41 protein-coding genes, 2 tRNA genes and 1 other annotated feature (2 of these 44 only partly in view) are annotated in these 57,671 nt (G+C 47.0%); of the genes, 11 read left to right on the top strand and 32 right to left on the bottom strand.

Annotation, left to right across the window (positions count from 1 at the left end; translation table 11 throughout):
- The 5 genes from DXC51_RS01710 to DXC51_RS01690 form a co-directional block, all read right to left on the bottom strand.
- Window positions 1-897: the start of a family 43 glycosylhydrolase gene (locus DXC51_RS01710; protein ID WP_117543487.1), read on the bottom strand. It extends 909 nt beyond the left edge of the window; only the first 897 of its 1,806 coding nucleotides appear in the window; its start codon is at window positions 895-897; its stop codon lies beyond the left edge, outside the window.
- Window positions 898-901: 4 nt separating this feature from the next.
- Window positions 902-3,415, bottom strand: coding sequence for a glycoside hydrolase family 2 TIM barrel-domain containing protein (locus DXC51_RS01705; RefSeq protein WP_117543485.1), 2,514 nt, complete (start codon window positions 3,413-3,415; stop codon window positions 902-904).
- A complete protein-coding gene (locus DXC51_RS01700; protein WP_117543483.1) occupies window positions 3,393-6,251 on the bottom strand; it encodes an alpha-L-rhamnosidase in 2,859 nt (952 codons plus the stop codon). The genes DXC51_RS01705 and DXC51_RS01700 overlap by 23 nt, the downstream gene beginning before the upstream one ends.
- 26 nt (window positions 6,252-6,277) lie before the next feature.
- On the bottom strand, window positions 6,278-8,923 hold the full coding sequence (locus tag DXC51_RS01695) for a glycoside hydrolase family 3 protein (RefSeq protein WP_243003100.1): 2,646 nt from the start codon (window positions 8,921-8,923) through the stop codon (window positions 6,278-6,280).
- A 92-nt stretch (window positions 8,924-9,015) separates the two neighbouring features.
- The gene (locus tag DXC51_RS01690) at window positions 9,016-10,368 is read right to left on the bottom strand and encodes an MFS transporter (protein ID WP_117543481.1); all 1,353 of its coding nucleotides are present in this window, start codon (window positions 10,366-10,368) and stop codon (window positions 9,016-9,018) included.
- Between the two features lie 275 nt (window positions 10,369-10,643).
- Here DXC51_RS01690 and DXC51_RS01685 point away from each other — a divergent pair, with 275 nt between their 5' ends.
- From DXC51_RS01685 to DXC51_RS01670, 4 genes are all read left to right on the top strand, one after another.
- A complete protein-coding gene (locus DXC51_RS01685; protein ID WP_117543479.1) occupies window positions 10,644-10,883 on the top strand; it encodes a hypothetical protein in 240 nt (79 codons plus the stop codon).
- A gap of 98 nt (window positions 10,884-10,981) precedes the next feature.
- Window positions 10,982-12,199, top strand: a complete 1,218-nt coding sequence (locus DXC51_RS01680; RefSeq protein ID WP_117543477.1) for an AraC family transcriptional regulator — start codon at window positions 10,982-10,984, stop codon at window positions 12,197-12,199.
- A 194-nt stretch (window positions 12,200-12,393) separates the two neighbouring features.
- Entirely contained in the window at window positions 12,394-13,254 is an 861-nt protein-coding gene (locus DXC51_RS01675; RefSeq protein WP_117543475.1) for a phosphatase PAP2 family protein, read from the top strand.
- Entirely contained in the window at window positions 13,251-15,053 is a 1,803-nt protein-coding gene (locus DXC51_RS01670) for a sulfatase family protein (protein ID WP_117543473.1), read from the top strand. Before DXC51_RS01675 ends, DXC51_RS01670 begins: the two co-directional genes overlap by 4 nt.
- Window positions 15,054-15,337: 284 nt before the next feature.
- On the opposite strand, the gene DXC51_RS01665 is transcribed toward DXC51_RS01670, so the two are convergent.
- The 22 genes from DXC51_RS01665 to DXC51_RS01550 form a co-directional block, all read right to left on the bottom strand.
- Window positions 15,338-16,237 carry a carbohydrate ABC transporter permease gene (locus DXC51_RS01665; RefSeq protein ID WP_117543471.1) on the bottom strand — a complete coding sequence of 300 codons (900 nt, stop codon included), beginning with the start codon at window positions 16,235-16,237 and terminating at the stop codon, window positions 15,338-15,340.
- 14 nt (window positions 16,238-16,251) lie between these two features.
- On the bottom strand, window positions 16,252-17,190 hold the full coding sequence (locus DXC51_RS01660) for an ABC transporter permease (RefSeq protein WP_243003099.1): 939 nt from the start codon (window positions 17,188-17,190) through the stop codon (window positions 16,252-16,254).
- 56 nt (window positions 17,191-17,246) lie between these two features.
- Window positions 17,247-18,821 carry an ABC transporter substrate-binding protein gene (locus tag DXC51_RS01655; RefSeq protein WP_181970009.1) on the bottom strand — a complete coding sequence of 525 codons (1,575 nt, stop codon included), beginning with the start codon at window positions 18,819-18,821 and terminating at the stop codon, window positions 17,247-17,249.
- Window positions 18,822-19,043: 222 nt separating this feature from the next.
- Window positions 19,044-20,624, bottom strand: a complete 1,581-nt coding sequence (locus DXC51_RS01650) for a response regulator transcription factor (protein ID WP_117543467.1) — start codon at window positions 20,622-20,624, stop codon at window positions 19,044-19,046.
- On the bottom strand, window positions 20,624-22,315 hold the full coding sequence (locus DXC51_RS01645) for a sensor histidine kinase (protein WP_117543465.1): 1,692 nt from the start codon (window positions 22,313-22,315) through the stop codon (window positions 20,624-20,626). Before DXC51_RS01645 ends, DXC51_RS01650 begins: the two co-directional genes overlap by 1 nt.
- 138 nt (window positions 22,316-22,453) lie before the next feature.
- Entirely contained in the window at window positions 22,454-23,044 is a 591-nt protein-coding gene (locus DXC51_RS01640) for an ATP-binding protein (protein WP_278336964.1), read from the bottom strand.
- Between the two features lie 876 nt (window positions 23,045-23,920).
- Window positions 23,921-24,004, bottom strand: a tRNA-Leu gene (locus DXC51_RS01630).
- A gap of 43 nt (window positions 24,005-24,047) precedes the next feature.
- Window positions 24,048-24,129 (bottom strand) — tRNA-Tyr (locus tag DXC51_RS01625).
- 57 nt (window positions 24,130-24,186) lie between these two features.
- Window positions 24,187-26,343, bottom strand: coding sequence for a glycoside hydrolase family 13 protein (locus DXC51_RS01620; protein WP_021639666.1), 2,157 nt, complete (start codon window positions 26,341-26,343; stop codon window positions 24,187-24,189).
- A 457-nt stretch (window positions 26,344-26,800) separates the two neighbouring features.
- Window positions 26,801-28,651 carry an ATP-dependent zinc metalloprotease FtsH gene (ftsH, locus tag DXC51_RS01615; protein ID WP_021639550.1) on the bottom strand — a complete coding sequence of 617 codons (1,851 nt, stop codon included), beginning with the start codon at window positions 28,649-28,651 and terminating at the stop codon, window positions 26,801-26,803.
- Between the two features lie 133 nt (window positions 28,652-28,784).
- Window positions 28,785-29,312 (bottom strand): hypoxanthine phosphoribosyltransferase, encoded by a 528-nt coding sequence (hpt, locus tag DXC51_RS01610; RefSeq protein ID WP_021639548.1) that lies wholly within the window; start codon window positions 29,310-29,312, stop codon window positions 28,785-28,787.
- Window positions 29,305-30,843: a tRNA lysidine(34) synthetase TilS gene (gene tilS, locus DXC51_RS01605; protein WP_117543461.1), complete on the bottom strand. Its 1,539-nt coding sequence runs from the start codon at window positions 30,841-30,843 to the stop codon at window positions 29,305-29,307. The genes hpt and tilS overlap by 8 nt, the downstream gene beginning before the upstream one ends.
- A 156-nt stretch (window positions 30,844-30,999) precedes the next feature.
- Window positions 31,000-32,208 (bottom strand): SpoIIE family protein phosphatase, encoded by a 1,209-nt coding sequence (locus DXC51_RS01600; protein ID WP_117543459.1) that lies wholly within the window; start codon window positions 32,206-32,208, stop codon window positions 31,000-31,002.
- 313 nt (window positions 32,209-32,521) lie between these two features.
- Window positions 32,522-32,830, bottom strand: a complete 309-nt coding sequence (locus tag DXC51_RS01595) for a septum formation initiator family protein (RefSeq protein WP_021638431.1) — start codon at window positions 32,828-32,830, stop codon at window positions 32,522-32,524.
- Between the two features lie 23 nt (window positions 32,831-32,853).
- On the bottom strand, window positions 32,854-33,495 hold the full coding sequence (gene yabQ, locus DXC51_RS01590; RefSeq protein WP_083493026.1) for a spore cortex biosynthesis protein YabQ: 642 nt from the start codon (window positions 33,493-33,495) through the stop codon (window positions 32,854-32,856).
- Window positions 33,452-33,742 (bottom strand): sporulation protein YabP, encoded by a 291-nt coding sequence (yabP, locus tag DXC51_RS01585; RefSeq protein ID WP_021638429.1) that lies wholly within the window; start codon window positions 33,740-33,742, stop codon window positions 33,452-33,454. Before yabP ends, yabQ begins: the two co-directional genes overlap by 44 nt.
- A 218-nt stretch (window positions 33,743-33,960) precedes the next feature.
- On the bottom strand, window positions 33,961-34,689 hold the full coding sequence (locus DXC51_RS01580; protein ID WP_181970008.1) for a phosphotransferase enzyme family protein: 729 nt from the start codon (window positions 34,687-34,689) through the stop codon (window positions 33,961-33,963).
- A 267-nt stretch (window positions 34,690-34,956) separates the two neighbouring features.
- Window positions 34,957-35,196 (bottom strand): RNA-binding S4 domain-containing protein, encoded by a 240-nt coding sequence (locus DXC51_RS01575; RefSeq protein ID WP_025488183.1) that lies wholly within the window; start codon window positions 35,194-35,196, stop codon window positions 34,957-34,959.
- A 495-nt stretch (window positions 35,197-35,691) separates the two neighbouring features.
- The gene (locus DXC51_RS01565; protein WP_009255984.1) at window positions 35,692-35,967 is read right to left on the bottom strand and encodes an HU family DNA-binding protein; all 276 of its coding nucleotides are present in this window, start codon (window positions 35,965-35,967) and stop codon (window positions 35,692-35,694) included.
- A gap of 224 nt (window positions 35,968-36,191) precedes the next feature.
- Window positions 36,192-37,175 (bottom strand): YutH/CotS family kinase-like spore coat protein, encoded by a 984-nt coding sequence (locus DXC51_RS01560; protein ID WP_117543600.1) that lies wholly within the window; start codon window positions 37,173-37,175, stop codon window positions 36,192-36,194.
- Window positions 37,176-37,321: 146 nt separating this feature from the next.
- A complete protein-coding gene (locus DXC51_RS01555; protein ID WP_117543453.1) occupies window positions 37,322-38,650 on the bottom strand; it encodes a CCA tRNA nucleotidyltransferase in 1,329 nt (442 codons plus the stop codon).
- Between the two features lie 196 nt (window positions 38,651-38,846).
- Window positions 38,847-41,216 carry a valine--tRNA ligase gene (locus DXC51_RS01550; protein ID WP_117543451.1) on the bottom strand — a complete coding sequence of 790 codons (2,370 nt, stop codon included), beginning with the start codon at window positions 41,214-41,216 and terminating at the stop codon, window positions 38,847-38,849.
- A gap of 255 nt (window positions 41,217-41,471) precedes the next feature.
- Window positions 41,472-41,764, bottom strand: a binding site (T-box leader).
- 462 nt (window positions 41,765-42,226) lie between these two features.
- On the opposite strand from DXC51_RS01550, the gene DXC51_RS01545 reads away from it, so the two are divergent.
- From DXC51_RS01545 to DXC51_RS01535, 3 genes are read left to right on the top strand one after another with little or no spacing between them, the layout of a single operon-like run.
- Entirely contained in the window at window positions 42,227-42,844 is a 618-nt protein-coding gene (locus DXC51_RS01545) for a hypothetical protein (RefSeq protein ID WP_117543449.1), read from the top strand.
- 38 nt (window positions 42,845-42,882) lie between these two features.
- Window positions 42,883-43,071: a hypothetical protein gene (locus tag DXC51_RS01540; protein ID WP_117543447.1), complete on the top strand. Its 189-nt coding sequence runs from the start codon at window positions 42,883-42,885 to the stop codon at window positions 43,069-43,071.
- A gap of 17 nt (window positions 43,072-43,088) precedes the next feature.
- Window positions 43,089-43,334, top strand: coding sequence for a VOC family protein (locus tag DXC51_RS01535; RefSeq protein WP_021635629.1), 246 nt, complete (start codon window positions 43,089-43,091; stop codon window positions 43,332-43,334).
- 113 nt (window positions 43,335-43,447) lie between these two features.
- Here DXC51_RS01535 and DXC51_RS01530 read toward each other — a convergent pair whose 3' ends face one another.
- Window positions 43,448-45,778 (bottom strand): AraC family transcriptional regulator, encoded by a 2,331-nt coding sequence (locus DXC51_RS01530; RefSeq protein ID WP_117543445.1) that lies wholly within the window; start codon window positions 45,776-45,778, stop codon window positions 43,448-43,450.
- Window positions 45,779-46,001: 223 nt separating this feature from the next.
- Here DXC51_RS01530 and DXC51_RS01525 point away from each other — a divergent pair, with 223 nt between their 5' ends.
- The 4 genes from DXC51_RS01525 (at window position 46,002) to DXC51_RS01510 (ending at window position 52,487) form a co-directional block, all read left to right on the top strand.
- Window positions 46,002-47,612: a type 2 periplasmic-binding domain-containing protein gene (locus DXC51_RS01525; RefSeq protein ID WP_117543443.1), complete on the top strand. Its 1,611-nt coding sequence runs from the start codon at window positions 46,002-46,004 to the stop codon at window positions 47,610-47,612.
- 86 nt (window positions 47,613-47,698) lie between these two features.
- Window positions 47,699-48,613: an ABC transporter permease gene (locus DXC51_RS01520; RefSeq protein WP_243003097.1), complete on the top strand. Its 915-nt coding sequence runs from the start codon at window positions 47,699-47,701 to the stop codon at window positions 48,611-48,613.
- 12 nt (window positions 48,614-48,625) lie between these two features.
- Window positions 48,626-49,534 (top strand): carbohydrate ABC transporter permease, encoded by a 909-nt coding sequence (locus tag DXC51_RS01515; RefSeq protein WP_117543441.1) that lies wholly within the window; start codon window positions 48,626-48,628, stop codon window positions 49,532-49,534.
- A gap of 67 nt (window positions 49,535-49,601) precedes the next feature.
- Window positions 49,602-52,487 (top strand): DUF8487 domain-containing protein, encoded by a 2,886-nt coding sequence (locus DXC51_RS01510; RefSeq protein WP_117543439.1) that lies wholly within the window; start codon window positions 49,602-49,604, stop codon window positions 52,485-52,487.
- Between the two features lie 47 nt (window positions 52,488-52,534).
- On the opposite strand, the gene DXC51_RS01505 is transcribed toward DXC51_RS01510, so the two are convergent.
- The 4 genes from DXC51_RS01505 to DXC51_RS01490 form a co-directional block, all read right to left on the bottom strand.
- Complete coding sequence (locus DXC51_RS01505) at window positions 52,535-53,545, bottom strand: hypothetical protein (RefSeq protein ID WP_117543437.1); 1,011 nt, start codon at window positions 53,543-53,545, stop codon at window positions 52,535-52,537.
- Window positions 53,546-53,564: 19 nt separating this feature from the next.
- On the bottom strand, window positions 53,565-53,945 hold the full coding sequence (locus tag DXC51_RS01500) for a PadR family transcriptional regulator (RefSeq protein WP_117543435.1): 381 nt from the start codon (window positions 53,943-53,945) through the stop codon (window positions 53,565-53,567).
- Between the two features lie 212 nt (window positions 53,946-54,157).
- On the bottom strand, window positions 54,158-55,765 hold the full coding sequence (locus DXC51_RS01495) for a DUF5597 domain-containing protein (RefSeq protein ID WP_117543433.1): 1,608 nt from the start codon (window positions 55,763-55,765) through the stop codon (window positions 54,158-54,160).
- A gap of 112 nt (window positions 55,766-55,877) precedes the next feature.
- On the bottom strand, window positions 55,878-57,671 hold the 3' portion of the coding sequence (locus tag DXC51_RS01490) for a M56 family metallopeptidase (RefSeq protein ID WP_181970007.1). It continues 96 nt past the right edge of the window; 1,794 of the gene's 1,890 nt are visible here — the last part of the coding sequence; its start codon lies off the right edge, out of view; its stop codon occupies window positions 55,878-55,880.

Raw genomic sequence — 57,671 nt, 5'->3', positions numbered from 1 at the left:
ATCCTCCACAGTGGATCCATGTCCGGCTCCGGTAATAAAACCGGTCGGCTTATACGAATAGGGGTTGTTTTCAGCCACCTTAAACGGCCCCAGCGGGCTGTCACTAATATATACCGCATCCCCATATACATTATACTGTGTTCCCGGGAATGCATACTGCAGATAATAAATGCCATTGTGCTTTGTCATCCATGCCCCCTCCAGATAAGGAGCATTCCCCATATAAGCATAAAGAGTCTGTCTCATAGCCGCCAACTCTTCTTCGCTTGCATTTTCCTTACCCGGAATGGAATCGTACAGATTTTTTACATCCTCCTCTATCTGCTCCTGTGTTTTGGGAGTCTTATGATCGGCGCCGTTTCTTTCATAGCCCAGCTCCTCTTCTCTGGCCGCTATTAATTCTACCGGCTCCCCTTTAAGTTTCATAGTATCCCGATCCAGTTCCCCGCCATAAACAGGTGTTACATTGGAAGACCCCCAATACAGATACAGCCTGCCATCCTCATCCTCAAACAGGTTAGGATCCCAGAAGGGAAAGGAACCCTCCACCTTCTCAAAAGGCTCGCTTACCGGATCCTTGGTTCTGTAAAAATCACAAGCCTCCTGCATACCGGAAGCACAGTAATAAAAATAGCCTCCGATATAACGGATATCCGGTGCATAATCGTAGACAGGCATTTCGCCTACAAAAGGATGGAACTCCCATTCTGCCAGATCCTTGCTTGTAAAAAATCCGCCGGTTACGGATGGAAACAGATAATAGGTCCCATCCACCAAAATTAATGAGGGATCCGCCGCCTCTTTACTGGCATAAAAAATACCGGGCTGCTTTAAATTTCCGAAAAACTGATAGCGGTACTCCAGATTCATTGGGTTACAGATATATTTATTTGCCATATTTTTACTCCTTCTTTCCTGTATCTACGGTCAGCATAACTTCTGCTGCTTCGCATCCGTCTGCTGTAAATGTTACTTTTATCTTACCCGCTTCCTTTCCGGAACGGATTGCGGCCAGAAGATAGCCGTCATAGGTTTTCCATGTAGTGTTGTCGTACCGGTTTTCCGTTGCCGGATCAGCGCTTCCAAAGCCCTGAAGCGTCCCCGCACCTTCTACAGACACTGTAATTTCCTTCTCCGCCCAAAGGTTGAGCCTTCCTTCCTCATCAGCCAGATTTACTGTAATATAAGAAAGATCCGCGCCATCTGCTTTCAGCACTCTCCGATCTGCCCGGGCCTTCAATATTGCAGGTCTGCCCGCCGTTACCAGAATATCCTGTCCTGCTTCATTCCCCTGCGTATATCCCACGGCCTTCAGTTCTCCCGGTTCATAAGGGATTTCATAGCTGCACATCCATTCATGTTCTTCTCCCGCATTTTTTCTTCCCATGGATTTCCCGTTCAGAAACAGTTCGATTTCCTCTGCTGCAGCATATACATTTACGATTGCAGGTTTTCCCTCATAACCGTCCCAGGTCCAGCTTGCGATTTCATCCTTCCAGGCCCATGCGGATTTGTTCACTTTTTCCCCGTAATGATTCAGTCTTTCCACCGCAATATAAGGTGCTGTCCGCAGTCCATATACAATTTCCCGAAAATAGCTTATGGGGCGGCGGTAACCGATAATATCAATATCTCCCATATAGGCAACACTAATGGGCCAGTTGGGCATAAATCCCTGTCGGCCGTCATAGTAAAAGCAGCCGGAACCCGCTTCTCCCAGATAATCATAGCCGGTCCAGGTCATATCCCCAATCACATGTTTATTTTCCTTTACAATCTTCCATAACCGAACGATATCCGACGGCAGTGTTTCCGTTCCCAGTATTACTCTGTCAGGATACAGTTCATGTTCTTTTGCATGACGGGCAGTAAGATAGTTATAGCCCACCAGATCTGTTACTGAAGTAAATTCCTCCAGAATCTCAGTCACTATATTATTTGCGGCAAAGGCATCGGCCATTGGTCCTTTCATCAGATCCGTACTGCCGTTGGCTGCGTCGGAGCCTGCATCCGACGCAGGCTGTGCCGCGGCCTGGGCCTGCATCTGCTGCATCTGCTCCATAGTGATCCCCATAATCCCGCACATGATCTCTCCCATATGATCCATACATGAAAGCAGACCATTTATGGCTACAGTTACAGGCCGTGTATCGTCCAGGCTGTGGAATTTCCGGGTAATTATACGATTCAGCTGAGCGCCCTTTGCCGTTCCTGCTTCCTGGATCTCATTGCCCGTCACATACATGATTACCGACGGATGGTTAAAATCCTTTGCTACCAGCTGTTTTGCATCGAATTCCCAGTAATCCGGGAAGTACTGCGCATAATCATTATTGTTTTTACTTCTGGTCCAGCAGTCGGAAAGCTCATCCAGCACCAGCATTCCTTCCCTGTCGCAGGCATTGAGCATGGCACGGCTGAGAGGATGGTGGGAACTTCGGATACAGTTAAAACCAGCCTCCTTCAGCTGTCTGCACCGGCGCTCCTCCGCCCGTTCCAGTGTAACGGCCCCGATAATGCCATTATCATGGTGAATACACGCTCCGCGCAGCTTCACTTCCTTTTTATTGATACGCAGTCCCTTTCTTGCGTTCAGTGAGATGGTGCGGATGCCGAAAACCTCTTCTGCTTCATCCAGCACTTCCCCTTCCGCCTTCAGTACCAGCCTGCAGGTATACAGCTTCGGAGTTTCACAGCTCCAGAGTACCGGCGCTTCTACCGTAATCCGCTGGCGGCAAACCTCCTCATCCTGAGCGAAAACGGTCACCGGAATCTCCGTTTTCCCCACAGGCGTCCACTGCGGATCTGTCAATTCTATGTACAAACGGGTTTTTAATTTCCGGCCTCCCTGGTTTCTGATTGTGACCTCAACCTGTACCACGGCAAGATCCTCTTCCACCTCCGGTGTCTGTATTCTCACACTGTCCATTCCGATATGTACCTGGTTGCCCACTATCAGATTAACATCGCGGTATATGCCGCTTCCGGAGTACCAGCGGCTGTTTTCCTCCGCCGAGTTATTTGCGATCACCTTAAGTTCATTATTTTCCCCAGGCTTAAGAAAATCGTCCAAAACCACGGAGAAACAGGTATAACCTCCCGGATGTCCTCCCACATAATCACCATTGACATAAACTCTTGCATTCTGGTACACGCCCTCAAATTCCACCATTACCGTTTTTTGTGCCCATTCCCTGGGCGCAGTAAAATTTTTTATATAAGTGTAGCATCCTCCGGGATAGAATCCCGTCTGATGGCCATTTTTTGTATCCGGTGTCCTTTCCTCATGAATCATGGCATCATGGGGCAGTGTCACTATTTCCCCGCAGCCCCCGCCTCCGGATATGGCTGCCATCATGGGATTTTCCCCAGGTTTTAAAAATATCCAGTCATCATTCCATTTTATCCGCTTCATTTTGATTTTCCTCTCCTTCCGTCTGATTGAGCCGATCCAAGACTGTCGTAAAAAGAGCCATGGACTCCGGCGGCAGCATGTTGCTGATTTCTTCTATTGTCCGATTTACAGCAAACTGCATAAACAGTTCATTTTCACAAAGCTCCGGTGCATAGCTGTGCAGCATCTGAGCCCCCAAGGGCTCCGCCAGGAGTGCTCCCAGTGTGGAATCCGTACTAAACCTCTGTCTGACAAAAGATGCTTTCGTTTCGTATTCGTAATGATACCTGCCTGATCCAACCTGGAAATCTTCCTTTTCAGGCAGGCTTACATGGGCTGTAGTATTGGCGGGGACCTGGATATCGATCCGGTATTTCCCCTTCCGGCAGCTTATGGAACAGGATAGTTTCCCATAAACGGTTTCCAGAGAGGTCTCCACTTCCGGAATCCCTGTAATCAGCCTGGGAGCAATTCTTGATTTTTTATACCCCGGCTCCAGAGAACTTATACCCCCCAGATTCCGGTGCATCCAATCACCGATGGAAGCCAGGGCATACTGGTTGAGTGAATTCATTTCATATGGGTTAAAGCTGCCGTCCGGATTGACGCCGTCCCAAAGCTCCCATACCGTAGTGGCTCCCAAATTGACGCTGTACAGCCAGGAAGGACAGTCCTCCTGTAAAAAGATTTTACCTGCTGTCTCATGTTCACCATTATCCGAAAGGACACGGCATAAAAACTGGGTTCCGGCAAAACCTGTGGTTAAATGGTTTTTATGCTGCCTGATATTATTTTTCAAGACCTCCAGCACCTGCTTTTGGTCCTTTTCCTCCGCCAGCCCTAACTGAAGAACCAGTGCACAGCCTGTTTGGGTTTCCGATATCAGACGACCCGTCTGCGTGATATATTCTTTCCGAAAGCTATGCAGTACTTCCTGATACAGCCTGCTATATTCCGCTGCATCCTCTTGCTTCCCCAACACTCCCGCCGTTTTTATCATCAGGGATATGGAATACAGATAATAGGCATTGGCAATGAAATACAAATCTGTAGCGCCGCTCTTTTCCCTCAGTTCCAGATTCAGCATGCCTTCCGGCAGGGCGCGCATAGGCCCCCGTTCCATGTCAAGAGCCACCCAGTCGCCCAGCTGCTGTCCGGTATGCAGCAGACCGTCCTTCTCCGTTCTGCTTCGGGAATGCTCCACACAGCATTTGATACTGTCATACTGCTCCTCCAATATGCGCCTGTCACCATAGACCTGATAAATTGTCCACGGAACCACCGCAGCCGCATCCTGCCATATGGCGATTCCGGCAGAATTGCCCAGAATGTTCGGTACAGCCATGGGCACTCCGTATTCCAGCGTATTTTCCTGCTTTACATCCCTGAGCCACTTTCTGAAAAAGGCTGCGGTATCCTTCAAAAATGCCGCAGTGGAAAGAAAGATTTGGGCATCTCCGGTATAGCCGAACCGTTCATCTCTCTGAGGGCAGTCTGTGGGGATATCGAAATAGTTGCTCCGCATGGTCCAGTCAATATTCTGCCAGAGCCTGTTCACCTTTTCATCAGAGCAGCAAAAAGAACCTGTCTGTTCCAGGCCGCTGTGCATTACACATGCGGTAAAGTCCTCCGGGTTCGGAACCGTCTCCAATCCCTCAACCTTTACATATCTGAATCCATGATAGGTAAAGGACGGGCAGAACAGCTCCTCCCCTCCCCTGCAGATAAAAGTATCCGCTGCTTTCGCAGTCCTCAGATTGGTATTAAAAAAACACCCCCTTTCATCCAGGGCTTCTCCATGGTACAGTTTAACCCTGCTGCCCTCTTTACACCGCAGCCTCGTTTCTACCACACCGGTCATATTCTGTCCGAAGTCCAGAATAAATTCTCCTTTTTCAGAAATCAGCGTCTGCTTTGCCTGGATGCGCTGTGCAACACATACCGGTTCATTTTCCTGCGCGGTCAGAATCTGTTTTGTATATTCATACTTTACACTGGGCAGTGCAGGAGGCGGGCAGAACGTATGATCAATTACCTCTCCGTTATAAATGTCACTATATCTTTTTTCTCCTGTAGTGTTCAGCCAGGTTTCATCTGTCACTATCGTTTCTCTGCGTCCATCCTCATAACACAACAGGATTTGGGCAATCAGCGCGGTCCTTTTCCCATAATGGTTTCCTTTTCCGTCAAACCCAAGAATACCCTTGTACCAACCGTTGCCGACCGTAACCTCCAGCAGATTGCCCCCTCGCTCCTGCGTGGAGCTTTCCGGGTTGTTTCCTGAAGGAGTCTCCCGGTAAAGAGCAGCGGTAATATCATAGGTCTGGTACTGCAGCCTGTGGTGGTAGCTGGTCCATCCCGGGGTAAAGCAGGCTCCTGTTATCCGCTGTCCATTCATTTTAAATTCATAAATTCCCAGAGAACTTATGTATAATCTTGCCTGCTTTATGTCGCCGCTAAGAAAGAATTTTTTCTGGAAAACCGCACAGGCTTCCCTGTCATCCTCCCCGCTGTGAGTAATCCAGGAAGCCTGCCAGTTATCAGGTGACATAAGGCCTGTCTCAAACCAGGTCTCCGCCGTGTCCTCCTCCCCATGACTGTCTGTTACGGCAACCTGAACCGTATAACGGGTCTGCGGCTGCAAAGGATTGCCCTGATATACCAGATACAAAGACTGCCTGTCACGCACCACACCACTGTCCCAAACGGTTTCCTCCGGCGAACACACAATGATATGATAGCTTTCCTGGAAGGTATTCTGTTTATCCGAAGCTATTTTCCAGGAAAATGCCGGAGACCTTTCATCTGTCCCCAGGGGCGTCTTTCTGGAATCTGTTCTTAAGTCGTAAAGTTTCATCCTTCTCCTCCTCCCGATTTGCCAGGTTAAGCAAACCTTATCATCGTTCTAATAATCCAGGCGGCATTCTCTTCCAGACGCTCCAGGGTAATCCGGCCTTCCTTTACGCCTTCCACTATCTGTCCGGTATAGGTATCATCCAAAGAGCCCGGCGTAATCCAGCAGTTACCTGCCTGCACCATCTCCGCCACACCGGCTGTATCATAGGTTCCCCAATCGGTCATAACAAATCCGTCAAACCCGTTTTCTTCCCTCAGAAAGCCCTGTATCAGTTCTTCGTCAGCGGCCGTGGGGCAGCCGTTCACTGCATTATAGGCAGTCATGACAGAAGCGGGCATATGTTCTCCCATGGCAATTTCAAAAGGCTTCAGATACAGTTCCCGAAGTGCACGTTCTCCGATAATGCTCTGATTGCGTTTCCGCGTGCTCTCGCAGTTGTTCCCAATCAGGTGCTTTATGCAGCTGCCTACGCCGGCGCTTTCCATGCCTTTACAGTAATGTCCTCCCATCATCCCTGCGAGATACGGATCCTCTGAAAAGTATTCCGGCTGCCTGCCGTTCAGTGGATTTCTGTGCAGGTTCATTCCCGGTGCCAATATCAGCGGCATCCCCAGCGCCTTCGCTTCTTCGCCTATTACACGGCCCACCTGCTCCATCAGTTCCTTATTAAAAGTTGCGCATAAAGTAACACCGGAGGGCATTCCGATATTCGGCACCCGCAGGTTCACACCACTATTTCCATCCGATACAGGAAAATCAGGCATATCATAGCCTTCCAACTGGTACACCCGTCCAGCCTCCCCCACGCCTTCCATTCCCCAGCCGGCAGAGGCACAGACACAAAGCCTCGCCAGTTCTTCAATGCTCAGCGCCGCCACAAATTTATTTACAAGAGAAGGATCCCTTTTCACATCCTGATAAACAAGCTTTTTCCCCGATTTGCCAGAGTTAAAAGACGCCGGATAAGCGCTGCGCTTCCCCACAGGGAAAAAACCGTCTGTCCCTTCCTTTACCCTGGTCCGTTCTCCCTTCGGCCAGCTTTCCGGATTTCTTTTGCTGAGGGTCTCCGGCGGGTTGGGCGCCATCATCAGATGGGATGCCTGTTTTACAATTGTTTCTGCTTCATTCACAAAGCTTCCCCATATTGGGGCATAGACATCCGTTCCCGCAAATATCGTATATTCCCCGGCAGGCATTATATAGGCTGCTTTATCCGTATCATACACGGTAAGGTTTTTTTCCGGGACTGATACCGGAATCCGCTCCGTTTCGCCTGGCTGAAGTTCCCTTGTTTTGGCAAAATATATCAGTTCCCTATCCGGTGTTTCCATACGGCCGTCAGGCTTATTCACATAGATCTGCACCACTTCTTTCCCGGAGCAGGATCCTGTATTCGTTACAGTGATTTCTCCATATATTCCCCTATCATATACTAGCTTACCGGGCTTCATCGTAAAGCTGGTATAGCTTAGTCCATAACCAAAAGGATAGGCCGGCGCTTTGCCGAACGTACTGAAATAACGGTAGCCCACATAAATCCCCTCTTCATAACAGGTATCCGCATACACCCCGCAGTCGGCATCCAGCCTGGGTTTATCAGCGGAATCATAGAAATTCCTGCTGGCGGGAAGATCAAAATAATCCATCGGCCAGGTATCCGGCAGCTTCCCGCAGGGATTCATTTTTCCGGAAAGAACATCTGCCAGCGCCTGCCCTGCCAGCATTCCTCCAAATCCATTATAAATAAGTGCATCTACATGATATCTGTCGGCAAAGGTCACATCAATCGGATATCCGGTATTTAAAATGACCACTGTATGGCTGAAGGTTTCAGACAGCGTCTTTAACAGGTTTTCTTCATCTCCTGACAGATAATACTCTCCCTTAGCGCTGGAATTATCCAGATTTTCTCCTGTTCCGCGGGTAATTAGCATGACTGCCAGATCGCTTTTTTCCCGGGCTGCCTTTATCACCTCTGCCTGCGGGATTGCATCCCTGTCACATCGGTAAAACTTCGGCAGCTCTTCGTTTACTCCAAATACCCCGCCCTCGCGCAACGCCGTCAGCAAATCTATCGTATACCGGGGATTGATCTTTCCTGCACCTACTGCGCTTGTGCGGAACTGGTTCACTCCCTTCCCAAAGAGATTAAGTGTTGTTCCTTCCGCCAAAGGAAGAAGCTGTCCTTCGTTTTTCAGAAGTACAATTCCTTCCTGTGCCGCCTGAAGCGCAATTGTTTCATGTGCCGCATTCTTTTTTTCCGGAAACGCTCTGTCGGTACACTTAACCGTAAAATCCTGGGGATTCATCTCATTTCCGTCCGTATCCGTGTAGCCCTCAACATGCAGACTATATTCCTTACCATATTCATTTACGAACCCGCGCATCGGAATGCCGAGCACCCAGAGGTTTCCCATAATCGGCATATATTTCAGCACACAGGGCGGCAGCATTTCCCCGTTCAGCCAGGCCCTTCCCTGAATTTCCGGATTCATGGGCTTGGCAAAATTAAGAAGCAGGCAGCCTGAAAAATCCCGATCCAGCATATAATAAAGGCCGTCTATATCATCCTTGTTGTATTCCAGCGGCCCAAAGCCGAAAAGAAGTGGTTTATCTTCCTTTCCTCTGGGAAGCTGTGCAAAAAATTCCTGTGCATCCATAAACTTATCCATCCTTTCCTTTTACACAAAAATAGAGACTATTTCAAAAGGCTGCAGCTTTATTCCGGCTGCAGCCGTAACATTTCCTGTTGTTATACCTCCAGTCAGGAGTTTCCTTCTGCTGCCTTTTCAGCACGAAGCTTCGGCAAAACCTTGTCCAGTTTATAGAAATATAAAGTAATAAAAATCAACATAAACATAATTGCCGGAATAATACTATACAGGCTTCTTATCATTATAAGTGCACTCTCGGCCTGAGCGTCCGCCGCCAGATTGCCGTCAAAGGCCGCAGCTCCAAGGAGTACGCCAAGAAGGGCGGAGCCAATTCCCTGGCCCAGTTTGGAACCAAAGCTGGAAAATGCGGTCATGGTTCCTTCTGCACGAGCCATCCCCTTCAGCGCATTATATTCTGCACAGTCCAAAATCAACATACCGGAAATATAAGCAATGGGCAATCCTCCCAGACCATAAAGAGCACCTGCTATCATAAGAAGCACAATATTGGAGCCCGCCGCAAAATTCAGCAGATATCCTGCTGCCCCGCATACACACCCCAACATTACAATACGGGAAATCGGGATTTTCTTCATCATTACGGGAAATACGAACATTACCAGCAGCATCGGCATGCTCAATGACGCAATCAGCATATATTTACTGATATCCCCAACGATATATGTAAAATAATAGGAGGAAGCATTCATTCCCAATGTAATATTATAAAGAATGGACATGGCCGCCACGATATAGATAAATTTATTGTTTTTCAGTACCGCCACTACTTCTTTTGCCTTAATTTTACCCTCACTGTCCGCATCCACAGGTACTGTTTCCTTCACCAGTACAAAGCGCAGAATTCCAATTAAAGCAAGAGGCAGCGCATAAATTCCCACCAGCCTGGACCAGCCCGCGCCGGAGGTTGCCATAGTTCCCATCAGAGTAGGGAAGGACATGGATACAATGGCGCAGCCCAGTGTAACTACAATGCCGCCATAGGAGTTTACTTTCATAATCTGGCTCATATTAGGAAAGGCGCGTACAATGTATGTTGTCTGATTGGTATTCAACAGCGTTGCGAGAATGGAATTGACGAAGGAATAGATGATAAACACCCAGACTGCCTTCACAGCGTAAGACCATTGCGCAGGGCAGCTGAACAGCAGCCATGTACAAAGCCATACGCCTATAATTGCAAATTCATATGGCCTTGCCTTACCAAAACGGGTATGCGTATTGTCAATTAAATATCCGGCAAACAGATCTGTAACGCCGTCAAACAGCTTTGATACAAGTAATAGGGTACCCACAAGCTCCGGTGAAAGCATCAGCGTGTTTGTACAATAAATCATCAGATAGCCGTATATGACAGTCATACTCCCCAGTGATACCGCTCTGCTTTGCCATCCCCAAAACTTGGCAATACCGATTTTATCGGTCTTTTGTTTTTTTGTTGCCATTTTCTTTTCCTCCTGCTAACAATTTATGGTGATATCCACCTGTCACAGGCATTGTAGCCGAAGCTGCACAGAAATCGGTATCACAAATTCTTGTTTTCTGTCAGTTTTTACAATCTTTGGCAAACTGTGCGAATTTCTATAAGAATTCCGTAATTTATAATATTACCCGGCAGGAAAATCAGGTAAAATAGAATCAAGGCAGCACACTTAATATAAAGGTATAAAATACTTTACTGTTTTTATGTGAACCTAAATGAAATGTGAGGGAATATAAAATGAAATTAAAAAAAGACGCAAACCTGCCCGATTTTCTTCGGACGGTTGCCCAATGCAAGGATGATGTTTACTTTAAGACCACACAAGGGGATGTTTTGAACCTGAAAAGCGAACTTTCCAAATATATTTTTTTGGCAGCGGCGGCATCCCCGATGGATTCCTTCCTCCCTTTGGGATATATTGAATGCACCGGAAAGGAAGATGAGGAGCTGCTTAATGAATATATATGCCAAATGTAACCGTATGGATGCCGGATGGTCTGTGCAATAATTGCCCAGATATGTCTGGCCTGTTACAACCGGTATATTTATGATTAAGTTAGGAAAGGGTGTCAGTCATGGTCGAATCCATTGCACGTCTGGAAACTATGAGAGATATGTTTTTATATGCCCAGCAAATTTACAGCTGGTGTCTGGGCCGGGATTTTTCTCTGATTTACAGTAATTGTCCCAGTCAGCAGTTTTTTTACAATATTTTTGAAATCAGCTTCTGCAGTGCTGCTGCTGAAAAACATTTTGCCAGGTCCCGGCTTCCGGTCATCCTGAACGACAATATGGGATTTGCCTGGATTGCCGCAGCACAAACGGATGACAGGGACATTTCCGTTATCCATCTTCTTGGTCCGCTCTTTACGGTGGAGGCCTCAGAGACTTATCTGCAGAAGCTCTGCGGAAAGATGAAGCTGTCTCCGGATCTGATAAACGAGCTTCTCAGGCAGCTTGCCCTTGTCCCGACAATTCCCTTGAATACCGCTATCCGTTATGGTATTATGCTTCACTACAGCGTAACCGGAACCCCTGTTTCCGCCTCCCACATCAGTGTGGCAATTGAGGCCTCCGAATCCAGGGATTCCCTTGAGGATGCGGACTGGACCAGCTCCAGCTGGCACGGTACCTGGCTCGCGGAACAGGAACTATTTGCCCGAATCAAAGAAGGCAACCTGGAAAGTATGACTGAGGCTGCCGCTAAATTTGCTTCCGGCCATGTCGGCTCCATGTGCCCTGGCAATCCGCTTCGTCAGGCAAAGGATGAAGGAATCGTATTTACAGTGCTGGCCAGCAGGGCCGCCATATTTGGGGGTGTCTCACCGGAAGGCGCCTATAACCTGGCCGACTACTATATCCAGCGGCTGGAGGCTTGTGTCAATGTAGCCGAGGTCCAGAACTGCTCCGGTGAAATGTGCGAAACCTTTGTCCGCCGGGTACATCAGTGCAGGCAGAACTTCCGTTACTCACCTCTGACCGCCTCCTGCATGGAATATATTGAAACGCACATTAAAGAAAAAATCAGCCTGGAGGAAATGGCTCGGGAACTGGGCTACACAAGCTATTATCTCAGCGGAAAATTTCAAAAGGAAACAGGCCGCAGCATTGGCAGCCATATCAAACAGCAGAAAATAGAATCAGCCAAACAGCTGCTGGATAACTCCTCCCTTACCTTTGCCGACATCAGTGAACAGCTGTCCTTTTCCTCCCCCAGTTTTTTCAGTTCCACCTTCCGCAAATACACCGGAATGACCCCCGGAGAATATCAGAAAAGGGACAAGCTGGAATAAAGGCCCATATCACGGATTCCCTTTTCCTGACAAATATTCCCTTACTTTGATAAGAATCGGAATCGGCAACAAAAATCACTAATTTGTGATAACACATTTTTCTTTTCTCCCTTTACAATCAGCCATAAAGCCGCCGGCCTAAAGTGCCTGCCGGAAATCGGCTTATTATTATTCCAAAAGGGAGGAAATAGAAAATGAACAAAAAAATATTTATAGTTTTAACAGGTATTCTCGCCATTCTGCTTTTATGCGGCACTTTTTTCGATCTACAGATATCTCAGGCTTTATATAATCCTGAAAATCTGTTTGCTCAATTTTTTTACTGGTTTGGCCAGGCACCTGGTATGCTGCTGGTATCCTTTGGCTTTATGCTGATTTTAATGGCACGGCCCAAAAATATCAAATGGCTGAGTATACTGCTCCTTCTTATCTGCGGTGTATGTTCTTTTATCTATGCTGCACTGCCGCTGTCCATAGGCACCTATTATATGGGCTGCGGTCTTTCCGGCAGAATAGCCGTACTGGCTGTGGCTGTTATTCTTTACCTTTTAATGCTGTCAGGTGCTAAAAAGATTGCGGAAATGAATGATCCCCAGACACTAATCAGAATAGCCCTAACCTTTATCCTCTTGTATTTTGTTGTGGGAAAAATTCTGTCATTTGCCAAAAACCTTTGGGGAAGACCCCGCTTTTACAGTATACTTGACGATTTTACACGTTTTTCGCCATGGTACCGCCTGCTGGGCAATCCCCTGGATGATACATTTAAGTCCTTCCCTTCCGGACACGCTTCCGAAGGCGCCATGTTAATCGGCATCATACTCCTTGGCAAAATGGTTCCCGCACTGAAGAAAAGGAGCTCTCTGTTATACGGTATTGCCTTTGCCTGGGTATTATGTGTCATGACCGCAAGAATCATTGCCGGCGCACATTTTCTGTCGGACGTGACTGTAGGTACATTTATAACGTTTCTTATATTCTTCCTTCTGTCCGCCTTGCTGGTAAAGGACAGACAGGCTGAAAAAACTGAATTTGGAAAGGAAATATCACAATGAAAGCAATTATGGTAATGTATGACACCCTTTGCCGGAATTTTCTGGGACCGTACGGTAACGACTGGGTGAAAACTCCCTCCTTTAATAGGCTGGCAGAAAACTCCGTTACCTTCGAACGCAATTATGTCTGCAGTCTCCCCTGCATGCCTGCGCGCAGGGATCTCCATAACAGCCGCGTCAATTTTCTTCAGCGGGATTGGGGGCCTTTGGAGCCCTTCGATGATTCCATGCCGGAAGAGCTGAAAAAACACGGTATTTATACTGCGCTGGTCAGCGATCATTACCACTATTGGGAAGACGGCGGATGTACCTATCACTCCCGCTACAATTCCTGGATATGCCACCGCGGACAGGAGGGCGACTTCTGCCGCGCTGACCGTAGCATGGTAAAGCTGACAGCGGAATATAAAGACAGGATGAAAGATCCTCAGACTGCCGGTATCCTGCGGAAAGCCCAGGATCAAGCCAACCGCAGCCGGCAGGTTACGGAAAGTGATATGCCTCAGGCCAGAACCTTTGCCGATGGGCTGGCCTTTCTTGAGGAAAATGCAGATACGGACAACTGGTTCCTGCAAATAGAAACCTTTGATCCCCATGAACCCTTTTTCACACAGCCGGATTGGCAGTCGCTGTATCCGGAGCTTGCCGAATATACCGGAAATAAAACAGACTGGCCCGGCTATGATCCTGTGCGGCCGCAGGAAACACAGGAGGACATTGCTTATGTAAGGAGACTTTATGCCGCTCTCACATCCATGTGTGATTTTTATCTAGGCAAGGTTCTCGACTGCATGGATAAACATGATTTATGGAAAGATACCATGCTTATTGTGAACACGGATCACGGATTTCTGCTGGGCGAACATGACTGGTGGGGAAAAACCGTCATGCCTGCCTATGAAGAAATCAGCCATACTCCCTTATTCATCTACGACCCTGTCAGCCGCTGCCATGGTCAACGGCGCAGCGGCCTGACCTGCCCTCTGGATCTGCCGGTCACACTTCTGGATTTCTTCGGAGTTCCTGTTCCCGATGATATGCAGGGCCACAGCCTGCTGCCGCTGATCCGGGAAAATAAACCGGTAAGGGATTCTGTGCTCTTTGGTTTCCATGCCAGCCATGTAGCCGTTACCGACGGACAGTACACCTATTTCCGCGCTCCGCTTGCCGGCCAGTCCGCCAATTGCTTTGATTATACACTGATGCCCACGCATATGAGGGAATTCTTTTCTATTGAAGATTTACGCAAAGCCGAATTTGCAGATCCTCTCCCCAACAGCAAAGGCTGTCGTGTACTGAAGGTCCCGGCAAAGGGCTGTTATATCAATCCGGTAAATTTCGGCACCAAGCTTTATGATGTAGAAAAAGATCCGAGACAGACCTGCCCTGTAGATGACGCCTATCTTGAAGCCCGAATGACGAATCTGCTTGTAAGGGAAATGAAAAAAGCTGACGCGCCTTTGGAACAGTACATCCGTCTTGGACTGCCTCAGGACAGAGAGATTACATCAGAGGATATCCTTTCCTGCCGAATAGAAGAAGAGGCGGCTGATACTCCGGACTGTCTTGGCCAGGTGAAATGGACAAAAGAAGCCCGGAACATATGGCGAGCCTGGGCACAGATGATGCCTCCGGAAGCGTTGGAGGCAGCTTCAGGCACGATGCTTCAGCTGCGTGCCGGGCATGCTGAGAAAGAAGTAACGGCAGATGATATTGTTGCTGCAGTAAAAGTAATGCTGCCGCCGGAACAGCAGCAGCAAATACTGTATTTTATGATGACGGTGGCAAGGGCGGATTAATACATTTAATTAATTTTATGGGCAGTTCACACACTCGTAAGAAATTATTTGCAGAATATAATTATCCAGAGAAGAAATTGGTGAATGTTTTCTTCTCTGGGTATTTAATTATAAATGGATTAAATATAAGTCACGCCCAATTCCAACAGAAATTTTTCAATTTGTTCTACAGGCTGCAGCATCTCTCTTACCTTTTCCGCAAGGGCAGGTATCCTTTCTTTGTTCATTTTTCCGTCTGACAGCTTCTCCTCCTGAGCAGTTCTCTTTTTTCTTACTAGATATGATCACCCTTTTACTGCTCCTATCGTTATTCCTTTTACAAAATATTTCTGGAAAAATGGATACAAAATCATAATAGGAACTACTCCCACAACTGCTAGTGCCATTTTAACGCTAGTCGCCGGCATAACTACCCCTTGTGTAAATGCTGCCGCTTTATTTGCTGAGCTGTTAAGGAATTGAATATCTGTAAGCATTCGATTCAGATAGTTCTGCAAACTGAATAAATCCGTTCTTTTTGTTATATAGTATAAACCATTCTGCCAGTCATTCCAGTAAGCGATTGCCACAAATAATCCTACTGTTGCCAGAATAGGTGAGGATAAAGGTACCACAATCCTTGTAAATATCTTAAACTCTCCGGCACCGTCAATTCGTGCTGCCTCCAACAGTTCATTTGGTATGTTTGATTTAAAATAATTTTTCATGAGGATTACGTTAAACGCATTCATGAGCAATCCCGGGAAAATCAGCGCCCATATCGTATTTTTTACATTTAAATAACGAGTCCATAGCAGATACGAGGATACGAGTCCGCCATTAAACAGCATTGTAAAAAATACTAAGAAAGAAAATATATTTCTTGCTTTAAATTCCGGCCTGGACAGAGGATATGCAAACAGGGTTGCTATTATAAGTCCCAATACAGTTCCTACAACTGTAATAAACAGAGATACCAGATAAGATCTCACCAGTGAGTTAGAGCTTCTGAATATATATTCATAGGCCTCTAAACTAAAATTTTCAGGCCAAAACCGATATCCATTTCTAATCAGCGTAGTTTCCTCAGTGATAGAAGACATAAAAATCAAAAGAAATGGAATGATCACGGACAGACACAAAATTATTAAGATGAAATGAACAAGAAGCTGTGCCGCCTTCTCTTTATTTGAAATAACTCCCATAATCTGCCCCCCCCCTAAAATAATGCATTGTCAGCATCAATTTTACGTACTAACGCATTTACTGCCACAATAATTACAAAACCTACCACTGACTGGTACACAGCTGCAGCACTTGACATGGCCAAATCATTTCTCTGAAGCAATGCGCGATAAACGTATGTATCTATTGTACTTGTATAATCATAAAGTGCCCCCGAATTCATTGTAACCTGATAAAACAGTCCAAAATCAGAATAAAAAATTCTTCCTATGGACATCATGACCATCGTTATAATTGTGGGTTTCAGAAGAGGTAACGTAATCGAAAAAATCTGACGGATTTTGCCTGCCCCATCTACTCTTGCTGACTCATACAAGGACTGATCAATCCCCAGTATTGCCGCCAAATATACAATACATCCATAACCGGCCCCCTTCCATGTATTCACAAAAACGAGAATAAAAGGCCAATGCTTTTTTTCCGAATACCAGTTTATGCCGTCTGCACCTATAGATTTAAGAAGGGAATAGTTAATAAAGCCGCTTTCCGTATTTAAAAAAGCATATACAATATAAGCAACAACGACCATAGATATTAGCTGCGGAAGCAATAAGACCGTCTGATAGACCTTCCGGAACCGGGCGCTTATTAATTCATTAAGCAGTACTGCCATCATCACTCCTACAATCGTTCCCAAAACTATAAAGGCCATGTTATATAAAAGCGTATTCCTTGTAATAATCCATGCGTCACTTGTCTTAAACAAAAATTCGAAATTTTTAAAGCCTACCCATTTAGATTTAAATATTCCTAAAGAAAAATCGATATCTTTAAAAGCAATAAAAATACCTGCCATGGGAATATAGTTATTAATAAAAAGATATAGGACTCCCGGCAATATCATGATATAATACGGAAACTGCCGAAAACGCTTTTCTTTTTTTTTCACCTGCATAGCCGCTGTTTTCTCCATAATTGTCTCCTTCTTTTAAAAAGGAAGGGATAAAAGTGTCCCTTCCTTTTCTTAACCTATTTATTAATTCCGTTCTCCGTACACCATGCATCCAGTTGTTTTTGTTTTTCCGCTATAATATCGTCCATCCCTGCAGCCTTCAATTTCTCTATAAAATTACTGTAATTTTGTTCCAAATCCAGAGAACCTGTCTTGAATCCCGGCAGATATTCATCAAGTACTGCTGATACAGCGGCACATTGTGTTGTTACATTCGACTGGTCAAAAGTAAATCCCAGGGCCCGTGATACCGGCGCAGTTTTATTATTTTCAGCTAATATTTCGTTATAATCCGAAGGATTTCCTTCCAACGGATTACCAACTAAACTGTTCGGCATAGCCCAATATGTGGATGACGGATAGGGCGAATTGGTGTTATCAATTCCCTCCGGATAGGATACCGTTCCATCATCATTGAGTATCCAATGTACATCCTGCACTCCATAACACATCAGATTGGCAACATCCTTATTGGTATAGGCTAAATCCAAAAACTTCACACTTGCTTCCGGCACCTTTGTTGTAGATGATACACCCCATATCATCCCGCTCAAAGAACTGGAGGTAAGTAAAGGAGTTTTTATCTTGACACAAGTATAATCATAACCGGTTGAAGCTTTATATTGGGCATCGAGGCCGACTTCGCTGTAAGATACACTTGCAAACAGTCTGCCTGCAGACATATAGCTTGCTTCACTTTCCTTGTCTGTTGCAGCATCAGATTTAATATAACCGGCATTATACCATTTTCTTGCCAACTCCAACATCTGATAATACTCGTCTGTCTCGTATAAATCCACTACATTCCAGCCTTCCTCCCCCATCAGAACACCGTTACCGTCAGTCAAAGAATCATAATTGATCAATCCGGTAAAGCCTGCAGTTGCCACAGGATAAAATAATGTAATCATATCAGGCTCATTTTCTTTTACTATCTCGAATACATAATTCAACTCTTCTAAATTCTTCTGCATATCTGAATCATTAATATCTTTTCCTAATGTCAATTCCGGTGTTAAATTATATTTTTCCAGAATATCCGTCCTCATTGCCACCGTACATGTCATCGCCTTACCATTTATAACAGGCACTGCATAAATACGACCTCCCACGCTGGTTGCTTTCAGCCATTCTGCCGTGGTTTGTTCTACAAGCCCCTGTCCATATTGCCCAATATAATCGGTAATATCAAGCAACTGCTTATTAGATACCAAGGAATTATAATTTGTTGCATAAAAAACATCAACTTGCTCTCCGCTTGTCATATCCATTGCAAGCTGGTTATCATAGTTCGCAATGCTGATGGCTTCCAGCTCTACCTGGACATTGATTTCCGGAACTGATATCTTATTAATCGCGTCTTCAACAAGCTTCAGATCCGATGGTACAGTTCCCAGACATACCATACGGACAACAACTTTTTCCGGTTCACCTGCTTCTTTTTCTTCCCTCACTTCATCCGTAATGCTCTCTGTTTCTGCAAGTTTGTCATTGGCCGTATTACCTGGGTTTTCCATTTTCTGCGCTCCGCATCCAACCAGTATGGATGCTGCCATACATATGGAAAGCAATAGTGACAATAGCTTTTTCATTCCTATCCCTCCTGTTTTCAAATTGTTTTGGGTTTGTAATGTCAGTATAGCAAAATTCATGGAGATAATCTTTCGGGCAGACGACTTTTACTTTTTCCGGAACGACCTCTTTTTTACAGATTTTCTCCGAATTTTTTTATTTTATCAAAAAAATCGTTTTGAAAAAAGGAATTGTCTCCCTGAGAAAACAATTCCTTTTAAAACAGATAATAAATTATTTCTTTAACCCCCATCCCTGCTTCTGAACTCTCTGGGAGATATTCCTGTAGTCTTTTTGAATAAAGTGGAAAAATGAGACGAATTAATAAATCCGGAATGATATGCAACATCACTGATTGACATATCTGTAGTCTGCATTAATGAAATGGCTTTTATGATTCTGCGCTTTCCAAGAAAATCCATAATGGATATTCCTTCCTCCTGCTTAAAAATTCGGGCGGCATAATCCACGTTTAAATGTACAGCTTTTGCTATTTCTTCCCTCGTAACGTCCTCGGTCAAATGCAACTCAATAAATTTTTTCATTTCCATGACCGCCGCATTACCGCTGTTTCTTCTGTTCTCCATAATGGAATTTATCTTTTTAAATACAGCATCCATCCATTGAATCGCATTTTCTACAGAAATATTAATCAATTCATACTTTTTCTTCAATTCCTCTTCCTGCAGTAGCATCCTGGCGGAAATGCCCAGCTTCATCAAGTGGCTGTATATAACCTGAATCAGGTTTTCCTGAAGCGATTGCAATGCTCTTAAATCAAAATCTTCCTTTTGTATATTGGAAACCCACACTCTAAAACGCTCAACAAACTCATCATATTTTGCGTATTCAAGCAATTTCTGAATTTCTGCCGGAATATCCATAGGAAGTACTTCTATAGCCCTTTCGCAGACATCTTCAACAAATACACCTTCCAAATGAGATATATCTCCATAAGCCATCATTTTCAGTCTCTGGTAGCTTTCGTGTAATTTTTCATAAGAAACATTTTCTCCCACGTAGCAGCATACCTTTACATGAATCATTTCCTGACACAGCTTACTCATTTCGCCACACTTTTCCAGCAGCCAGTCAAATCCTTCATCCTGGCTTATAACAATTATATCGGATTTGACCATCAGGATACGACCCGACTCCATCCTTTGGCCGAAAACTCCCTTTGCCACGTTACTTACCGACAGCATTAGTTTATCCTGATTCCAGCTTGCAAGATGAACATTAAACTGTTTTACACATATCAATGCAAGATTAAACTCTTCCTGCAGCACCTGCCCTAATCCTATGCGGGATGCCTCTTCGATCATTCCGCCCTCATTCCCCGCATAATTCCCTTCTATAATCCTTTGCCAGAAAATTCTCTCCAGTTCTGTTTTATTTTCGATATAATATTGTCCCAGGCCGGATTGTTTCTTTTCCCTTTTACCTGCAACGATCTTTTGCACCAAATTTTTAACGATATTTTCCATTTGTATATAATCCAAAGGTTTCACACAATAATCATAAACATTTAGTGTTATAGCTTCCTTCGCATATTGGAACTCTTCATGACAGGTAACAATTATCGCTTCAATGGGATACCCCTCCTGCCGAATCCATTTTATCAGATCGATTCCGTTGCTTCTCGGCATCTCAATATCGCAAATAATGAAATCTACTTCTCCCTGCTCAATTATCATTTTTGCCTGTTCTACATTATATGCACCTTTAACCTCGACTCCATTTTCTCCAATTGTTTCCCAGTGAATATTTTCCATAATAGCTTTTACGCTATAACGTTCATCATCAATAATTACAGCATGCATTACCTTGCAGCCTCCTCCTCTGTCTCATATGGAAAGCAGAGCTCAACCTTCGCACCATTATTATTCTCAATAAAAATGTGAAAACGATCCTGATACAATTCACGAAATCTGAGGACAGTATTGTTCAAACCAATCTTATGCCTTTCTTCCGTGAAATTTCCCTCATTTACCGCCTGTATTACAGCATCATCAAAGCCTGGCCCATTATCTGATACAATCAGCATAACCTTATTCTCCTCGATCAGAAGGCTTCCTTTTACCTGGATATCCAGCTTCTCCTGATTTTGAATTCCATATTTAAAAATATTTTCCACCAAGCTATGCAGTGAAAGTGTTGGTATCCTGCAATGCAATATCTGCGGCTCCAACTCCAATCCACATTCCAGGGAATCAGGATAGCGGACCTCTTGAAGCAGAATATACTCTCGAAGATGCGTTATTTCCTCCTCTATCGTACATATTAACTCCTTTTGGCTGAACATATACCTCATATATCCGGACAGATATCTGCAGGTTTTTAATATTCCTTCATATTCCTTTATACTTGCCATGCTGTATATTGTGTTTACCACATTCAGTACAAAGTGAGGCCGGATTTGCACATTATAAAACTGTAGCTGTGCATCTTTTTTCTTGATTTCTTCTTCATATACCTTGATTTTTAGCTGTCTGACCTCTCCTGTCATCTGATTCAGATTATCCCCTATTTCCTTAACTTCAACCGTATACCTTTCAGTATTTATTCTTTGTTCTAAATCGCCCGCACCAATTTTTCTGATTCCATCAACAATTTCTCTAACAGGAAGTATCAGATATTTTCTGATATTGATACACATAATGGAAATTAAAAGAATCGTGATAACTCCAAGTATGGTAATCCCCCCAACCATCCATTTAGAACTATCAACAAACGGGGTACCTAATGTTATTTCAAGCGAAATGCCGCTGACAGATTCCAACGGACAGGTGATTGTCATTTTCTGCCATCCCTGCTTTTTCCCCAGTAATGCCATAACTTCTTTCTTTTCATCGCCGGAATATAATTCCTGTTCATATAAAATGCTGCCTAAAACATCCTTCTGCGTACGCAAAGCAAAGAGCAAATTATCCTCTTTAAAATAATTCGAAGCATTCTCAAGAATCCGATCTGCATTTACCCAGGAACCATAACATATATTTTCATCGTATTCCACATATATAAAATAAACTCTATCTTTTATGTTGGTTAGCTGCCAACATCCTTTTTGGTATTTTTCTAAGTTTCCTCTGTCTTCAAATTCTGTTTTCACATCCAGAAAATCATTAAAATCCTCGTAGGAAGCTATTCTTGTCCACAGATTTCTGTCTTTGGTATTTGAATATATCCACATACCGCAAATATACTTTTCTGAATAAAGTGCATTAAACATTGAACCCTGAAGTCTGTTTTTGATAAAATACATATCTTCATCAAGATAACAAAATTTTCTTGTTTCAGTTTGGTTAACAAAAGAGGTTAAGAAATTAGATATGTTTTTTAACTCCATATTGATATCTCCAGTAAACAGCTGGAGAGAATTCATATAACTCTGCTTCATTTCCTTCTGGGCAGTACTGATTGAAAAATAATTCGTTGCCAAAAGGACTGCAATATTGAAACAAATAATTAATATTAAATAAATAAGTATTTTTCTCGTTAATGACTGCTTCATAAAAATCTTACCCCATAATAATTTCGTCGAATCATATATCTGACAACATAACTAACCAGGATATTTCCCTGACACACTTTCTGAGGCAATATTAACACTGCAGATATAGATTTTGCAAGAGATGTCTTATAAACAGACTCATCTGAGAGCTGAATTCTGCATTTGCGTTGTAAGATAAGCTGCTTTCTGCTCTTCCGTTCCCATAAGCGCTACCGCCGTAAGTCCCTCGTATACAGAATAATCATCAAATGCCTCTTCCTTGCTTCCATCATGCACACTGAAATACTTGGAAAAAGATAAAGGCAACATATGTATCTCATCCCCACGTATCTCATCCCCACGTCCCTCAAACCCTGTCAAAATATCTTTTGACAGAAACTTGGAATTACTTCCGGTTACATACACATCCATATTCTTTTTCCGCAGAAAACCATTTAGCACAGACTCAAATGCTTCAAGATTCTGCACCTCATCAAGCAAAAGATAATACATCTCCTTATCTATAATCTGTTGATTCAAATATTGTAAAAATTTCTTAGGATCTATCTTCCGTTCTGAATTCGCATTTTCCAATAAGAGAGGATCCTCACCAATCTTTATCAAATCATCCGCTGAATCAAATGCAAATAGAATCACATGGTCTTCTGGTATTTCACAATCCATCAAATGATTATAGAATAATGTATTTAACAAATATGATTTACCGCATCTTCTGATACCGGTAATCACTTTAACAAATCAATTGTGTTTTCGATTAATTAATCTCTCCAAATATACATCTATTTTTTATGTCCATCTTCCTACCTCGCTAAATATTTATGCCGCTTGCGGCAAAAATATTTAATAAACTCTCGCCCAGTTCTTTGCAGAAACGAATGAACCCTGTCCGCTTACAGAAAAGCAGCATGAATTGCTTCAATATTTTGACCGTTTGTCACCCCAGCAACAAAACAGCTTGCTTAGTTTTCTTAAGTCATTGCAGAAGCTTGATTTAGGGTCAATGTAGGCCTTTATAATAGTTTGTAGTATCACATAATATCTATATTTAACAAAAACACGTGGAATATAAACACCCCTAACTATATTACTGAAAATATTGTTTTCTGTCTCCGGCTTATCTAAAACCGTGTCATGGTTGATTAGCACAATAATATTATGCATACAATCAACTTCTTTTCTTTTTTCTAATCTTTTATACGCAATGAATATATAAAAGACAACAAAAATCCACAAAAAAAATCAGAGCATCTTCCTGTAAAAGGCAATAAACGTAAAACGGAGGAAATGTTTCAGATAACCAGGCAGGAATTCGTTCCTTCTGATAATTACGAAAAAGCCGATGACAAGAAAAAACTGAGGACAAGCTGCTGTCTGTCAGCAAATCAGACAATGCAGAAAAGTTTTAAATATCGGTCCTGTATAAAGAAGCACAGGAATTCCTCCTGGAGAAAATAAAAAAGAACTCCATCCAGCCGCAGGCTGGAAAAGAGTCCCTGTCAATCAAAGCCCCCGCTGCAAGCAACGGGGGCTTTGACCCTCGCAGCAGTCGCCAAATATCCATACAAGCATGGATACTTGGCTCGTTGCTCGCGGGAATAAAAATAGTGCGGGTAGCCGGACTTGAACCGGCACGGTATCGCTACCGAGGGATTTTAAGTCCCTTGTGTCTGCCTATTCCACCATACCCGCAGACCATCCACCGCCGCAAATATCAATTTACGTCAATGAATAATGGATGGAGGTGGATTCGAACCACCGAAGCAATTTGCAGCAGATTTACAGTCTGTCCCCTTTGGCCACTCGGGAATCCATCCATTTATAGCCGCCGGAGACGACACTCCGTCTCCGACAATATACATTTAACCATACCTTTATAGGAATTGCAAGAAATTTTTTCGGTTGGATTTCATTTCTTCGCTCCGCTTCACAGGTTCGTTCCGATGCTGCAGTATAATTCCCGAAACCGGAGGCAGCGTCACCGTTATTTTTCCCGCTTCCACCACATATTTTACCGGATCCGTATAGAAACCGTCATTGCCTGTGAGGAGCAGTCTTGTCATTTCCGCCTCTTTCGGTATTCCCAGCTCCCAGACGGAAAGCTCCTTTGTCATCTCATGGTCATTGTTATTAATAAGGATCAGTGAATGGTTATCCCTGGTAAAACGGGCATAGCCAATCATATTATAATCCGTAAGCATCCACTTGATGGATCCGGTTTTGAACTCCTGGTTTTCCTTGTGCACCTTTATTGCCGCTTTGTGGTAGGCTATCAGCTCCTGATCTTCCCTTCCCCAGGGATAGGTCCTGCGGTTATCCGGATCCGTAAAGCCGCACAAACCCGCTTCATCTCCATAATAAATGGTTGGCGCGCCGGGCCAGGTCATCTGGATAAGAACCGCCTCACGCATCACCGCCTTGTTCACTCCCTGGTTTGCGGCATCCGGTCCCAGTGTGTTCATACGCCCCACCTTCTTATTGGTACGGGTGAGGAACCGGGAATGATCGTGGTTGGAAAGCTCATTCATGGCAACCTGAATGGAAGGTGTGGCAAAGCATGCGCTGTGGTAGCCCATGGCGCCCCAGAAGCTTTCCGCATTGCCGAGCAGATCCTGACGGTAATCGTCACTGTGCTTCTGCATTCCCGTCAGGAACCAGGTTACCGGTTCCATAAAGGCGTCGTAATTCATCACCGTATCCCACTGGTCACCCTGCAGCCAGGAGGATGGATCGCCGTAATGCTCCGCCAGAATGATGGCATTGGGATTGGCGCTTTTCACACTTCTGCGGAAATCCCGCCAGAAACGGTGGTTAAAATCAGGGGAATGGCCCAAATCCGCCGCTACATCCAGCCGCCAGCCGTCCGCATTGAAGGGTGGCGAAACCCATTTGGCGGCAACCCGCATGATATATTCATACAGCTCCCTGGAGCCTTCATAATTCAGCTTCGGCAGCGTATCATGCCCCCACCAGCCGTCATAAGTGGGGTTATAGGGGAACCTGTATTCGTCATGGAACATGAAATAATCATGGTATGGGCTGTCTCTGTCTATAAAAGCGCCCTTGGCATACCCTTCCCGTCCTTCATAAATACGTTCCCGGTCCAGCCATTTGTTAAAGGAACCGCAGTGATTAAAAACACCATCAATGATAACCCGCATGCCTCTCCTGTGGGCTTCCTCCACAACCTTGATAAAAAGCTGGTTGCTGGCCTCCAGGTTCTCCTTATTCGTAACACGGTTGATATAACGGCCGGCGAAGCGGTTCTCATGCTGCCAGTCCGGCAGAAGCTCCCCTTCCTCGCTGACGATTTTCCCCACATGGGGATCAATATAATCGTAATCCTGTATATCGTATTTATGGTTGGAGGGCGATACGAACAGGGGATTAAAATAAATAACATCAATCCCCAGATCCTGCAGATAATCCATCTTATCCAGAACACCCTGCAGATCCCCTCCGTAAAAATTCCGTACATCCATCTGTGCAGGATATGCGTACCAGTCCTCGACCTTCCTGGATTTATCCCCGATATAATGATACTCTCCTGTGAGGACATCATTGGTCGGATCCCCGTTGCAAAAGCGATCCACATAAATCTGGTACATTACCGCGCCCTTTGCCCAGGCCGGTGTGGAAAAACCGGGGATGATGCTGAAATAATAATGCTCCTCCGGCTGCTTGACAACTCCTCTTGAATCGTAATAGCACCTGGCTTTTCCTGATTGTGCTTCAAAATAGTACGTAATCTTCTCATTATCCAGCTGCTGCCGATGTTCGTAATAGTCAAAAAGAGAATCTGACGACGCTTTAAACATCAGATTCTTCTGTCCCTGACAAATAAAGAACACCCTGTCCAGGTTGTTCTTTTTGGCTCGGAAGGTAATGGTTACTTCACTGTATGGCGCCGGTTCCGCCGGTGATATAAAATTTTCCGTTGTATCACTGAACAGAGCCTTTTTGCTGAGAATCGGCCGCATGCTGCTGATGTACTGATGCTGCTCTCCGCGCAAAAACCGTTCAAAATTCATATTTTAACACCCTTGCTCTCATGCATCCGCAGCACTGCCGCAAATGCCTAATTTTAGAGTACTTCTTTACCCATTGTAGCGTAAAAATCTGCTACATTCAAGCCCTTTTACGCTTCATTCTGTAACACCTCACTCCGTAAGTTACTGTTCACATCCCGCCCGGGCTAAAGCCGTCGCCGCCCTGTGTCCGTGTCCCCGTGCCTGTCTTCCTGTGTCCGCCTGACATCATACTGTGCACAAGCCGGCAGCCCCTGAAAAATTGCAGTAAAAAAGACAGCTTTTTATGGCTGTCCTTTTTAGAGAAGGTATTTCTTATGGGGTATAGCAAAAAACTATATAATGTATTGGGGGGGGGTTACGAGTATTATAATATCAAACCCGCCCCATTTTGTACATACCCAGAATTCACAAATATCACAAATTCTCCATTCCATTTTTGTGTATTTTTCACAATTAATTATTCCGTAACTGTGTCAAAGAAAGATTTCTCCTGCCGGAACAACGCTTCGAATTCCTCCCGCGTAATCTTTTCCTTCTGTAAAAGAAGATCCGCGGACTTATGGAGGATTTCCATATTTTCCAGAATGATTTCTTTGGCCCTGGCATAGCACCTGTCAATGATTTCCTTGACTTCCTTGTCAATCTCACCGCTGATGAGCTCACTGTGTGATTTGGCATGGGCAAGGTCACGGCCGATGAATACTTCGTCATCGTCGTCATCATAGCAGACAACACCGATATTGTCGGACATACCGAAGCGGGTCACCATTTTCCTGGCCAGCTTGGTTGCCTTCTTGATATCGCTGGATGCGCCGGTAGTGATGTCGTCAAAAATCAGCTGCTCTGCGATACGTCCCCCCAGGGACACCATAATCTCCTCTTCCAGCCTTCCCTTTGTCATGAACATGTCATCCCTCTCAGGCAGAGGCATGGTATAGCCGGCCGCCCCGATTCCTGTGGGAATGATGGAAACCGTATATACCGGCCCCACATCAGGAAGCACATGGAACAGAATCGCATGGCCGGATTCATGATAGGCCGTAATTTTCTTTTCCGCATCGGAAATGATACGGCTTCTCTTCTCCGAACCGATTCCCACCTTAATAAAGGCTCTCTGGATGTCCTCCTGGGATACGAATACCCGGTCGGACTCCGCTGCCAGAATGGCCGCTTCATTCAAAAGGTTTTCCAGATCTGCGCCGGTAAAGCCCGCGGTAGTCTGGGCCACCTGCTTCAGGTTCACATCATCGGCCAGCGGCTTATTTCTTGCGTGCAGCTTCAGGATATCTTCCCTGCCGCCCACGTCCGGGGTTCCCACGCTGATTTTCCTGTCAAAACGTCCGGGACGCAGAATCGCGGGATCGAGTATATCCACGCGGTTGGTGGCCGCCATAACGATAATTCCTTCATTCACGCCGAAGCCGTCCATCTCCACCAGCAGCTGGTTCAGCGTCTGCTCCCTTTCATCGTGACCGCCGCCCATACCGGTTCCCCTGCGTCTTGCCACGGCGTCAATTTCATCAATAAATACGATACAGGGAGAATTTTTCTTCGCTTCTTCAAACAGGTCACGGACCCTGGAAGCGCCCACGCCGACAAACATTTCCACGAAATCAGATCCTGAAATGCTGAAAAACGGTACATTCGCCTCACCCGCAATGGCTTTGGCAAGCAGCGTCTTACCGGTTCCGGGGGGGCCCTCCAGCAGGACGCCCTTGGGAATTCTGGCTCCCACCCTGGTGAACTTGGAGGGTTCCCGGAGGAAATCCACGATTTCCTGCAGCTCTTCCTTCTCCTCCTTCAGCCCGGCCACATCCTTAAGGGTAATTTTGTTATCTGCGCCCACGCTCATTCTGGCCCGGCTTTTCCCGAAGTTCATCATTTTGTTGCCGCCGGCGCCCGCGCCCGCATTCTGGGCATTCATCATCATAAAGAAGAACACCATGATAATTACGGCCACGACGAGCATGGGAAGTAAGGAATTCATAAACCAGCTTTCCCTGGGCACATCCCGCACAACGGGATCAATGCTGTAATCCTCAAACAGCCGGATCGCTTCTTCCACATTCGTCACATAAAGAGTCCGGTTCTGCCCGCCCTTGAGCAGAACGGCGGCCGAGCCGGTAGGCGTTTCCCTGTTCTGCGTGATGACGGCGCTGGTTACATTTCCGGCCTTCAAATCCTCTTCCAGGGCGCCCCGGGTATAATTATCCTGCATCTGGTTCATGGAGCTGGACCATACCATCAGAAGGAGCGCTCCCAGCAGCAGAATAAAAATCAGATTAATACCCCTGATATTCTTTCCCAATTTCTTTCCTCCTTTTACGGCAGCTGTTTAAGCCCTTCTGTGTGAGCCTCCTCCCTGCCGGGACTGCGGCCCGCGGGAAACTGCCTTTTTTCAAACGAAAAAGCTGCATTCCGCAGCTTCTTCATTATTTTCATTAATCATCGAATTCAACCACACCAATGTACGGAAGATTTCTGTATCTCTGATCATAATCCAGACCGTAGCCCACTACGAATTCATCTGGGATCTGGAAGCCGGTGTAGTTCACCTTTACATCCGTAACCCTTCTCTCAGGCTTATCAAGAAGCGTGCAGAGCGCCAGGCTCTTGGTTCCTCTGTCACGCATCATTTCCATCAGGTACTTCAGTGTCCTGCCGGAGTCCACAATATCCTCCACAATGATAACATCCTTATCCTTCAGGGGTTCATCCAGATCCTTTACGATCTTAACGACGCCGCTGGATTTGGTAGAACTGCCATAGCTGGAAACAGACATAAAATCAAGGGAAACAGGAACCGTAATCCGCTTGGCAAGCTCACACATAAAAAAGCTGCCGCCCTTCAGGACGCATACAAGGTGAACCTGCCTGCCTGCATAATCCTTACTGATCTGATCGCCGATTTCCTGGATTCTTGCATCCACTTCTTCTTCCGTTAATAATACTCTGACTCTTTCAGCCATCTTCTTCTCCTCCTCTTATGTGTACCCGGAGCACTCTTTTCGTGCTGTCCGTCACTTTCACTGCGCTGCTGATGCGGTGTCCCACTACCCAGAGGATATGGCTGCCGTCCGCAAGCAGAAGCAGATTTTCCCTTTCCTGCACCGGTATCTTTTCCTGAATCAGGTAATCCTTCAGACGCTTCTTCTGAAGCTTATCATTGATGCTAAGATAGTCTCCCGGCTGTCTGGTCCGAAGTACCAGAGATTCTATTCTATCATAATCAAACCATTTCGTACATGTTTTTTGCGGAATTATCTGAGAATTTTCCCGCCGGAACAGGGAAAATTCAAGGATTTTTCCCCCGCCGCAGGCCAATGTAAGAACCGGGGCCGCATTTTGCGTATCCCCTATATTCCCGGCCAGCTCCTCCATATCTATTTTTTGAAAAAAATGCGCCGCCGGGACTTCCTCCTCCGTCCCGGCCAACGCCGCGGCCGCCGGCTTTCTCTCCTGAACGATCACCTCGCCGAAGCTGCGCAGCGCCTCCAGGCCATAGGGAAGCATCACCCTTTTTCCTCCCTGTTTGTAAAAAAGGCTTTCCACATCCCTGATATGGCTCATGCCAATATCCTTTCCTCCTCCGGACAGCTCCTTGAGCACCAGCCTGAGAAGATGGGTCTGCAGAAGCTTCTCTTCCTGAAGGAAGGCCGGTACGGCGATGCGGATTCTTTTTACCGGGGATGGCCTGCATTCCTGCGGGTTCCCCATCCTGGCCCGGGCTTCCTCCGGGCCCGCGGAGCCATCGGACGCTTCCTCTAAAAGCCTGCATCTGTCCAGGGCCTCCTGCGCCCTCCTGCCGACAAAATCCGCCGTCAGTGCCAGAAGCTCCGCCTCCTGCGAAAGATGCGCATCCGCCTCCGGGCAGATTTCCTCCCTGGCAAAAGGAAGAATATGACGGCGGATCTTATTCCTGGTATAAGTATCCGTATCATTGCTTTTATCTATACACCAGCGGATATTTTTTTCCCGGAGCCACTGTTCAATCTCTTCCCTTCCCACGCAAAGAAGGGGCCGGATGATGTTATCCCGCACCGGCCGGATGGATGCCATGCCGTCCAGGCCTGTCCCGCGGAACATGTGGAAAAGCAGCGTCTCCGCCCTGTCATTCCTGTTATGCGCCACCGCAATACGATCCGCCCCAAAGCTTTCCGCCGCTTCATAAAAAGCACGGTAGCGCACCTGACGGCCGGCCTCCTCCACGGACAGCCCCCTGGATTTTGCCAGAGCCTCCACATCCACTTCGGTCAGATAAAAGGAAACCCCCAGCTGCCTGCAGGTTTCCTCCACATAGGCGGCATCCTCCCCCGCTTCCCTGCGGATGAGATGGTTCACATGGACCACCGCCAGCTTCCATTGAAATGACGGCGCAAGAAGGGCAAGCACATGAAGCAGGCAGATGGAATCCGCCCCTCCTGACACTCCCACCACGATCCTGCTCCCCGGCCCGGCCATATGCTGTTCTTCCATATACCAGCGGATTTTCTCTATCATGCCTGCTGCTGCCTTCCTCTTTTTCGTATCTGCCGGTATCCTTCAAAAGATACCGGCTATCCTTTTACTATATCCAATATTTTCAAAAAAATCAATGCTGCCGCCAGGTCTTGTCCCCCGAAGTCTGTGTGGTGCTGCTGTTCACTGTTCACTCTGTCACTCCCGATTCCTCTCCCAGATGCCTGCCGCGAGCACGGTCATATCATCCCTGATTCTGCCCTGACACTGTTCGATGGCATATTTCATCATCGTATTGGCGATTTCCGCCGGTGAAACGGAGCCGATGCAGCCAAGCAGCGTTTCCAGCCTCTCCTCCCCGTCCTCTCCGGGCCAGCCCTCCGTCATTCCGTCGGAAAGCATGATTATGTAATCCCCGTCCATCAGCTGACACTCCACGGGCCGGGGCTGTGCATGTCCAAAGGCGCCCAGAGGCAGCGTCCCGCCGTCTATCTTCTCCACAATGCTCCCCCGCTTGATAAAGCTTGCCGCCGCCCCTGTTTTCATAAACCGGCAGCTTCCCTCATACAGATCCACACTGCACAGATCCAGCGTGGGCATATTCCCTTCCTTCCCTTCGCTGGCCACCGCGCTGTTCACAAGCTGCACCGCCATTTCCAGCGGCAGCCCCGCTTCCAGCATGGTTTCCGTCATATCCGCCACGGCCTCGCTGTCCCTGCAGGCCTCTTCCCCTGAACCCATCCCGTCGGAAAGCACAATCGTAAAATTTCCGTCATCCGCTTCAAAAAAAGCAAAATTATCTCCCGAAACCTCCTCCGTCTCCTTGGCCGCCCGGGCCGTCCCGGTCATATAGCAATAAAAAGGCTCCTCCTCGAAGAAAAAGCAGACCGGGTCCTGTCCGATAAAAAAAGGATTCCGCCTGGCAGACATCAGCCTCATATCCAGAAGCACAGAAAGATAATCCGCAGCCTCCTCCACGGTCCTGGAAGCCCTTCCCTTTGTAGAAAGCAGGATGGACAGTTCCATGCGCCCGTCGCCCTTCTGGACAAGATAAATATCCCTGGCAACCAGCCCCTCGCCAAGAAGCCCCTTCATGATTTGCTTCTGCCTCCGGTTCCCCAGGCTGATGAAGCGCACGGACTCATCGGCCACATGATTCATCATATCCGCCATTTCCTTCAGATTTCCCGCAAACAGCTGCCTTCCCTCCGCAAGCCGTTTCCTCATCATGTACACCGCTCTCGCCTGCCTTGCGTCTGCACCATCTTCTCCCTGCGCCTCTTCTTCGTCTTCCCCGAAAATCTGGGCCAGGTTCTGAAAGGTATCCGCACATACCCTGATTTTCCGCCTGCCATATTCCAAAAGATAACCGGACTGCGCCGCACCTGCCGTGTCCCTGCTCTTCATCTGCCATCCCGCCTTTCTTTACTCTGTTTTCCTGTCTGTGACTCGCTCTCATTATAGCGGGATCCTTCTGCGGGATTTGTCAAAGCATGGGGGCCTGTCCCCGGTTTTTATCAGGCTATATTTCCTTTTTCCTCCACGAGATGCGCTTTTCGGCGCTCTTTGCTGTCGGCTTTTCCGTAAGGCGGTCGCGGCCGGTCGTTTTCGCTCCGGCAAAACCACGCATAAAAACCCTTTCCCGGCCCCCATACCTTTGCCCGCAGGAATAAAAAAAGTCCTGCAGCACCCTTAACCGTGCCGCAGAACCTTTATTTTCTTATTCATCCGGTTTATAAATGATCTCTCCCTCATTTACCAGCCCCAGCTTATCCTTTGCCACCTCTTCCACATATTTCTTGGTCTGGGTGTACTTCCTGTATTCCTCTATCTCTTCCGTACGGGCCTTTTCCGCATCGATCTGTTCCTGAAGGACTCTTTCCCGCGCCGCGTAGGTCTCCTGCTTCTGCCTTAACTCCGCGCTCTTTAAGGAAACAACCACAAGAAGCATCAGTACCACCATCAAAACCAGGAACATACCCAGTCGGTTCTGCCTCTTCTTGCGGAAAACCACTTTTCTTTTTACCATAATCTAACACCTCTTTTGAAAAGTCAGCTTTCTGCTTCCCCGCGCCTCAATTTTTTCCCACTCAGTTTCTTTGCTGCCTGTTCTTTATTCTGCCGTTTGCTCTGCCTTTTCTCCCGTCGTTTACATAACCTCATTTTAATCACTTTCTCCCATGCAGTCAACCTGTATTTTATCTGTCTGCGCCGGATTCTTGCCTCCCGCGCCGCACGGCGCGCACACCGGCCTGCAAGAACCTTCATCTTGCGCCAAAGGAACCGGATGGGAGCGCTCAGCTTCCACAAAATTTTCCCAATCAGCGCAATCAGCTTATTAACGGCCCCTGACACCAGATTTACCAGCGCTGCGCTCAATGTTTTCTTATAAAGAAACATACCGGTGCCCGCGCCGATAACGGAAAACCAGCGGAACATGCCGTTATTTTCATAATAAAGCATATAAAAAATACCTGCCGTTGCCAGCACCCAGAAAACCAGGTCCTCCAGCGAAAGCAGGAACCATCCGTGGGGAATGATTCTCCTGAAAATCCGGAACAAATCATAAATAAAAGTAATAATCACGCCCAGGAGGAAGGAATGCAGCATAAACACTCCCTCTCCCGCAATCACCGGGCTCACGGCGCACCTACTTGAAAAGCCTGGAGAAAAGGGATTCGCCCTTTCCGCCATAGCCAGTGTTCTCCGAATAGGTTAAGCTGTCTATTTTACCGTCCACATCAACCTCGCCCTTATCTAACATCAGGCGGCTTACATGCAGATCGCTTCCTTTTATCATGAGCATCCCCTGTTCCGTTTCCAGGAGCACCTCCGCAACGTCAAAGGACAGCACATCACACACGCCCGTGATATTGCAGATTCCCCTGTCCGTCAGAACCATCTTATGCTGTCTTACTCTGGTTGTATTCAAATCTTCCATAGCTGAGGCCTCCTAACGTATGTAACTGTCCGGCTTCTTTACAGTACTGCCAGAATCCATCCCCAACCACACCCGGCGATGGATTCCGGCGTTCCTGAGTCACTTTTTTACAGCCGGCGCAAAACACCGGCCTGCACAGTTCAATATATTGCCCTGACTGACAGTAACCATATTTCTTATAGAATATATGTCAGAAGGTCCGCATTTATGACTCCGGCTTACCTGAAACCATCCTCCAGCGCCCGGATTTTTCCATTCAGCTTCTCCCTCAGCTCCACCAGCCAATCCGGTTCCTCCGCCGTCCGCGAGCTGACGCAGCGGATAAGCCGCGCATAGCTGCGAAGATTCACAAACCGGCGCATCAACGCAAGCATCGACTCCGTCTCCTGCGTATAGGCATACTCTTCGGCATATCCCTCCAGAAAGGTTTTCTTTATCTCCGGCAGCCGCTTCTTTTCTCCTTCCAGCTCATCCTCCAGACTGTCCCATACCTGTGCAAGATCCAGCGCATACCAGCAATAAATCCCGTCATCAAAATCAATAACCCGGCAAACCCTTTCCGACGCATCCCAGAACACATTATCCGGTTCAAAATCATAATGCACAAGCCCATAGTTCTCCGCCGTCTTCGGAAGGCCATCCAACGCCTTCCTCACCTTTTCAAGCTCCTGCCGCGCCCCTTTGGACCCTCCGTACTCCTCCAGGACTTCCCGTATCCATTTCAGGATATCCGCATACGACCGCTTCCGCACCGTGGGTACATACACCGCAGACAATGCATGCAGCCGCCCAAGCGCCCTTCCATACGCGTACACCGCCTCCCGGGGATACCCGGAATCTACCATCTGCACACCATCCACCCCTTCAAAAACCGATGCATAAAAACATCCATAAACCGTTTCCAGCCGCAGCAGCTCCTCACCCGACACCGACGCGACAGCCTTCAAAGCAGGATACCCCTGCCCAAACCAATTTCCACAATAAAAAAACGGCACTCCCGAAAAACAGAAGCACCGTAATTTACCGCCCGAAAAAACAACAGGATGAATGCCGTCAGAATTGTCCTGCAAAATGAGCCGTATGCCTTCGTTTTCCGTAATTCAAAAATATCCGATTCCTCATAATAACGACTCACCTGCCTTTCCTGGCCCCATCATAACCCCGGGCTCCTAAAAAGTAAAGCCCGTTCTCAATTTATCCCAACACCAATTTCCCTACAGATACTTAAACAGCTCCTTCGCCTCTTCCTTCCGTACAGTCTCCTGCACATCCAGCACTTCCACCTTCACATCCTTATTCCCGAACTGAATCGTAATCACGTCCCCCTCCTTCACATTAGAAGAAGCCTTGGCCGGTTTATCATTAATCAAAACCCGCCCCGCATCACAAGCCTCATTCGCCACCGTCCGCCTCTTAATCAACCGCGACACCTTCAAATACTTATCCAACCTCATACTCATTCATCCTCTCTTCCTCAACAAATAACACCGCACTAACCCTTCCTTCCCTCACAATTCCCCATCCCGCCCCATCTCCTGCGCTTATAGGTTTTGCCCCTCCCCCTTACATTCTTCAACCAAATTCCCCGCCACCGTCCTTCATCCCCGCATTACACAACCTACGCAGGAACGGAAGGAGAATCCGGAACCAGGGCGGCAGACTGGGGGCAGGGAGGAGACGGGACAGGTGTTTTTCGGATGCCTTCCCGGACCATGGAGATGAGACTTAAAAATTGTGGAAGGAACCTGACACAATTTTTCGCCCAAGGCTCATCGCAATGCCCGGTCCGGCTGGCACCCGAAAAATACCTGCCCCGCCTCCCCCCTGCTCCCAGCCTGCCGCCCTGGTTCCGGATTCTCCTTCCGTTCCCTCCCCCCTATTGAAAAATGGCTGCCAATACATGTCATTGGCAGCCACCGAACTTGTCCATTATTACGAAACTCTTCCGATTATGCGTTCAGCATATCCTTTAAAGCCTTACCAGCTTTGAACTTAGGAGCCTTGGAAGCAGCAATCTTCATAACTTCGCCGCTCTGAGGATTTCTTCCTTCTCTTGCTGCTCTTTCGGAAACCTCGAAGGTACCGAAGCCAACCAGCTGTACCTTTCCGCCTTTCTTCAGTTCATCTGCTACTACATCAGTGAAAGCTTTCAGGGCCTTCTCTGCATCCTTCTTGGAAATTTCAGCTGCGTCAGCCATAGCTGCTACTAATTCTGTTTTGTTCATTATGAACTCCTCCTGTAATCACTGTAAATTTATAGATTGTATGCAAAAGAGTGTACTCTCTCAGACACTATATTATATATATACGTTTATCCCCCCTTTGTCAAGTATTTCCCCCGAAAAACCTGCGTTTTCAGGGCAAAATTAACCCTTTTTTAATAAAGAAGCTCTCAAAAAAAGACGCACTTCCGTTTTTACGTGTGCGCCATTTTTTGTCGTTTTTTCATTTATTTTAATGCATTGTCAAGAAAAGCTTTTTTTTCAGTTTCCTGCCGCAGCAGATTCTCCAGTTTTTCCCGGTTTCTCCCCGGTATCCAGGCCTTTCCGTTGTTATAATAAAAGTTAACTATCTTCCAGAATTTCTCAGGATAGGCAAACCGGTAATACAGCTGGATGCGGTCCGCTTCGGAGAGTGTGCGCTGCGTTTCATATGCGGTCAGGATGTTCAGGCCAAGGCTGACCGACCATGCATTTTTTTCCAGAAGCTTCCTGAGGAAGAGGTAGAGATCCCGGATAGGATTATCAAGCAGGTATTTTTCGAAATTGATGACGGTAAAGCCATCAGGCGTATACAGGATATTGTGATGCTGAAAATCACCATGGCAGAAATTACTATTCTTTTTTATCGCTGCTTCATCAAAGGCATCTGCATATCCCTGAAGCTCCTCCACCGCGGAAAGCGCTTTTTCATAAAAGAAGTCATAATGATGGAGAAGGTAAATCTCGAACTCCGTCTTCTGGCCTTTTTCCCGCAGATAACGGCGGACCTTTTTCAGCTCCCGGTTATGCTTCACGTATTCATTTTCCATACACAGGGCGGGCACGTCATATTCCTGCACCAGCTCGGGCAGGTGCATGGCATTATGTAACCTTCCCAGCGTCCGCGCGGCGCTCTGGCATTCCCGCACATCCTTCAGATTGCATTCCCGGCCTTCATAATAGGTTTTCAAAATATAAGGCACCCGATCCTGATCGTAGGAGATTAACCCGCCTTCCTTATTCCGGATCAGCTGCTCCAGCTGTGAAAAGCCGTTATCCTTCACCGCCGCCAGAAGCTTTTCCTGAATCTCCAGACGCGCCAGGGGGCCTGTATATTCCTTCAGGATAAACCAGCCCTCCTGTGTTTCACACAGAAGCGCGCCCCTTCCCTTCAGTGTACGGAGAATTTCTATTTCATAATTTTCAAAAACGCTTACCGCTCTGTCATTCACTGATATTTCCTCCCTCTCATACCCGGCATTTTCCGCCGCGCAGATGCTGCCGGCCAAACGCCGCCCGCAGGCCGGGTTCACAGCCCCCGGGCAACAGCAATTTTCTGCCGCTAGGTATTACCTATCATATGAGAAGGAAGCTCAAGTTATGTTTCTTTCGGAAGGTTTGCAAGCAAATATTCTTTTGTATTTTTCCCCGGGTCCTCCAGGACAAACTCCAGGAGGGCCGTAAGGGTCCGCCCCAGCTGCGGCCCCGGCTTCATGCCCGCCGCCATCAGATCCCGGCCCGTCACCGCCAGGTCCTTAAGCGTGAGGCAGTCTCCCTCCTCTTGAATCTGTTCATAAAGGCTGTCAAGCCTGTCAAGCCATTCCGCCTTTTCAGCCCTCTGATAATCGCTCTGCGCCGCCAAATCAGCTCGCTTTACTTCTAAAAGCAGCGGGAAAAGCGCGGTCCCCACCTTAGAGGCCGCCCGGCGCACCGCCCTGATTTCCGGAAGGATCTCGCAGTCATGCCAGTACACCAACTCTGTCACTTTGTCAATCGTATCATTATCATACCGCAGCCTTTTCAGGATCCCCCTGGCCATACGGCTTCCGGCCGCTGCGTGGCCGTGAAAATGATCCACACCGTCTTCATCTGTAAAAGCGCATTCCGGCTTACCGCAGTCATGCAGCAGCATGGTAAGCCTCAGGACCTTGTCGGCCCGCACCGCCCGCATGGCACGCAGCGTGTGCTCCCCCACATTCCAGCTGTGATGGGGATTTTGCTGGGACGTTTCCATCATTCTGTTGAATTCCGGCAGTATAATGGCCGTAATTCCCGTCTCCCAGGCGTATTTTAAAAATTCGGGATGCGGGCTTGCAAGCAGCTTCGTCAGCTCCACCTGAATCCGTTCCGCGCTTACCTTCCGAAGGTTTTCAGCATGTCCGCAGATGGCGGCCTTTGTTTTTTCCTCTATGGCAAAACCCAGCTGTGCAGAAAAACGGACGGCCCGCATGATGCGCAGGGCATCCTCCGTAAAACGTTCATCGGCATCGCCCACGCACCGTATGATTCCTTTTTCCAGATCCTCCCTGCCGCCAAAGGCGTCCACCAGGCCTTCCTCTTCATTATAGGCCATGGCATTAATGGTAAAATCCCGTCGTTTCAAATCTTCAATTAAATTGGAGGTAAAGGTAACCTCATTCGGATGCCTTCCATCCTCATATTCCCCATCCACACGGTAGGTAGTGACCTCATAGCCTTTTTTATGGAGCATTACCGTCACCGTCCCATGCTGGATGCCGGTATCCACGGTCCGGCCAAACAGCGCCTTCGTTTCCTCCGGCCTGGCTGAGGTTGTGATATCCCAGTCATCCGGCGTGCGTGAAAGCAGCGAATCGCGGACGCAGCCGCCCACCGCGTAGGCCTCATGTCCCGCCGCCTGTAAGCAGTGTATGATATATGTGACATCTCCGGGAAGCTGTATTTTCATCCTGATCCCTTCCTTTCCGGCCGGCGTCTGCGGCCGGACTTTGCATACTTGTAACTGAACTGCTACTATTATATACAGTTTTCCGCCGCGCCCGCAACTTAAAAAATAATCTCAGGCCCATTCCCGGAGCAATTCGGAGGCAGCCGTTCGGCCGGGACCAAACTGCTGCCTCCGGCCGCACGGATTATCCCTGCTCTCAGCTTCTGAAAATAATGGCAGCGGCATTGGTACAGGCCCGGATATCCGTCTCGGACTGTTTGTAAAGCTTTCTTAATTTCCCCGGGCAGGTAATTACCAGCTCCGGGATGGCTTCCTTCATGGACATCTGCTTTTCCGTCTTTTCCTTTCTGACACGGCCGATGGTTTCCTTCAGATGGCCGCCGAATTCCAGGAGCAGTTCATCCGCCTTCTCCTGCTGCCACAGCAGCTGATGAATGGATACCGCGCCTTCAAACCCGCGGAAACAGGACTGGTAAATATATTCCGTCATATGGGGAATATAAACCGCATACAGCTTCAAAATACCCAGAAGGCTGTGATAGAGGGCATGCTGGGCGCCCCGGCGTTCCGCTTCACCGTGTTTCTCCGGCTGGTAAAGCCGTTCCTTGACAATCTCAATATAATAATCACAAAAGTCCTCCCAGAACAGCTCGTCAACCTTCTTCCTGGCAAGCCCTGTCTCATATTCCTCCAGGAAGGCGGCCGCCTCCCCCGAGGCTTCCTTTACCCGTTCCAGAATCCACAGATCCGGAGGCAGAAGCCGTACCGTCTCCCCACAGTCCGGCCGGTAATCCTCCAGATGCATTCCGGCAAATTTTGCCGCATTATAAAGCTTATTCAGAAAGCGTTTGGAAACCTTCAGTTCCTCTTCGCTGAAAAAAGTATCCGTTCCCAGCCTGGCGCCGGCCGTCCAATAGCGTATGCAATCCGCGGAATGCGTCTCTATCAGCTGCATGGGAGAGGACGCGGCGTTGTTTTTGGATTTGCTGATTTTTTCTCCGGGCTTTGCCAGGACGAAGCCGCTGATCATGATATCCCTCCAGGGAATGCTTCCCGTATGGTAAAGACTGCGTACAATTGTATAAAAGGCCCAGGTACGGATGATTTCATGAGCCTGATGCCGCATGCCCATAGGCAGGATTTCCCGGCTACGGTCATCGCTCTCCCCGTATCTTGCATTGATTAAAGGTGTGACGGAGGAAGTGGCCCAGGTATCGAAAACCGCCGTTTCCGGCAGAAATTCCTCACAGCCGCAGCTGCATTTTTTCCCCGGCAGTTCTTCCATGGGGTTCACCGGCAGCTGATCCGCTTCGGCAAAAACCGGTTTTTTACAGTTCTTACAGTACCATACCGGAAAAGGAACGCCGAAATACCGCTGTCTTGAAATACACCAGTCCCATTTCAGGTTTTCCACCCAGCTTCTGTATCTGCTTTTCATATAGGCAGGGTGCCAGTTGATTTCATCCGCCGCATCCAGGAACCGCTGCTTCTGTGAAAGCACATCAATGTACCACTGATTGGAGGGTATGATTTCCACATCCGTGCCGCACCTTTCATGAACCGCTACCAGGTGGGTCAGCTCTTCCCTTCGGGCCAGCGCCCCCGCCTGCTCAAGCGCTTCAATAATGGCCGCCCTTGCCTGTTTTACCTTCATGCCCCCGATTACAGGAACATGCTCCGCAATCCTGCCGTCCGGGCGTATTACCTCTCTGTAAGCAAGGCCGTGCTTTTCACACCAGCCCACATCCGCGGTGTCTCCGTAGGTAGCGCACATAACGGCTCCCGTGCCTTTTTCCATACTGGCCTCTTCTTCTGTCAGAATGGGAACCTCAAAACCGTAAAGAGGCACCTTTGCCATTTTCCCGGCCAGCCTCCGATATCTCTCGTCTTCGGGATTTACGAAAACACAGACACAGCCATAAAGCAGCTCCGGCCGTGTGGTCGCAACGAGGAGCTTTTCCTCTCCCGCCTGGAATTCCAGGTAATTAAAGGTAGTTTCCCGCTCCTTCATTTCCAGCTCCGCCTGGGCAATGGAGGTACGGCATTGCGTGCACCAAAGCACAGGCGATTCCTTCATGTAGGCCTTTTTCTGCCGTACCAGATCAAGGAAGGCTCTCTGGGATATTTTTGCGGTCAGCCCGGATACTGTCCGATACTGCAGAGACCAGTCTACAGAAAAGCCCAGGCTCTGCCACATTTTCCGAAAATCCGCCTCATAGCTTTCGATGGTTTCCATGCATTTTTCACGGAACTGGCTTCGGGGCATATCCGCGGCATGGAAACCGCCGTCCCTTTCCACAAGCCGTTCGGTGGGAAGGCCATTGTCATCAAAGCCGAAGGGATAGAAAACATCGTAGCCCTGCATCCGCTTAAAACGCGCTATCATCTCCGCCTGGGTATAAGAAAAAACGTGCCCGATATGAAGGCTCCCGCTTACCGTAGGCGGCGGTGTGTCAATGGAAAACACCTTTTTCTCCCGGCCGTTCCTGTATCGGTAAATCCCTTCCTTTTCCCATAACGCCTGCATTTCCTGTTCTGTTTTTCTGAAGTCATACTTTTTATCCATTCCGGATACCTCCTGATATTTACGGCTCCGCCGTTTTTTTGCAGCAGTTTTCCCGCCGCCTATTTGATTACAAACCAGATCGAAGCGCCCGCCCTGTGCAGTGAGCGGATGTGAAACCCCGGACGTATTTTTTCCCTGCGGCAGCCGTCAATAGGGACAGGAAAACCGATGGTATCTGCCATCATGCCCAATTGGCCCGCTATCCGCAGGAAACGTGCGCCGCCAGACACACAAAAAAACGCCCTAAGCAAAAATGCTTAGGGCGAACAATATGTCCGTGGTACCACCTAAATTCAGAAGAGACTTCTGCACTTAATACAATACGGGAAAACCTCCCGGTCTTCCGATATCGCTTTCCCTGATAACGGTGGAAATCTCCGTTGGAGTCTACTTGGAATCCGAATCCGCCGGGCAGACACCCGCCGCCGTCCTCCGTTCAATCCAAAGCTCAAAGGCTACTTCCATGTTCCCTTCACGGAGATTTTCACCAGCCATCTCCTCTCTGTTCATCCGGAAGAACATGTACTCCTCCTCATCAACGCTTTTGTCTGAGTCTGTTAACGCTATTATAGCATGGGTCTGCGGAATGTCAATCATGAATTATTTAGCTTGGGCCGTGCTATGAATTTCTTTGTCCGAAGCCGTGCCAGGGGATATTCAGTCCGAGACTGTAGCTGACTTATTGACTAATTGCACTGATAAATATTTTCCGTCTGTTTTTTAGTACTTTGATATTGTACTTTTTACACAGATATGGTAGATTATTTTTACGGATATTTTTTAATTTTCTTTCGCTCATTTCACTGAGCAATAAAAATGTCCGTGTTCAATTTTTTGCATCACGGCGCTTCTGCCGATTATTCTCTTTTATGTTTTTCTGTTTTGCCTGATTCATTCACTGTTTTCATGCCGGAAGAGAGGTGATTTCATAACTTGACTCAATACCGCTTCAAATATTTTTATTTTCGTTGAAATTATTTTGGAATAATATTATAATGGAGGTATAAAAAATGGACGTCACAGTTACAAAAGAATATAAGGACAGACTCTTCCGGCTTGTTTTCCAGGATAAAAAGGATTTACTTTCCCTATATAATGCAGTGAATAAAAGCAGCTATGAAAATCCGGAAGAACTGCAGATCTTGACCCTGGAAAATATGATTTATCTGAAAATGAAAAACGATATCTCTTTCCTTTTAGGAGATATTTTAAATCTTTATGAACACCAAAGTACGGTGAATCCTAATATGCCGGTCAGGGGTTTCCTATACTTTGCCGAAATGTACCAGAAATACCTGATGAAATACAAATACCGGTTATTCAGCACGAAGCTTATTATGCTTCCCAGACCGCAGTATATCGTGTTTTATAATGGGCTGGAGAATCAGCCTGACCGTTTTGAACTGAAAATGTCAGATGCCTTTCTTCCCGCTATGACCTCCATGGAACCGTGCCTGGAATGCACGGTGCTCATGCTTAATATTAATTTGGGACGGAACCGGGAACTCATGGAAGGCTGCCGTAAGCTGAAGGAATATGCTATGTTCGTGGCAACGGTACGGGAGATTTACCCTTTAACGAAGCGGTGGACAGTGCCATACAGGAATGTATCCGCAATAATGTCCTGAAAAATCTGCTAATAGCCCACAGGGCGGAGGTAATTAATATGTTATTTACGGATTACGATGAGCAGGAGCACATGGCTTGTGTGAAGGAAGAAGGATTTGAAGAGGGCCAGGATAAAATCTTACATCTGATTCAATTGCTGATTAAAAATTCCCGCAATGAAGAGATTGAAAAGGCCGTTAATAATCAGGATTTCAGGAACCAGCTTTTTAATGAATTTGGTCTCTAAATGGATTAAATGCTTTTATGCCAACAGACTGGTTCGGAGCGGAATTCAGATTTGGTGAATTAACCATTTGGATTTGGAACGATCAGGAAAATAAAGATGGTATCAGAAATGTACTGGTCCTCCATTGTGATGATATTTTTGCGGCCTATAACGATCTGAAAGCAAAGGGCTACGATATTACTGAACCTGAGCTGAAGTTCTATGGGGATTATGAAATGAAGCTGAAGGATGCCGATGGCAATCTGCTGCTGTTCTTGTCATAATTTATCCCACTTAAAGTCATAAAGACTGCTTCTTAAACCTGGCTTTACTACTGTACCCTCCAGAAAAGAAGCAGTCTATTTTTACCTGGGAAAGATTTGGGCAGCGTCCCATATTACTGCTGCTTTAGCTTGCGGTAGGTTCCCGGTGTAATTCCCTCACTCTTTTTAAACACCTTAATAAACGTGGAACTGCTCAAAAATCCGGAAGTAATCGCTATACTTTCCAGCGTCTCATCCGTTGTTTCCAGCATTTTCTTAGCATGGTCAATCCGAAGCTTATAAAGAAAATCCGCAATGGAAATATTTTTCTGCATTTTAAACATACGGGAAAGATAAGCATGCGAAATATGAAAAACCTCCCCCAGCATAATATTGCTCAGTTCCGGATTCTGGAAATTATTCTTCAAATAGGTTTCCACCTGATCACACAACGTAAAGTTTTTCTGTGAATCCTGATAATACTGGCGCAATGCCGTCAAAGTATTTATGAAGCAATCCTGCATTTCAGTAAAGGTTCCGGCAGCCAAGACTGAGGCATGAAGCGCATTGCTCTCAGGAAGCTGTGCGGCCCCAATCTGGTGAGTCACCCGGCTGAAGCGTATCAGAAGGTCATATTTATAACAGGCTATCGCTTCCAGAGACGAGTTGGAACTGATGCCGGACTGGCTCTTAAGCTCCTCCATAATCTTCCTTCCATCCTGCATACAACTGCTGTCCTTTATAAATGAGAGCAGCAGATACTCAACCTTATTGTCTTCCATACCGGTAAAACTAAAACATTTCTCCTGAATGTCATCAAAAAGAATTATGCTTCCCTTACCATAAAGAAACCGATAGGTAAACGCCTCTGTGACTTCCTGATAGGCTTTATGGATTCCCGGAAGGTTAGAGTGAATTCCGGAAAGAGAGGCGGTGATTTCAATACCGAAATGCTGCCCTAAAAAAGCCGAGCTTTTTTTAATTACGGACTGCATATCAGCTTTCCGGCTGCTGTCGGATGTTTCTCCGGAAAAGTTAATAATGCAGGCATAACTGTTCACAGCAACCGGTACTAAAAATCCCTGATGCTTTTCAGAACACAGTTCCTGGACTACATTGGCTATAATAAACTGAAGGATCTGCTGATTCTGTTTTTCCCTCACATCTCCCAGCCTGCTTTCATCTACAGCTTCCACAAATATATAAATAATTCCAAACATATCAGAATTCAATGCTATATGATGCTGCAGAAATATATCCCTCTCCTCATCAAAAGCATCTTCAATGGCGTTCCCAAGCATGGCATGCATCAAAAAATTATTACGCAGCGTATCTTCCTGCAGCTCTATTTTTTTTGTAAGAGTTGTGATTTCATTGAAAGAGCTGGTCAGAACATCGCTAATGAAATTCATCTCATTTTTCTTATTGTCATAGACCGTTCCCGTTGTCTCCGTAATGGTATAAATCATCCCTGTAATTGGTGAATAATTTACCTTTGTCATTTTCCAGGCAAGAAAACCGCTCAACAGCACACACAGAAGAATACAGATAAATGAGGTCAGCCGCAAATTATTTAACTGCTCCCAGAAAATATTCACCGGAATGGCGGAAGCATACATACAATCCGACACCTGGGAGGGAAAAAACTGGAGAACATATTTCTGGTTCTGGTAGGTTCCATAATACATCTCCTTTTCGCCGTCATATACGGACAGGATATCGCTTGACATGGGATGTGAAGATGCGAGCAGTTTGTTTTCCCCGTCAAATACCATAAGGATACCATCACTGTGAACAGAAGAATTCTCAAACAGCTGATGGAGCGTATCCTGTGAAAGGGTAATAGCCGCCGTAATTCCAGGCGCACCGTGAAAACTGCGGGAAGCCGGCTGTGAAAATACCACTCCCAGCAAAGGATTTAAAACATCATCATTTACAGAACGTATTTCTGTTTTATAGTTTGTTACGGATTCCGACAGAAAATTTTTATATTCCTCTTCGGTCGCCACATCCTTATAATAGGTCAGATAAAAATCCTTAAGAACCAATCCGTTCCGTCCATTATAGACTCTTGAGAATTCGGGAAAATAAATACATATATTTTCAAATTCCTTCTGCTTAAAGGAATTAACCGCTTCATTCAGATAATAAGCCTCCACACTTGGAAGCTCCATATCCGCCTTAGAGCGGAATGCAAACTGCTGCACGACTGTAGAATTGGTCAAGGTTTTACCGATTGTGCTCATTTCCGAAAAAGCAGCATCCACATTAGAGAAAAACTGATACAGAATATTAGAGTTGGAACGAAGTATACTTTTTTCAATGGAATGCGCCGCATAATTATAGGTCACTATGATAGTAAAAAACGGAATTAAAAATAAGATAATATAAGAAGAAAAGAAGCGCCAAAAGAAACTGCTGTGCAATCTGGTAAATAAATTTTCCTTTATTTTTCTGTCCGCCATTGCCCGTTCCCCCCAGAGTAAACGTACTACAATTCAGTGAATTATAGCATATTTTTCAATTTTGGACAATTTGTTTTAAATTCGGACAATGGAAAATTCATCTTTAAACAATCTATGACCAATATTGACCATATACAGAATACCCACGTTTTCCTATAATGAACCCGTAACATCGATCGATGCATTTCCACATAAAAATTTAATACGATACCAGGAGGTCTATATGAAAAAGAAATTAGTATCCTGCTTTTTAGTTATGGCTATGGCAGTTTCCACACTGGCTGGCTGCGGGGCAAAGAATACGAACAGTTCAGAAGCTTCTTCCGTTCCGGCCCAGGAGGAAGCCCTGGAATTTACCGGATATCCCATAAATACGGAACAACAGCTTACCTTATGGACAAATCAGATTAAACCGTCCTCAACTATATCAAACTGGAAGGAATCTCCTTTCCATACCGGCCTTGCCGAAAAGACAGGAATTGATATTGATTATACCTTCCCTACATCCGGCACTGATGAAAAACAGGCGTTTAACTTAATGCTTTCCAATGAAGAGCTTCCGGATATTATATGGTACAGCTTTGCCGCTGATGCGGAAAGCCTTCTTGAAGATGGAATTATAAGGGATCTTACCGACCTGCTTCCCAAATATGCACCTAACTACTGGAAATTCCTTCAGGAAAATCCCCTGTACTATAAATCCATGATGACCGACAGCGGAAAATTCTTCGGTTTTGGTTTTTTCAGGGAAGATTTATGGCAGACGGCCTATGCCGGCCCTATGGTACGCAAGGACTGGCTGGATGAATGCGGCCTTCCAATTCCTGAAACCATTGAGGATTGGGAAATTACCCTGAAAGCCTTTAAAGATAAATATGACGCCAGGCTCGTTTTCTGTAACGATGGGATTATGAATCCCGGATTGGCCGGGGCATTTGGTGCGTATGGTACGTCTGAAATGAGATTATATATTGACGAAGACGGAAAGGTCCAGCTGGCGCAGGCCAGAGATGAGTGGAAAAACTACATTTCCTGGCTGCATAAGCTCAATCAGGAAGGACTCATTGACCCGGATATCGTAACAATTGATGGTGCCGGCCTGAAAACCAAGGTAACAAATGATAAGTGCGGAATCACCCTTTATATGATGAGTACCATGGATACCTTCATCCAGGATGCCAAAGCTAACGGAAGCCCTGCAAAGTGGGTTGGCTGCCCCTACCCTGTTATGAATAAAGGCGATAAGCCCTCCGCCATTTTTTATGAAGATCCGGTAGTCAATACGGTAGCCGGTATCTCAACAAACTGCCCGGAAGAAAAAGTGGAGCTGGCCTTAAGATGGCTGGATTATCCCTTCAGTGAAGAAGGCTTTTATTACTGGAATTTCGGAACCGAGGGCGATACCTATACTATGGAGAATGGCGAAGCTGTCTTCACAGATAAAATTACTAAAAACGAATTAGGCACAGGGGAAGCAATTAAGCTTTATACCGGAACCTATGGATGGGGACTGGGTGTCCAGGCTTTAGGCATGGTCCGTCAGAAACTGAATCCTGAGGTTGTAAAGGCAGGTGACACCTGGTATGAAGGAAACGGCGATACCTGCAACTGGGTATACCCGAATTCCGTCACAATGACTCCCGATGAAATTACGGAAAGCAGCACTATTTACAACGCTATGAGTACTTATGTAAAAGAAATGGCCATCAAGTTCATTACCGGAGAAGAATCCCTTGATAACTGGGATAATTATATCAATACGCTTAACGATATGGGCATGGAAAAAATGCTTGAAATCCGCCAGGCTGCATACGATCGCTATCTGGCAAGATAATTAACTGCTGATTAATCCAAAGGAAGAAGCCGGGGTTATTGCATAATAACCCCGGTATCTCTTCCAGGAAATAGTAGGAGGATTAAGTGAATACAAAAACAGGTATTTTGAGAAAAGATTTAAGAAAAAACAAATGGAAATATATAATGATACTTCCCGTTATTATTTATATTGCTGTTTTCTGTTATAAACCTATGTACGGAGTTATCATTGCCTTTAAAAATTTCCGGCCTGCAGTGGGAATTATGGACAGTCCCTGGGTTGGTCTTAAGCATTTTATTACTTTTTTTAATGATTATAATTTCTGGCGGATTTTAAAAAATACATTTTCAATCAGCGCATTAAGCATTTTATTCGGCTTTCCGGCTCCAATCCTGCTGGCTCTCCTTATTAACGAAATCAGGAACACCAAATTCAAACGGGCAGTACAGACGATTTCCTACATGCCTTATTTTATATCCATGGTTATTATCTGTGGGCTGATAAAAACCTTTTGTCAGTCAGACGGCATTATTACGGATTTGGTTGTCGCCCTGGGCGGGGAGCGGGTTAATCTGCTTGCCAGTAAAAACTGGTTCTATCCCATCTACATAATATCCAACATCTGGCAGAACATTGGCTGGGACTCCATCATTTATCTGGCGGCGCTGGCCGGTATTGATCAGGAACAGTATGAAGCTGCCCGAGTGGACGGCGCAGGACGCATACGTCAGATTATCAGCGTGACTCTGCCCGGTCTCATGCCGACTATTACTATCTTATTCATACTGAAAATGGGAAATATATTGAATGTGGGATTTGAAAAAATTCTGCTACTGTACAGTCCGACCACATATGAGGTTGCAGACGTAATTTCCACCTATGTCTACCGTATCGGTATCCTCGATGCTAATTTCAGCTACAGCACGGCCATAGGCCTGTTTAATTCCGTCGTTAACATTATTTTCCTTCTTCTTACAAATGCAATCAGTAAGAAAATGAATAATTCAGGGTTATTTTAGCAGGAGGCTAACATGAGAACGAATCAAAGAATTTTATCTTTACGGAAAAAACGCTCGGCAGCAGACCTCACTTTTGATATAATTAATACGGCAGTCATGCTTGGCCTGATTGTGGTAACCTTTTACCCTATCTGGTACGTGGCATGCGCTTCCTTAAGCTCATCTGCAGCTGTAACACAAAATCCCGGAAGACTGCTTTGGCCTGAGGGCTTTACCATAGGCGCCTACGTTAAAGCCTTTCAGCATCCTTTAATCCTGAGCGGATTCAGGAATATTCTTTTTATACTGCTGTGCTCTCTTCCTTTGAATCTGGTTATGACACTTCTGTGCGGTTATTTTATGGCTGCAAAGGATGTATTATTAAAAAAATATGTGGTGGCTTTTTTGGTTTTCACCATGTTTTTCAGCGGAGGGCTGATACCTGCTTATTTAAATCAAAAATCATTAGGGCTTTACAACAATCTGTGGGCGCTGATCATTCCGGGCGCATTGAGCATATACAATGCTATTATCTGCCGGACAGCGGTGGAATCCGTACCTGACAGCCTGATTGAGTCCGCTTATATAGACGGCGCCAATGATTATACCGTACTTTTTAAAATCATAACGCCGCTGATTAAGCCTACTCTGGCCGTCTTGGCCCTTTATTACGGTGTGGGCCACTGGAACAGCTGGTTTAACGCCTCTTTATACATCACAGATAATGAGCTTCTTCCCATTCAGAATATTTTACGTGCCATCCTGATTGCAAATAATGATATGCTCAATCAGGGGGCTGCAAGCATGGACAGCATCGATACCTATGCAGAAACAATCAAATATGCCGTCATTGTAATAGCAACGCTTCCTATCCTTTGCGTATACCCTTTTCTCCAGAAATATTTCGTAAAAGGGGTTATGATAGGCGCCGTAAAAGGCTAGCGCGCAGATGACGGGAATGATTTTTCTGGTATATCCTATCACAATTTTGTTACAAGGGAGGTAACGAATGGATAAAATAAATCTTCACGGCAGCTGGGAGCTTCTTTTGGATGAAGAACAACAGGGGATAAAGGAACACTTTTATAAAAGCGAAACGCCTTTCCCAAAGCAAATACAGCTTCCTGCCACAATTTCAGAAGCAAAATTAACCCCTCGCCGCGATTTGGCATCCACAGACCATCTGACGGATCCTTATGCCTTTGAAGGATTTGCCTGGTACAGAAAAACGGTGTTCTTACCGGACAACTGCAAAGATTATGACTGGGAACTGTATTTGGAACGAACCAGGATGACACAGCTTTATATCAATGGGGTGGAGGCAGGCAGCTTTGACAGCCTGTGCACACCCCATTGCTATCCTGTCACTCCCTGGATCAAATCCGGAGAAAACCAGATTGTCATTCTCGTCAAAAATACCGGTTACCCTACAAACGGCGGCCATATGACTTCCCCTGATACCCAGACGAACTGGAACGGGCTTTTGGGGGCTCTGGAGCTGCGTCCCCTTCCCCGGGAACGCATTCTTTCCCTGCGCCTGTATCCTTCCTTTTCCGGACAAAGCTTAACTGTCCGGGGCCGGATCACTCCTTGCGCCGGAAAACTGGAGCTGCTGATCCAGGATGCCGGAGAAAATATAATAATACGCACATTTCACCAGACAGAGAACAGTGATTTCGAATGCCGTATCCCGCTGGAAAATAAACTGCTTCCCTGGAGCGAATACAATCCTGTCCTGTATCAGCTGAAAGCGGTTCTCTATTCCGGCGGTACGGCAGCGGATGAATGCTCCCAATCCTTTGGCATCCGTGATTTCGAGGCGGGGAAGCATCATTTCCTGGTAAACGGCGATCCTGTTTTTCTGCGCGGCAAGCATGACGGCATGATTTTTCCGCTCACAGGCTACGCCCCGATGAATACCGAAGAATGGCTGAAGGTTATGGGGACGGCAAAAGATTACGGAATCAACCACTACCGATTCCACACCTGCTGCCCTCCCGAGGCAGCCTTCCAGGCTGCGGATCAGCTGGGTATCTACCTGGAACCCGAGCTGCCCTTCTGGGGAACCGTTACCTCTCCTTCACAGGAAGGGCATAACGAAGAGCTTCAGCAATATTTAATCACCGAAGGCTTCCGCATCCTGGATACCTTTGGAAACCATCCTTCCTTTGTCATGTTTTCTCTGGGAAATGAGCTGTGGGGAAGCAAAGAGGTGCTGAATGGTATTTTAAAGGCCTATAAAGCCCATGATAAAAGACACCTTTATGTACAGGGCAGCAATAATTTTCAGTTTACGCCCTGCATCCTGCCGGAGGATGATTTTTTCTCCGGCGTACGGTTCGGCAGAGACCGGCTCATACGAGGCTCGTACGCCATGTGCGATGCGCCATTAGGGCACATCCAGACCCAAAGGCCTTCCACTGCCGGCTCCTATGATCCGGTTATCTGCCCGGATTGTGCTTCCGCACAGACAACGCCCTCGGAAAATGCCACCCGTCAGATACAATACGGAACAGGCGTCAAAGAGGTCCGTCTGGGCGAAACCGAAGAACTAATTCCTGATATCCCGGTCATTTCCCATGAAATAGGCCAATATGAAACCTTTCCTGATTTTTCGGAAATAGATCGGTATACCGGCGTATTACAGCCGGAAAATCTGCGTATATTCAGGAAGCGCCTTGAGGCTGCGGGGCTTGCGGACTTTGCCGCCGATTATTTTTACTCCTCCGGCCGGCTGGCCGCCGCATGCTATAAAGAAGAACTAGAATGCGCCCTCAGGAGCAGGCTCCTTGCCGGTTACCAGCTTCTGGATCTGCAAGATTTTTCCGGGCAGGGCACTGCGCTGGTGGGTATCTTAAATGCATTTATGGAAAATAAGGGAATCATACGCCGGGAATGCTGGAACCAGTTTTGCGCTCCCACAGTCATACTGGCATCCTTCCAGGATTACACGGTACAAAGTAAAAGCCTGGTTCCCTGCAAATTCCTGGTTTCCAATTATGGCCCGGCCCCGCTTGAGCAGGTGGAACTGACCTTTTCTCTTTCGGCCAAAAGCGATGGTTCCTCTTGCGGAGACGATATATTTTACAAAGAAACCGTTCCGGCAGCTGAAATCCCCCGGGGGCTTTCCACACTGGCGGAAGCGATTCTTCCTATGCCCGAAACCAAAGCACCCTGCCGTGTAGCGCTGAAGCTTCAGCTGGAGTACGCAGGCACCGGTACGCCGTCTTTGAATATATCCAATGAATATACTTTTTGGGTCTATCCTGCCGAGGTGCCTGCCATTCCCGAAGATATCCACATCATACGGGATAAGGCTGCCCTGAAAAAAATACTTCAGCAGCCGGAGGAAGACGCAGCTTCCATAAAGAAAGTCCTGTTTCTTCCATCCTTTCAGGCAAATGCACATTCCATAGAAGGGACATACTGCACCGATTTCTGGTGCTATCCCATGTTCCGCAAAATATCGGAAAGCATGGGCAAACCCGTTCCTGTGGGGACCCTGGGACTCTTCATACGGGAAGACCATCCCGCTTTGGCAGATTTCCCATGCACCCGTTATTCCACGCCCCAATGGTGGGATATTGTAATGAATTCACGCTCAACCATCCTTGACCGGACAGATATTGTTCCCATTGTGCAGACCATTGATAATTTCGAACGCAATCACCGTCTCGGACTGGTTTATGAGGTTTACTGCAACAACTGCCACATAATCACGTGTACCGCCGATTTGACGGCTCTTACGGGTTCGCTCCCCGCCCAATGGCTGCTGGAAAGCCTGACGGCCCAGCTTGAGAAAAGCGGCATGAAATCCGTTCAGGACGTACATTCCTCTCCCCTGGAAATCCTCACTGTTTCAGAGGAAACCTTCCTTTCCTTATTCACGGAATAGGCGAACAGGCCGATGAATTTAAATTCATCGGCCTGTCACATATCCGCTTATTTGTCATATTTCAAAGCCTTATAAAGCGTAGTGCCAAAATCCAGCAGCAAAATAACGATCATCACCCAGATGAATACATCAGGGAACCCGGAAATGAATTCGCCAATCCATCTCTCATCCGCTTTAAAAACACTGTTAACAGCCGGCAGCACCTGAGGATTTACAAGCCCCGGCGTCTTCAGGAACAGGAACAGGCAGAGAAAGCTCAGAAGATCCGCAGCTCCCGTAACCACTGCCAGCCGTTTGGTGTATCTGCCTTCAAAATACCCGTAAAGATCCCTGCCCACGCCGAAGATAACCATGCCGACCAGCAGGAACCATTTGCTCCTCACCGCCTGCGTATTCAGAATCGGTACGTATATGTGCTGACCTCCGTCCTTATAAATCACACAGATGATCTGCGGCACTACCAGAAAAATAATCAGGAACGCCACGGACAGGCAGATACCGGCAATGGCTTCTCCCTTGCTGATGCGCTCCTGCTTTACCGGTACGGGCGGCAGCGCATCCCAGTTCCCGCTGATATCCTCCATATTGATCCCCTTCCTCTGGAAAAAAGCAAACAGCAGCGTGACAAAGGCAAATGCCAGCATCAGCCCCATAAAAGTGCTGCCCAGCCATCCCGCTATATCCAGAAAATATTCATACCCTGCCTTCGTTACCTGCCAGTTATCCATCACCATGGTGATTCCCCCGGCAATCAGCATACCGCCGGCCACTGCCCAGAACACGATCCGCATCATTGCTTTATAAGCGCCGAAGTAAGGCGGACCGATCAGGCACTTATCCTTATCGGGGCTGTAATGGTTCGCCATTTCGGACGGGCTTCCCAGCTCTGCCAGAATAATGCGAAGATCCTTTTCCTCCGCAGGACGGTCCTGGCACCGCTCTTCCAGCATATCTTCAATTAACGTATCCAGTTCTCTGCTGATATCTCCCCGCATTTTATGAGGAAGCAGTCTGGAAACCGCATATACATAACGTTCCTTTAATTCCTGTACACTCATCTTTCCTCTCCTTTTCTTATTATAACTGTTCCGTCATTCCATCTTCCTTCCCCGGAAGCGCTTTGCCATCCGCGGAAAGAATCCGTTCCATGCTGGCCGCCGTCTGCTGCCACTGCTTTTTCAGCTTCTCATAGATTTCCTTACCCTCCGGGGTAATACAGTAGTATTTCCTGGGCTTGCTCTCTTCCGTATTCCATTCACTGGTCAAAAGTCCCTGTCCCTCCAGACGGCGGAGTAAGGGATAGAGCGTATTCGTCTCCACCGGCAGGCCATATTCCGTCAGCTGGGTCACCAGGCTGTAACCATATTTAGGTTCCGTCAGCTGGCTGAGCACGCTCAGTACAATCGTTCCCCGGCGCAGCTCCATCAGCAGACCGGACAGTACCTCTTCTTTTCCCATGGCTCCTCCTTATCATTCTCCTGTCACCGTTCCCTATTATCGCGGTTATATTCAGTACTATATCGTTTTATACATTATACTGTGCGTCACACACTATGTCAACATAATAAAATAAATATAAAAAAAATACACATAATAAAAATGCCGCAGTTTTTTAACTGCGGCATACTGAGTCAAATATGTTTCAATCAAACCCCCGCGGGAATAAAGCTTTATTCTGCGGACATCCCCGTATTGGGATTAAGCCGGATGCGGATAAGCTGTCCATCCAGCACATAATGGGAAAAATTCGTTTCATCGCCGTTCCTTACCAACTCCGTCACCCATTCCCCGTTTTCAAAATGCCCTTCCTCAACAGACAGGAAATTCAGCTGCCCCGACTGCCTGGAATGCAGGTGGCTGTAGCAGCTCTCATCCGCCGGATCAGGCCTTCTGTAAAAGTCCAGCCCCACGCCGGCGCCGCACAGATAAAATTCATTCGGCCCGGTCTGCACCAGAAGCGCCCTTCCCCTCACCTGAAGCTTCTTCTTTCCCGCCTCCGAATGCGTGTCCGTGGTATATCCCGTATACATGGCGGCGCTGCGCAGGTATTTTGCCGTCACATGATATTCCGGCAGCTTCAGGTAATGGCTGGTTTCAAACTCATCCTCCGCAAAGGCATGGACACAGCCGGTATTCCTGTAATGGATCAGGAGCGGTGACATGGCTGACAGGATCCGCATGGTCAGAGCCATATCCCGGCATTCCTCCAGCAAATTGCCCTCTTCATCCAAAGCGCTTTCCGCTCCGAAGCAGCAAATCCCCGTGGCGCCATAATCCGCCGCCGCAAGCAGGGCATTCATGGCATTTGCCACTCCGCGGATAGGGGACTCCGGTATAAACAGCGGATTGTCCTCTCTGGCATAGGCTCTGCAGATCCTGGTGTATTCCCTCCGGTTCTGGTTATAAATATCCGGACCGATGAAATCCAGATGCGGCGCGCCGGCCTTCCAGATATCCAGCACTCTTCCCACAGCGGCTCCGGCGTTATAGCACAATCCCGGCTCCTCATAGCCCTGCTCTCCCACCATAACATTCGTAAAACAGGGAAGCGCATACGCCGCCTTCCCTGCTGACGCCACTTCATCAATGTACCGGGCATGATACCATGCGCTGAAGGCCTCGTGCGCATGCCTGCCGAACTGTCTTTTCCAGGCGGAAGCTTCTTTTCCCTCTCCAATCAGTTCCCTTCCGCTGTCAGGAAGCTCCACACCGGCAAGCGCCCCAGGCACAGGCTTCTCATAGTCCCTGCGCGCCTCCGCGGAATAGTCCATATCCGTATTCGCATAGCCCATTTCATTTTCAATCTGGACGGCAAGCACGGTTCTGCTTTCCCCGTCCGCTTCCTTCAGAAATTCCATGAACCTTCCAAAGGCTTTTTTATCCCGTTCCAGCGTTTCCCGGCAGTGTACGGACAGCGAAGGCACCGGCGCCCCGTCGGGCCCCTGGGCCAGCCGGTAAATATCCGGCTGCAGCTTTATGTATTCCGGCACGTAATTGGGATGCCCGTTTTTGCTCGTTCCGAACCAGAGCAAAATCAAATGCAGTCCCGCTTCCCTTGCTTCCTCTATCACGTCCTTCACCATACTGAAATCGTAGCAATCCATTTCCGGCTCAATCCGGTACCAGTAAACCGGCGTTTCCAGACAGTTTCCTCCGTACAGCTTCACCGCGCGTACCGCCTTTTTAATCAAGGCTGTCCCTGTGGACGAATTGTGCGCCTGAAGGCCAATTGGCATAAATGGCTTTCCCTGGGCATCCCTTAAAAAAGTATTTTCCATTTTCCTCCCATACCTTTCCTTCCGGCCGGATATCCGGCCGCTTTTATTATAAATGAATCAGGATGCCTTTATTATAGATTTCCGATTTCTTTCTGTACAGGTGTAAAAAAAATCATCCTTCCCCGCTGTTTTTAAGAATATAGTACTCACTGAACCTGCCGTCCCTGTCCGCACGCTCCATCAGTCCGGCTCTCTGCGCCTCCGTCAGATCCTCCGACAATATGGAAAACATACCTATCCGGTCATCTTCATAGGCTCTTTCAGCCAGCCTTCCTCTGCTTTCCTCGGATATGTATTCGGATGTAATGGAAAATCTCGCCGTATCCGCCTCTTCATATGCCCTTTCCGCCAGTTCATCCGTTATTTCCGGCGATACCTTGGACAGGACCGTGGCATACAACCCCAGATCGTCTTTTCCGGAATAGGCTTTTACCGCCAGTTCATCCGGTGTCTGTGTATAAGGGCCTTCCATATAATAAACCAATGGCCTTTCCATCCGATTATTCTCTTTCCAGAATCCAGTTCCTCCTGTATCAACCTCCCGCTGCTTCTGCTCCTGCAGACAAAACCGCAGCGCTTCCATAAAAGCCGTATCCCCAGAAAGCGGTTCCGTCAGTTCTGAAAAAGCGACCTGAAAAACCGTATCTCCCGCAGTTACTTCTTTTATCCTATAGTCACTCCCGGAGGGATAATTCCATATCAGCTGAATATAATATCCGTTATTGAAATAACTGGAGGAGGTTAAACCTCCCTTCCAGGGAGAGCCCGATATTGTTCCCTCTCCCACAAAGGGAACCGTCTCCCCGGCACGTGTAACGCCCCCCGCCGCCGCGGCAGAGGTAAAACCGCCGCAGACAAAACCGGTCAGCACCAGGACAGCCGACAAAACGATTGCTGTTATTTTCCCGCCCAGAGTCTGTTTTTGATATTTCATAATAGCGTATAACCTCTCTTTCATCAATTCCGCATTTTCACACAGGCCGACGGCAGGCCCCCACTCAGGAGGCATATTCAAATCCGTCAGGGCCGCAACCAACGTATCCCCATAAGCAACGCGGCCGGAAAGCGGCAGCCTGCGGATTACCGCTTCATCACAGGATAACTCACAGTCCTCGCTTATCTTTCCCGAACATTTAAGCAGGAACGGATTAAACCAGTGCATTGCGGCCGCCGCCTGTACCAGCCATTTATAATACAGATCTCCCCTTTTCAGATGGACCAGCTCATGGCGCAGTACATATTCCGCCCGAAGGGACGCCTGCTGCGTTCCCGCTTCCCGCCATTTGCCGGGCAGGCTCTCCGGCAGAACAAGAAACGGCCGGAAAAACCCGGTCAGCATAGGGGAATAAAGCCTGTCCCCGGAAGAGGAAATGCTTCCGCAGATAAATACAGGCGCCGCTTTGCGGATCCCCAGTTCTTCACACAATTTTCCGTAAATCCCCAGAATATCAGGATCTTCCAGCACGCGCCTGCTCGTTTTTATCCCATTCAGGAACCGGTTGAAATGGAATATCCGGTACAGCAGCAGACACATCGCAGGCACAAGCCAAACCATAAAAAGAAATAGCGGGATATATGCCCTTATCCCCTGGCCCATTCCTCCCGCGTTGCCGGATGATCCGACAGCCGCCGTATCAGAAAGGCCTTCTGCTTCTGATGCCGCAGCAGCAGTATCCGTTCCTTTAGTATCCGTTCCTTTAACTTCCATTGCTTCCGTATTGTCTCCAGAATACGCCTGCCCTGTATCCGCCGCAGCAGTCCCCTGCACACGCGCTTCGTACCACACGGATACGCCCTGTTTTACGGAAGCTGCCAGCTGCCCCGTCAGCCCCGGTATGGGTGAATAGGGAATCAGCAGCCGTATAAGCACAATAAGCCAGATATAATAGCACCATGTCCTGCTGAT

The organism is Eisenbergiella massiliensis (genome assembly GCF_003435485.1).
Note: the sequence above shows the minus strand (reverse complement) of the source record. Positions and strands in the feature narration are given on the sequence as shown.

Coding starts and splice junctions, on each gene's coding strand:
- DXC51_RS01510 (WP_117543439.1), top strand. CDS start 49,602: ATGGATAAAATAAATCTTCACGGCAGCTGGGAGCTTCTTTTGGATGAA.
- DXC51_RS01645 (WP_117543465.1), bottom strand. CDS start 22,315: ATGAAGCAGTCATTAACGAGAAAAATACTTATTTATTTAATATTAATT.
- DXC51_RS01555 (WP_117543453.1), bottom strand. CDS start 38,650: ATGAAAATACAGCTTCCCGGAGATGTCACATATATCATACACTGCTTA.
- yabP (WP_021638429.1), bottom strand. CDS start 33,742: ATGGAAGATTTGAATACAACCAGAGTAAGACAGCATAAGATGGTTCTG.
- DXC51_RS01700 (WP_117543483.1), bottom strand. CDS start 6,251: ATGAAACTTTACGACTTAAGAACAGATTCCAGAAAGACGCCCCTGGGG.
- yabQ (WP_083493026.1), bottom strand. CDS start 33,495: ATGGCGGAAAGGGCGAATCCCTTTTCTCCAGGCTTTTCAAGTAGGTGC.
- DXC51_RS01545 (WP_117543449.1), top strand. CDS start 42,227: ATGGACGTCACAGTTACAAAAGAATATAAGGACAGACTCTTCCGGCTT.
- DXC51_RS01665 (WP_117543471.1), bottom strand. CDS start 16,237: ATGGGAGTTATTTCAAATAAAGAGAAGGCGGCACAGCTTCTTGTTCAT.
- DXC51_RS01690 (WP_117543481.1), bottom strand. CDS start 10,368: ATGGCAACAAAAAAACAAAAGACCGATAAAATCGGTATTGCCAAGTTT.
- DXC51_RS01705 (WP_117543485.1), bottom strand. CDS start 3,415: ATGAAGCGGATAAAATGGAATGATGACTGGATATTTTTAAAACCTGGG.
- DXC51_RS01650 (WP_117543467.1), bottom strand. CDS start 20,624: ATGCATGCTGTAATTATTGATGATGAACGTTATAGCGTAAAAGCTATT.
- DXC51_RS01540 (WP_117543447.1), top strand. CDS start 42,883: ATGTTATTTACGGATTACGATGAGCAGGAGCACATGGCTTGTGTGAAG.
- DXC51_RS01550 (WP_117543451.1), bottom strand. CDS start 41,216: ATGGATAAAAAGTATGACTTCAGAAAAACAGAACAGGAAATGCAGGCG.
- DXC51_RS01695 (WP_243003100.1), bottom strand. CDS start 8,923: ATGGATAAGTTTATGGATGCACAGGAATTTTTTGCACAGCTTCCCAGA.
- DXC51_RS01660 (WP_243003099.1), bottom strand. CDS start 17,190: ATGGAGAAAACAGCGGCTATGCAGGTGAAAAAAAAAGAAAAGCGTTTT.
- DXC51_RS01515 (WP_117543441.1), top strand. CDS start 48,626: ATGAGAACGAATCAAAGAATTTTATCTTTACGGAAAAAACGCTCGGCA.
- hpt (WP_021639548.1), bottom strand. CDS start 29,312: ATGGCTGAAAGAGTCAGAGTATTATTAACGGAAGAAGAAGTGGATGCA.
- DXC51_RS01530 (WP_117543445.1), bottom strand. CDS start 45,778: ATGGCGGACAGAAAAATAAAGGAAAATTTATTTACCAGATTGCACAGC.
- DXC51_RS01675 (WP_117543475.1), top strand. CDS start 12,394: ATGAACAAAAAAATATTTATAGTTTTAACAGGTATTCTCGCCATTCTG.
- DXC51_RS01680 (WP_117543477.1), top strand. CDS start 10,982: ATGGTCGAATCCATTGCACGTCTGGAAACTATGAGAGATATGTTTTTA.
- DXC51_RS01595 (WP_021638431.1), bottom strand. CDS start 32,830: ATGGTAAAAAGAAAAGTGGTTTTCCGCAAGAAGAGGCAGAACCGACTG.
- DXC51_RS01685 (WP_117543479.1), top strand. CDS start 10,644: ATGAAATTAAAAAAAGACGCAAACCTGCCCGATTTTCTTCGGACGGTT.
- DXC51_RS01565 (WP_009255984.1), bottom strand. CDS start 35,967: ATGAACAAAACAGAATTAGTAGCAGCTATGGCTGACGCAGCTGAAATT.
- DXC51_RS01495 (WP_117543433.1), bottom strand. CDS start 55,765: ATGGAAAATACTTTTTTAAGGGATGCCCAGGGAAAGCCATTTATGCCA.
- DXC51_RS01670 (WP_117543473.1), top strand. CDS start 13,251: ATGAAAGCAATTATGGTAATGTATGACACCCTTTGCCGGAATTTTCTG.
- DXC51_RS01575 (WP_025488183.1), bottom strand. CDS start 35,196: ATGAGGTTGGATAAGTATTTGAAGGTGTCGCGGTTGATTAAGAGGCGG.
- tilS (WP_117543461.1), bottom strand. CDS start 30,843: ATGATAGAGAAAATCCGCTGGTATATGGAAGAACAGCATATGGCCGGG.
- DXC51_RS01535 (WP_021635629.1), top strand. CDS start 43,089: ATGCCAACAGACTGGTTCGGAGCGGAATTCAGATTTGGTGAATTAACC.
- DXC51_RS01500 (WP_117543435.1), bottom strand. CDS start 53,945: ATGGGAAAAGAAGAGGTACTGTCCGGTCTGCTGATGGAGCTGCGCCGG.
- DXC51_RS01620 (WP_021639666.1), bottom strand. CDS start 26,343: ATGAATTTTGAACGGTTTTTGCGCGGAGAGCAGCATCAGTACATCAGC.
- DXC51_RS01600 (WP_117543459.1), bottom strand. CDS start 32,208: ATGAAGAGCAGGGACACGGCAGGTGCGGCGCAGTCCGGTTATCTTTTG.
- DXC51_RS01525 (WP_117543443.1), top strand. CDS start 46,002: ATGAAAAAGAAATTAGTATCCTGCTTTTTAGTTATGGCTATGGCAGTT.
- DXC51_RS01655 (WP_181970009.1), bottom strand. CDS start 18,821: ATGAAAAAGCTATTGTCACTATTGCTTTCCATATGTATGGCAGCATCC.
- DXC51_RS01505 (WP_117543437.1), bottom strand. CDS start 53,545: ATGAGTGTACAGGAATTAAAGGAACGTTATGTATATGCGGTTTCCAGA.